This window comes from Streptomyces sp. NPDC015220 (genome assembly GCF_043079345.1).
In the GTDB taxonomy this organism is placed as follows: domain Bacteria; phylum Actinomycetota; class Actinomycetes; order Streptomycetales; family Streptomycetaceae; genus Streptomyces.
Genome location: NZ_JBIBUK010000002.1, coordinates 851150 through 907771 on the forward strand (window position 1 = coordinate 851150; position 56622 = coordinate 907771).

Annotated in this window: 51 protein-coding genes (2 of these 51 only partly in view); 17 read left to right on the forward strand and 34 right to left on the reverse strand. The window is 72.7% G+C overall.

Annotation, left to right across the window (positions count from 1 at the left end):
* On the reverse strand, positions 1-233 hold the 5' portion of the coding sequence (locus ACF061_RS08700) for an NADH-quinone oxidoreductase subunit A (RefSeq protein ID WP_392266063.1). 127 nt of this gene lie to the left of the window's left edge; 233 of the gene's 360 nt are visible here — the first part of the coding sequence; its start codon is at positions 231-233; the stop codon falls past the left edge of the window.
* 1079 nt (positions 234-1312) lie between these two features.
* On the opposite strand from ACF061_RS08700, the gene ACF061_RS08705 reads away from it, so the two are divergent.
* The gene (locus ACF061_RS08705) at positions 1313-2176 is read left to right on the forward strand and encodes a C40 family peptidase (protein ID WP_392266064.1); all 864 of its coding nucleotides are present in this window, start codon (positions 1313-1315) and stop codon (positions 2174-2176) included.
* 262 nt (positions 2177-2438) lie between these two features.
* On the opposite strand, the gene ACF061_RS08710 is transcribed toward ACF061_RS08705, so the two are convergent.
* Positions 2439-3743: a geranylgeranyl reductase family protein gene (locus tag ACF061_RS08710; RefSeq protein WP_392266065.1), complete on the reverse strand. Its 1305-nt coding sequence runs from the start codon at positions 3741-3743 to the stop codon at positions 2439-2441.
* Positions 3744-4047: 304 nt separating this feature from the next.
* On the opposite strand from ACF061_RS08710, the gene ACF061_RS08715 reads away from it, so the two are divergent.
* Positions 4048-4356 (forward strand): PASTA domain-containing protein, encoded by a 309-nt coding sequence (locus ACF061_RS08715; protein WP_392266066.1) that lies wholly within the window; start codon positions 4048-4050, stop codon positions 4354-4356.
* On the opposite strand, the gene ACF061_RS08720 is transcribed toward ACF061_RS08715, so the two are convergent.
* From ACF061_RS08720 to ACF061_RS08735, 4 genes are read right to left on the reverse strand one after another with little or no spacing between them, the layout of a single operon-like run.
* Complete coding sequence (locus ACF061_RS08720; protein WP_392266067.1) at positions 4343-5038, reverse strand: demethylmenaquinone methyltransferase; 696 nt, start codon at positions 5036-5038, stop codon at positions 4343-4345. The two genes, ACF061_RS08715 and ACF061_RS08720, sit on opposite strands and share 14 nt — an antisense overlap.
* Positions 5039-5068: 30 nt before the next feature.
* A complete protein-coding gene (locus ACF061_RS08725; RefSeq protein WP_392266068.1) occupies positions 5069-6208 on the reverse strand; it encodes an acyltransferase in 1140 nt (379 codons plus the stop codon).
* Positions 6208-8457, reverse strand: coding sequence for a bifunctional polysaccharide deacetylase/glycosyltransferase family 2 protein (locus ACF061_RS08730; protein WP_392266069.1), 2250 nt, complete (start codon positions 8455-8457; stop codon positions 6208-6210). The genes ACF061_RS08725 and ACF061_RS08730 overlap by 1 nt, the downstream gene beginning before the upstream one ends.
* Before the next feature lie 18 nt (positions 8458-8475).
* Positions 8476-8913, reverse strand: coding sequence for a hypothetical protein (locus ACF061_RS08735; protein WP_392266070.1), 438 nt, complete (start codon positions 8911-8913; stop codon positions 8476-8478).
* A 307-nt stretch (positions 8914-9220) separates the two neighbouring features.
* Between ACF061_RS08735 and ACF061_RS08740 the strand changes: the two genes are divergently transcribed.
* On the forward strand, positions 9221-10258 hold the full coding sequence (locus ACF061_RS08740) for a chitinase (protein WP_392266071.1): 1038 nt from the start codon (positions 9221-9223) through the stop codon (positions 10256-10258).
* A gap of 12 nt (positions 10259-10270) precedes the next feature.
* On the opposite strand, the gene ACF061_RS08745 is transcribed toward ACF061_RS08740, so the two are convergent.
* From ACF061_RS08745 to ACF061_RS08755, 3 genes are all read right to left on the reverse strand, one after another.
* Complete coding sequence (locus ACF061_RS08745; protein ID WP_392266072.1) at positions 10271-10876, reverse strand: hypothetical protein; 606 nt, start codon at positions 10874-10876, stop codon at positions 10271-10273.
* A gap of 7 nt (positions 10877-10883) precedes the next feature.
* A complete protein-coding gene (gene mqnC, locus ACF061_RS08750) occupies positions 10884-12098 on the reverse strand; it encodes a cyclic dehypoxanthinyl futalosine synthase (RefSeq protein WP_392266073.1) in 1215 nt (404 codons plus the stop codon).
* A 253-nt stretch (positions 12099-12351) separates the two neighbouring features.
* Positions 12352-13200, reverse strand: coding sequence for a menaquinone biosynthetic enzyme MqnA/MqnD family protein (locus ACF061_RS08755; RefSeq protein ID WP_392266074.1), 849 nt, complete (start codon positions 13198-13200; stop codon positions 12352-12354).
* Positions 13201-13573: 373 nt separating this feature from the next.
* Here ACF061_RS08755 and ACF061_RS08760 point away from each other — a divergent pair, with 373 nt between their 5' ends.
* On the forward strand, positions 13574-13777 hold the full coding sequence (locus ACF061_RS08760; protein WP_004984723.1) for a cold-shock protein: 204 nt from the start codon (positions 13574-13576) through the stop codon (positions 13775-13777).
* 443 nt (positions 13778-14220) lie between these two features.
* On the opposite strand, the gene ACF061_RS08765 is transcribed toward ACF061_RS08760, so the two are convergent.
* Both ACF061_RS08765 and ACF061_RS08770 read right to left on the reverse strand, forming a co-directional pair.
* Positions 14221-16155 carry an AMP-dependent synthetase/ligase gene (locus ACF061_RS08765; protein ID WP_392266190.1) on the reverse strand — a complete coding sequence of 645 codons (1935 nt, stop codon included), beginning with the start codon at positions 16153-16155 and terminating at the stop codon, positions 14221-14223.
* A gap of 479 nt (positions 16156-16634) precedes the next feature.
* Positions 16635-17921, reverse strand: a complete 1287-nt coding sequence (locus ACF061_RS08770; RefSeq protein WP_392266075.1) for an acetyl-CoA C-acetyltransferase — start codon at positions 17919-17921, stop codon at positions 16635-16637.
* Positions 17922-18009: 88 nt separating this feature from the next.
* On the opposite strand from ACF061_RS08770, the gene ACF061_RS08775 reads away from it, so the two are divergent.
* Entirely contained in the window at positions 18010-19344 is a 1335-nt protein-coding gene (locus tag ACF061_RS08775) for a 3-oxoacyl-ACP reductase (RefSeq protein ID WP_392266076.1), read from the forward strand.
* A 3-nt stretch (positions 19345-19347) separates the two neighbouring features.
* Positions 19348-20235: a MaoC family dehydratase gene (locus ACF061_RS08780; protein ID WP_392266077.1), complete on the forward strand. Its 888-nt coding sequence runs from the start codon at positions 19348-19350 to the stop codon at positions 20233-20235.
* A gap of 221 nt (positions 20236-20456) precedes the next feature.
* Here the strand turns inward: ACF061_RS08780 and ACF061_RS08785 are convergent, their stop codons facing one another.
* The 9 genes from ACF061_RS08785 to ACF061_RS08825 form a co-directional block, all read right to left on the reverse strand.
* Positions 20457-21104: a TetR/AcrR family transcriptional regulator gene (locus ACF061_RS08785; RefSeq protein ID WP_392266078.1), complete on the reverse strand. Its 648-nt coding sequence runs from the start codon at positions 21102-21104 to the stop codon at positions 20457-20459.
* Positions 21105-21193: 89 nt separating this feature from the next.
* Positions 21194-21493, reverse strand: a complete 300-nt coding sequence (locus tag ACF061_RS08790) for a DUF4229 domain-containing protein (protein WP_392266079.1) — start codon at positions 21491-21493, stop codon at positions 21194-21196.
* 102 nt (positions 21494-21595) lie between these two features.
* Positions 21596-22120, reverse strand: coding sequence for a GNAT family N-acetyltransferase (locus ACF061_RS08795; protein ID WP_392266080.1), 525 nt, complete (start codon positions 22118-22120; stop codon positions 21596-21598).
* 52 nt (positions 22121-22172) lie between these two features.
* Positions 22173-22838: a UdgX family uracil-DNA binding protein gene (locus tag ACF061_RS08800; protein WP_392266081.1), complete on the reverse strand. Its 666-nt coding sequence runs from the start codon at positions 22836-22838 to the stop codon at positions 22173-22175.
* 41 nt (positions 22839-22879) lie between these two features.
* A complete protein-coding gene (gene mqnE / locus ACF061_RS08805) occupies positions 22880-24043 on the reverse strand; it encodes an aminofutalosine synthase MqnE (protein WP_392266191.1) in 1164 nt (387 codons plus the stop codon).
* Positions 24044-24091: 48 nt separating this feature from the next.
* Positions 24092-24547, reverse strand: a complete 456-nt coding sequence (locus ACF061_RS08810; RefSeq protein WP_392266082.1) for an Lrp/AsnC family transcriptional regulator — start codon at positions 24545-24547, stop codon at positions 24092-24094.
* 105 nt (positions 24548-24652) lie between these two features.
* Entirely contained in the window at positions 24653-25336 is a 684-nt protein-coding gene (locus tag ACF061_RS08815; RefSeq protein WP_392266083.1) for a UbiX family flavin prenyltransferase, read from the reverse strand.
* A gap of 68 nt (positions 25337-25404) precedes the next feature.
* Positions 25405-26307 (reverse strand): menaquinone biosynthesis prenyltransferase MqnP, encoded by a 903-nt coding sequence (gene mqnP / locus ACF061_RS08820; protein WP_392266084.1) that lies wholly within the window; start codon positions 26305-26307, stop codon positions 25405-25407.
* Positions 26304-27755 carry a menaquinone biosynthesis decarboxylase gene (locus tag ACF061_RS08825; protein WP_392266085.1) on the reverse strand — a complete coding sequence of 484 codons (1452 nt, stop codon included), beginning with the start codon at positions 27753-27755 and terminating at the stop codon, positions 26304-26306. Before ACF061_RS08825 ends, mqnP begins: the two co-directional genes overlap by 4 nt.
* 424 nt (positions 27756-28179) lie before the next feature.
* Here ACF061_RS08825 and ACF061_RS08830 point away from each other — a divergent pair, with 424 nt between their 5' ends.
* The 3 genes from ACF061_RS08830 to ACF061_RS08840 all read left to right on the forward strand — a co-directional run bounded on the left by ACF061_RS08830 (position 28180) and on the right by ACF061_RS08840 (position 29705).
* Positions 28180-28779 carry a DUF6232 family protein gene (locus tag ACF061_RS08830; protein WP_392266086.1) on the forward strand — a complete coding sequence of 200 codons (600 nt, stop codon included), beginning with the start codon at positions 28180-28182 and terminating at the stop codon, positions 28777-28779.
* The gene (locus ACF061_RS08835) at positions 28776-29129 is read left to right on the forward strand and encodes a hypothetical protein (protein WP_392266087.1); all 354 of its coding nucleotides are present in this window, start codon (positions 28776-28778) and stop codon (positions 29127-29129) included. The genes ACF061_RS08830 and ACF061_RS08835 overlap by 4 nt, the downstream gene beginning before the upstream one ends.
* A gap of 126 nt (positions 29130-29255) precedes the next feature.
* Entirely contained in the window at positions 29256-29705 is a 450-nt protein-coding gene (locus tag ACF061_RS08840) for a nucleoside deaminase (protein WP_392266088.1), read from the forward strand.
* Between the two features lie 187 nt (positions 29706-29892).
* On the opposite strand, the gene ACF061_RS08845 is transcribed toward ACF061_RS08840, so the two are convergent.
* From ACF061_RS08845 to hemL, 8 genes are all read right to left on the reverse strand, one after another.
* Positions 29893-30321 (reverse strand): SRPBCC domain-containing protein, encoded by a 429-nt coding sequence (locus tag ACF061_RS08845; RefSeq protein ID WP_392266089.1) that lies wholly within the window; start codon positions 30319-30321, stop codon positions 29893-29895.
* Positions 30322-30452: 131 nt separating this feature from the next.
* Positions 30453-31556: a c-type cytochrome biogenesis protein CcsB gene (gene ccsB / locus ACF061_RS08850; protein WP_392266090.1), complete on the reverse strand. Its 1104-nt coding sequence runs from the start codon at positions 31554-31556 to the stop codon at positions 30453-30455.
* Positions 31553-33346 carry a cytochrome c biogenesis protein ResB gene (locus tag ACF061_RS08855; protein ID WP_392266091.1) on the reverse strand — a complete coding sequence of 598 codons (1794 nt, stop codon included), beginning with the start codon at positions 33344-33346 and terminating at the stop codon, positions 31553-31555. The genes ccsB and ACF061_RS08855 overlap by 4 nt, the downstream gene beginning before the upstream one ends.
* Positions 33347-33349: 3 nt before the next feature.
* Positions 33350-34111 carry a cytochrome c biogenesis CcdA family protein gene (locus ACF061_RS08860; RefSeq protein ID WP_392266092.1) on the reverse strand — a complete coding sequence of 254 codons (762 nt, stop codon included), beginning with the start codon at positions 34109-34111 and terminating at the stop codon, positions 33350-33352.
* A gap of 6 nt (positions 34112-34117) precedes the next feature.
* On the reverse strand, positions 34118-34783 hold the full coding sequence (locus ACF061_RS08865) for a TlpA family protein disulfide reductase (protein ID WP_392266093.1): 666 nt from the start codon (positions 34781-34783) through the stop codon (positions 34118-34120).
* Between the two features lie 66 nt (positions 34784-34849).
* Positions 34850-36148, reverse strand: coding sequence for a hypothetical protein (locus tag ACF061_RS08870; protein ID WP_392266094.1), 1299 nt, complete (start codon positions 36146-36148; stop codon positions 34850-34852).
* 233 nt (positions 36149-36381) lie between these two features.
* Complete coding sequence (locus ACF061_RS08875) at positions 36382-37074, reverse strand: histidine phosphatase family protein (RefSeq protein WP_392266095.1); 693 nt, start codon at positions 37072-37074, stop codon at positions 36382-36384.
* The gene (gene hemL, locus ACF061_RS08880; RefSeq protein ID WP_392266096.1) at positions 37071-38387 is read right to left on the reverse strand and encodes a glutamate-1-semialdehyde 2,1-aminomutase; all 1317 of its coding nucleotides are present in this window, start codon (positions 38385-38387) and stop codon (positions 37071-37073) included. Before hemL ends, ACF061_RS08875 begins: the two co-directional genes overlap by 4 nt.
* Before the next feature lie 613 nt (positions 38388-39000).
* Between hemL and ACF061_RS08885 the strand changes: the two genes are divergently transcribed.
* Positions 39001-39438, forward strand: coding sequence for a hypothetical protein (locus tag ACF061_RS08885; RefSeq protein WP_010353923.1), 438 nt, complete (start codon positions 39001-39003; stop codon positions 39436-39438).
* Between the two features lie 660 nt (positions 39439-40098).
* Here the strand turns inward: ACF061_RS08885 and ACF061_RS08890 are convergent.
* Positions 40099-40581, reverse strand: coding sequence for a molybdopterin-dependent oxidoreductase (locus ACF061_RS08890; protein ID WP_392266097.1), 483 nt, complete (start codon positions 40579-40581; stop codon positions 40099-40101).
* Between the two features lie 494 nt (positions 40582-41075).
* On the opposite strand from ACF061_RS08890, the gene modA reads away from it, so the two are divergent.
* From modA to ACF061_RS08905, 3 genes are read left to right on the forward strand one after another with little or no spacing between them, the layout of a single operon-like run.
* Positions 41076-41909 (forward strand): molybdate ABC transporter substrate-binding protein, encoded by an 834-nt coding sequence (modA, locus tag ACF061_RS08895; RefSeq protein WP_392266098.1) that lies wholly within the window; start codon positions 41076-41078, stop codon positions 41907-41909.
* Positions 41906-42754, forward strand: a complete 849-nt coding sequence (modB, locus tag ACF061_RS08900; protein ID WP_392266099.1) for a molybdate ABC transporter permease subunit — start codon at positions 41906-41908, stop codon at positions 42752-42754. The genes modA and modB overlap by 4 nt, the downstream gene beginning before the upstream one ends.
* The gene (locus ACF061_RS08905) at positions 42751-43854 is read left to right on the forward strand and encodes an ABC transporter ATP-binding protein (RefSeq protein ID WP_392266100.1); all 1104 of its coding nucleotides are present in this window, start codon (positions 42751-42753) and stop codon (positions 43852-43854) included. The genes modB and ACF061_RS08905 overlap by 4 nt, the downstream gene beginning before the upstream one ends.
* A 49-nt stretch (positions 43855-43903) precedes the next feature.
* Here the strand turns inward: ACF061_RS08905 and ACF061_RS08910 are convergent, their stop codons facing one another.
* Complete coding sequence (locus ACF061_RS08910; protein WP_392266101.1) at positions 43904-48178, reverse strand: molybdopterin-dependent oxidoreductase; 4275 nt, start codon at positions 48176-48178, stop codon at positions 43904-43906.
* Between the two features lie 335 nt (positions 48179-48513).
* Between ACF061_RS08910 and ACF061_RS08915 the strand changes: the two genes are divergently transcribed.
* Entirely contained in the window at positions 48514-48669 is a 156-nt protein-coding gene (locus ACF061_RS08915) for a hypothetical protein (RefSeq protein ID WP_392266102.1), read from the forward strand.
* A 299-nt stretch (positions 48670-48968) separates the two neighbouring features.
* Here ACF061_RS08915 and ACF061_RS08920 read toward each other — a convergent pair whose 3' ends face one another.
* Together ACF061_RS08920 and ACF061_RS08925 are read right to left on the reverse strand one after the other, a co-directional pair.
* A complete protein-coding gene (locus ACF061_RS08920) occupies positions 48969-50321 on the reverse strand; it encodes a hypothetical protein (RefSeq protein ID WP_392266103.1) in 1353 nt (450 codons plus the stop codon).
* 296 nt (positions 50322-50617) lie between these two features.
* On the reverse strand, positions 50618-52063 hold the full coding sequence (locus ACF061_RS08925; RefSeq protein ID WP_392266104.1) for an MFS transporter: 1446 nt from the start codon (positions 52061-52063) through the stop codon (positions 50618-50620).
* A gap of 299 nt (positions 52064-52362) precedes the next feature.
* Between ACF061_RS08925 and ACF061_RS08930 the strand changes: the two genes are divergently transcribed.
* Positions 52363-53052: a TetR/AcrR family transcriptional regulator gene (locus ACF061_RS08930; protein ID WP_392266105.1), complete on the forward strand. Its 690-nt coding sequence runs from the start codon at positions 52363-52365 to the stop codon at positions 53050-53052.
* 156 nt (positions 53053-53208) lie between these two features.
* Here ACF061_RS08930 and ACF061_RS08935 read toward each other — a convergent pair whose 3' ends face one another.
* On the reverse strand, positions 53209-54048 hold the full coding sequence (locus tag ACF061_RS08935; RefSeq protein ID WP_392266106.1) for an ABC transporter permease: 840 nt from the start codon (positions 54046-54048) through the stop codon (positions 53209-53211).
* A complete protein-coding gene (locus tag ACF061_RS08940; RefSeq protein WP_392266107.1) occupies positions 54045-55133 on the reverse strand; it encodes an ATP-binding cassette domain-containing protein in 1089 nt (362 codons plus the stop codon). The genes ACF061_RS08935 and ACF061_RS08940 overlap by 4 nt, the downstream gene beginning before the upstream one ends.
* Before the next feature lie 382 nt (positions 55134-55515).
* Here ACF061_RS08940 and ACF061_RS08945 point away from each other — a divergent pair, with 382 nt between their 5' ends.
* Both ACF061_RS08945 and ACF061_RS08950 read left to right on the forward strand, forming a co-directional pair.
* Positions 55516-56061 carry a hypothetical protein gene (locus tag ACF061_RS08945; protein ID WP_392266108.1) on the forward strand — a complete coding sequence of 182 codons (546 nt, stop codon included), beginning with the start codon at positions 55516-55518 and terminating at the stop codon, positions 56059-56061.
* A 309-nt stretch (positions 56062-56370) separates the two neighbouring features.
* Positions 56371-56622, forward strand: partial view of a phosphatidylglycerol lysyltransferase domain-containing protein gene (locus ACF061_RS08950; protein WP_392266109.1) — the start only. Its footprint extends 1560 nt past the window's final position; the window shows 252 of its 1812 coding nt (coding positions 1-252); it begins with the start codon at positions 56371-56373; its stop codon lies off the right edge, out of view.

A 56622-nucleotide genomic window follows, 5' to 3' on the forward strand; every position in this document is an offset into this window, starting at 1 on the left:
AGGAAGACGATCTCGATGTCGAAGACGATGAAGAGCATCGCCGTCAGGTAGTACTTGATGGGGAAGCGGCCGCCGCCGGCCGGCGTGGGGGTCGGCTCGACACCGCACTCGTACGCCTCGAGCCTGGCGCGGTTGTACCGCTTCGGTCCGATCAGCGTGGCCATGACCACGGAGAAGATCGCAAAGCCTGCCCCGAGGGCTCCCAGTACGAGGATGGGCGCATAAGCGTTCACCGCTCCTCGCTCCTCTCAGTCGGCACTGACTGCTGGCGGTTGCGGGCTCACAGCAGCCTCATCCGTCCCGTCGTCCCCGCCCGTCCCGGCGAAGATCGCGAACATGTGAAGCAGGTCACAAGCCCAACTGCCACGCATCTTATGCCCGACGCTCTGTGATCTGCGACACGGGGTATTCCACAAGCTTTGTGATCTCCACCACCTGACGAAGGATCATGAAGTCGGATGAGCTGCGATCTTCGCACGGGAAGCGCACGAGCGATCACGAACGGTGACATTTGACCTCGTCTTTGCAGGTCGGAGCAGGTGCGCAATATCAGATGACCGGCGTCCGGCGCAAAGTGGCGGGTGACGTCAAGCCCTTGATATAGGGCTGCTTTTCACACATCGGAGGGACGCTGGAACGGGAAGTGGACACGTTCACCCCTTCACAAGCTCCTCCCCCGCCCGCGAGCCCTCCCGCGATCCCTCCCCGATCCACCTCCGAGGCGTCCTCGGAGCCGGGCCCGGGCCATCCCGCGACGTCCCGCCCCCCGCCCCCGCGCGGACCCCACCACCCGGGCCGCCGAGCCCTGCGCCCTCAAGCTCGCCGAGCCGGCCGCCGGGTCGGCCGCCGAGTCGCGGCTTCCGGGCACTCCGCACCGTCCGGGCCGCGCGGACCCGCCCCCGGAGGGCGCTTCCGCAGGTCCGCGAGGCCGCTTCAGGAGCTGTTAACGGTGGGACTGGTGGGGCAAACGTGCTTTCGGCTTATGAAACGGACAAGGCGGTCCATCCGGCGGCGGGCGGGCGCGTCGCGCGGACGCATGGCGGCACGGTGACCGTTCCGTGACCTCCGCCACATCCATGAGAGGACCCTGAGAACCGGGCTTGGCCAACGGTCTCAACCAATGGTAGGCGTGGGGCAATTCGGACTAAACAACGAAAGACCATGATCACAGGCATGATCATCAGTGCCCCGAATGTCCGTTACGGCGTCAATAAAGAGCGACACGCCCGGGGTTCGGACACCCCGTCGGGCAAATGTGGCGCAGGACACGTTTCTTGAAGATATGAAGGAGCCCCTGGTACCCGTTGTTCTCATGTCCCACACCGCTCACATACGCAGCCACCGGAAGCCCCGCCGTAGCGCGTCCAAAATCGCGATGCGGGCCGGAGTTGCCGGTGGCGTCCTCGGCACCCTGGCAGTGGCCGGCGCCTCGGCCTCGTCGGCGAACGCCGCCGAGCCGGTGACCCAGACGCTCGAACTGCCCACGCTCACCGCAGACCTGGCCGCCCAGGTCGCCCAGTCCGCGGACGCCACGCAGCAGGCCGCCGCGAACTACCAGCTCCAGGCCGAGCGTGACGCGGCCTCCGTGAAGGCCGCGAAGCAGGCCAAGTCCGACCTGGCCGAGGCGAAGAAGAAGGCCGAGGCCGAGAAGAAGGCCGCCGAGGCCGCCGCTCGCAAGGCCGCCGCGGAGCGGGCCTCGCGCACCACCCAGCGCACCACGCTCGCCGTCTCCACGAGCGGCACCGGCACCGGCACCAGCACCAGCACCTCGACCGGCTCCAGCTCCAGTGACACCACCGTCACCAGCGGCTCCACGGCGACCGGTTCGGCCGCCGCGGTCATCTCCTTCGTCAAGTCGCAGGTCGGCAAGGCTTACGTTCCCGGCGCCACGGGCCCGTCCTCGTACGACTGCTCCGGCCTGGTGCAGACCGCCTTCAAGCAGGTGGGCGTCTCCCTGCCGCGCGTCTCCCAGGACCAGTCGACGGCCGGCACCCAGGTGTCGCTGTCCAACCTCCAGCCGGGTGACATCCTCTACTGGGGCGGCGCGGGCAGCGCGTACCACGTGGCGGTGTACGTCGGTGACGGCATGTTCGTCGGCGCGCAGAACCCCTCGTCCGGCGTCGTGGAGAGGCCGCTGTCGTACGACCCGCCGACCGGCGCGGTGCGGGTGCTCTGAGGCGCCGCACAGAGCCGTACGGGGTGAAGGGCCGCAGCCTCTCGGGGCAGCGGCCCTTCCGGCGTTCCCGGTCGGCCCGTCCCACCCGGCCCGCCCGGACGGCGCCACCGGTCAGGCCCGGAACCGAACGGGGTCCGTCCGCAGGGGGCGAGACCCGCTCAGGGCCGGGGCCGGCCCGCGCCGGCGCGGACACCGGGCCCCGGGTACGACCGCGGGGCCGGCTCGTTCCCGAACCGGCCCCGCAGTCGTGCCCCGGCGGCGCTCACGCCTTGGGCGCCACCTTGCTCAGGCCGTTGATGATGCGGTCCATCGCGTCGCCGCCCGTCGGGTCGGTGAGGTTGGCGAGCAGCTTGAGGGTGAATTTCATCAGCACCGGGTGGGTCAGCCCGCGCTGGGCGGCGATCTGCATGACCTTCGGGTTGCCGATGAGCTTCACGAAGGCGCGGCCCAGCGTGTAGTAGCCGCCGTAGGTGTCCTTCAGGACGCGCGGGTAGCGCTGGAGGGCGAGTTCGCGCTGGGCGGGCGTGGCGCGCCGGTGGGCCTGGACGATGATGTCGGCGGCGAGCTGGCCGGACTCCATGGCGTAGGCGATGCCCTCGCCGTTGAAGGGGTTCACCAGGCCGCCGGCGTCGCCGACGAGCAGCAGCCCGCGCGTGTAGTGGGGCTGGCGGTTGAAGGCCATGGGCAGGGCGGCGCCGCGGATCGGGCCGGTCATGTTGTCCGGGGTGTAGCCCCAGTCCTCCGGCATCGACGCGCACCATGCCTTGAGGATCTCGCGCCAGTCCAGCTCCTTGAAGGAGGCCGAGGTGTTGAGCACGCCGAGGCCCACGTTGGAGGTGCCGTCGCCCATGCCGAAGATCCAGCCGTAGCCGGGGAGGAGGCGGTCCTGGGCGCCGCGCCGGTCCCACAGCTCCAGCCAGGACTCCAGGTAGTCGTCGTCGTGCCGCGGCGAGTTGAAGTACGTGCGCACCGCGACGCCCATCGGGCGGTCCTCGCGGCGGTGCAGGCCCATCGCCAGGGACAGCCGGGTGGAGTTGCCGTCGGCGGCGACGACGAGCGGCGCGTGGAAGGTGACCTCGCGCTTCTCCTCGCCCAGCTTCGCCTTGACCCCGGTGATGCGGCCGGTGCGGTCGTCGACGAGGGGTGCGCTCACGTTGCAGCGCTCGTACAACCGCGCGCCCGCCTTCTGCGCCTGCCGGGCGAGCTGCTCGTCGAAGTCGTCGCGCTTGCGGACGAGTCCGTAGTCGGGGAAGGAGGCGAGTTCGGGCCAGTCGAGCTGGAGCCGGACGCCGCCGCCGATGATGCGGAGCCCCTTGTTGCGCAGCCAGCCCGCCTCTTCCGAGATGTCGATGCCCATCGCGACGAGCTGCTTGACGGCACGCGGGGTGAGGCCGTCGCCGCAGACCTTCTCGCGGGGGAACTCGGTCTTCTCCAGCAGGAGTACGTCGAGACCGGCCCGGGCGAGGTGGTACGCGGTGGTGGAACCGGCCGGCCCCGCGCCCACGACGATCACATCGGCGGTGTTCCCGGTAAAGGACTCGGAGAGGGGCTCAGTCACGACGGTCACGGCGGGATCTCCCCAAGGTTCAAAAGTGCGTGCCGACCGGCACTGGACACGGTCAGTCTATTCAGCGGGCCTGATCACCCGGCCGAAGGGCCGGACCGCGCACCTTGAGTCCCGGCGCGGCCGAGGCGGGATCGCTGCGGGACCGCGGCGGCGGACCCGGTCCGCGAGGGCCCGGAGCGACCACTTTGGGTAGCCGGATGTCACGGAAAGACATCTGACGCTTCCGGAAGGGCCCTCCGGCCGGTTACCCTTCCCGGTACCGCTGGGGGTGACGTCCGTGTACCCGACACCCAGAAGACCTCGAGTGCGCGTGCCGCGGCTGGTCGGACTGATGGCCGTGGACGCGCGGGAGACCGCCCGGGCGCGGGGCCTGCTCCTCAGCGCCCCGGACCGCCCGGACCTCCACTCCGCCGCCGTCGACCACGTGGTGCGGCAGTACCCGCGGCCCGGAGCCGAGGTGCCGCGGGAGTCGATGGTGTACGTGTGGTTCGGCTTCGGGCCGGGCGAGGGCGGCGGAGGCGTCCGTGAGCCGCGGGTGCCGGGGCCGCCCGCCGGCGGCGCGCGGCGCGAACTCGACGAACCGGGCGACCCGTACGCGGTCAGCCCTGCTTGAAGCCGCGGTGCAGGGCCACGATCCCGCCGCTGAGGTTGCGCCAGGCCACCTTCGACCAGCCCGCCCCGCGCAGCCGTTCGGCCAGGGCCGCCTGGTCGGGCCAGGCGCGGATGGACTCGGCGAGGTACACGTACGCGTCGGGGTTGGAGGACACCGCCCGGGCCACGGACGGCAGGGCGCGCATCAGGTACTCGGTGTAGACGGTGCGCAACGGCGCCCACGTCGGGTGCGAGAACTCGCAGATCACCACCCGTCCGCCGGGCCGGGTCACCCGGTGCATCTCGCGCAGGGCCGCGTCGAAGTCCCGTACGTTGCGCAGCCCGAAGGAGATGGTGACCGCGTCGAAGGAGTCGTCCCGGAACGGCAGCCGGGTCGCGTCGCCGGCCGTGAAGGGCAGCCAGGCGTGCTGCCGCTTGCCGACCCGGAGCATCCCGAGGGAGAAGTCGCAGGGGACGACGTAGGCTCCGGCGCGGGTGAAGGGCAGGGACGAGGTGGCCGTGCCCGCGGCCAGGTCGAGGACCTTCTGCGCCGGCCGGGCGTCGACCGCTCTGGCGACCTCCTTGCGCCACCGCCGGTCCTGTCCCAGGGACAGGATGTCGTTGGTCAGGTCGTACCGTTCCGCCACGCCGTCGAACATCGAGGCGACTTCGTGCGGCTGCTTCTCCAGGGATGCGCGGGTCACCGGGCCATTGTGGCAGGCGGGGGTGCGGCGTCACGGAAGCAGCCTCGGCTTCTTCCGCGCCGCCACGTCCTCCACCCACCCGCACAGCAGCACGAACACCAGGATCAGGACCCAGCCGACGCCGAACAGGAACCACTGGCTGTCCAGCGGCAGGTACTTCTCGAAGGCGGGCACGTCCCAGAGCCGGTCGATCAGCGGGACGGCCAGGACCAGCGCGATCTCGTGCCAGAGGTAGACGGTCACGGCGCGCGCGTTGAAGACGGTGACGACCCGGTCCAGCCGCCGGAACCGGGCGAGCCGGGCGAAGTCGATCCGGAAGCGTGCCTTGGCCCACATCAGCAGCGTGACGAAGCCCGCCGACCAGAACGCCTGCGCGAGCGGGATCTCGTCCAGGTCGTAGGTGCCCGCCCCGGCCCGGTGCGCGAACGCGTACCAGCCGCCGTAGCCCAGCGCGGCGAGCGACGCGGCGACCACCACGGCCGGCCGCGTCCGCCGCAGCACTCCGTCGCGGTGCGCGAAGCCGAGGATCCAGCAGAAGAGGTACGTCGACAGGTCCCACAGGGCGCTGCCGAAGCGGTTGTCCGGACCGGCCCAGAGGAAGTTCAGCACCAGGACCGGCGCGAGGGACAGCAGCAGCACCGGCACCGGGGCGAGCCGGAAGAGGCGCAGCAGCGGCGGGGAGAGCAGGACGAACCACAGGTAGGTCCGCAGGTACCAGAGGATCTCCCAGGCCTGCTCGCCCCACGCGTCGCCGGGCGGGTCGCCGAGCGGCACCACCCAGTAGACGATCCGCCGGCCCGGCACCCAGCCGTGGACCAGCATCGCCGCCACCACGAAGACTCCCCAGAACCAGAACGGCGGCAGCAGCCGGCGCAGCCGGCCGCGCACCACCTGCGGCGCGGGCCGCTCCAGGGACTTGGCCATCAGCGTGCCGGCCAGGGCGAACATGACGCCCATGGAGGGGAAGACCAGCCCGGCCCAGGCCCAGCCGAAGGTGTGGTAGGCGACGACACGGACCAGGGCGGCCGCGCGGAGGGCGTCGAAGTAGCGGTCCCGCCCGGCGGGACGCGGCCCCGGCGCCCCGGGCCGGTCCGGGTCCGGGAGGGCGTCCCCGCTCGTGGGCCCGGCCGGGCCGGCGGGCCGGACGGCCCCTGCGCGGTGCGCGCCCATCAGCTCGCCCCCGCCGGGGTCGCGACCTCGCCCGTGCGCTTCAGCTTCTGCCAGCGCAGCCGGCCGCCGGTGAGGGCGGTGACACAGGAGTGGATGAGGACGAGGTACATCATCTGGCGGTACGCGAGCTGCTGGAGCGGCATCATCAGCAGGTACCGGTACTTCTCGCGGTCCAGCCGGAAGGCGTACGCCGCACAGGTGAGCTGCACACCCAGCACCGCGAGCCAGGCCAGCAGCGCCGCCCGGAAGTCGACGAAGACCATCGAGTAGGCGGTGAAGACGTCGATGAGCGGGGCGAAGAGCGGGGCGACGACCTGGAAGAGCACCACCAGCGGCATGCCGACCCGCCCGAAGCGGCCCGAGGGCCCCCGGTCGGTGAGGGACTTCCGGTGCTTCCACAGCGCCTGCATGGTGCCGTAGGACCAGCGGTAGCGCTGGGACCAGAGCTGCCCCAGCGAGCCGGGCGCCTCCGTCCACGCGCGCGCGTGCTCCTGGTACACGACCCGCCAGCCCGCCCGGTGCATGGCGATGGTGATGTCGGTGTCCTCCGCGAGGGTGTCCTCGCTCATGCCGCCCGCCTGGAGCACCGCCTCCCGCCGGAACGCGCCGATCGCGCCGGGGATCGTCGGCATGCAGCGCAGCAGGTCGTACATGCGGCGGTCGAGGTTGAAGCCCATCACGTACTCGATGTGCTGCCAGGCGCCGATGACCGTGCCGCGGTTGCCGACCTTGGCGTTTCCGGCGACCGCGCCGACCTCCGGGTCGGCGAAGGGCTGGACGAGCTGCCGCACGGTGTCCGGCTCGAAGACGGTGTCGCCGTCCATCATCACGACGATGTCGTGACGGGCGTGTCGCACGCCGTTGTTGAGCGCGGCCGGCTTGCCCGCGTTCTCCTGCCGGACGACGCGCAGGTTCGGCAGGCCCAGGGACTCGGCGATCTCGGCGGTGCCGTCGGTCGAGCCGTCGTCGACGACGACGATCTCGATCGGATGGGTGCTCCGCGCCAGCGAGCCGAGGGTGTTGGCGATGCACTCCTTCTCGTTGTACGCCGGGACGATCACGCTCACCGGACGGGTGACCGGCGGCCCCCAGCCGAAGCGGCGTTCGTTGCGCCGCCGGTGGTGGCGTCTGGCCAGGAGCAGCATCATGCCGAAGCGGCCCAGGACCGCGACGCCCACGACGGCCAGCCCCACCGAGAGGGCGGGCACCGTCCACTCGGCCACGGCGACGGCGAGGACGAGCGCCTTGCCCTCGTACAGGGTGGTGCCGGTGGCCTTGTGATGGGCGGCCTGGAGGCGCGAGGCGGCGGTGGTGCCGGTGACGGCGGCGGGGGCACTCCGGACTCCGGACGCCGTGCCGGCCCGCTTGTCCTGCTTCTCCATGACCCCGCTGATGGTGGTGAAGGTGTAGCCCTTCGCCCGCATCTTCTCGATGTACCGCGGCAGCGCCTGGATCGTCTGCGACCGCTCGCCGCCGGCGTCGTGGAAGAGCACCGAGGCGCCCTCGGTCCCCTTCGGCGTCGCCCACCGGACGATCTTCGACACGCCCGGCCGCTTCCAGTCGTCGCTGTCGGTGTCGACGAAGACGCTGGTGTAACCGTCCTCGCCCAGCTTCTGGTAGACGGGCCAGCTGTAGTCGTCGATGGCGTCCGTCTCCGAGGAGTACGGCGCCCGGAACAGCGTGGTGGTGATGCCCGCCGCACCGGCGAGCGCGAGCTGGGTCTGCTCGATCTCGCGTCTGATCCGGGAATCGCTCTGGTACGACAGGTCGACGTGCGTGAAGGTGTGGACGCCGACCTCGTTTCCCTGCTCGACCATCGTCCGCACGAGGTCCGGATAGCGCGAGACCATCGAGCCGACCAGGAAGAACGTGCCGGGCACGTCGTACTTGCGGAGGATCCGCAGGACCTGGGGCGTCCAGGTGGGGTTCGGGCCGTCGTCGAAGGTGAGCGCGATCGTCCGGTCCGGCACGGAGACCGTGGTGGCCCGCCCGCCCTGGAAGGTGAGGATCGGACCGCCGTCGAGGACGCGCTCCGGCACCTGGCTGGAGGAGGCTTCGGTGCGGACCCGTTCGTCACCGCCGACCTCGGCGCGCAGATAGCCGTCGAGCAGCATCACGCAGGTCAGTGCCAGCAGCAGGAGCAGGGCGAGGACGACTCGCGGTTTCTGCAGGGCCGCGGCCCTGCCCGCCGCCCGTTCGATGCGGGTGGGAGCGCGCCGGCGGCCGCGGGAGGGCGTCGTCGTGGTCATGAGCAGGCTGGGTTCCGGTCAGTCGGCGACCGCGACGGCGGACGCGGAGGCGGGAGTGGACGAGGGGGAGGCGGCGGCGCCCGCGGGCGGCGCCGGCGCGGACCCGGTGGCCGCGGCCGACGGCGTGGCGCCGGACGGCGCCGCGGGCCGGACGGCACCGTCGCGCGGCCGGAAGCCGCCGGGGTCGCCCGCGCCGTTCCGGTCGCCGCCGAAGGGCAGCAGCGAGGACGGGTTCAGCGAGGTCCCCCATCCCATGAAGGCCGCGCCGAGCACGGCCGTGTACGCCAGGCAGACGAAGCCGACGAGGAGACCGACCCGGCGCAGCACCTTCGACCGGCGTCCGGAGACGTCGACGAAGACGGGCCCCTCGGCGGGTCGGCCGCCGCGTTCGCGACGGTGCCCGCGCCGGGCGGCGGCACGGCTCTCCAGGACGGGATGGGCAGGCTCGGAATGCATTCCCCGGATGTTAGGGAGGCTTTTTGTGCCTCCGGCTCCGGGTTTCTTGTGAGCCGACCATGAAAACCGGGGAAACCTGTCCCTTTGCCAAGAGAATCAGCGAATCAGGACGTCGACCGGGCGACGGAGAAAACCCTTAACCGCCCTTTCCGGTCGACTTGTTGGCCCTACTGGAGCGACTTCGTCCAAGTATGGTCCGTGCCGTTCATCACTCTCCGGATCCCGGCCGAATGTGAGACGTTTCCAGTCCGAAAGCCTGTCACGTCCCGATTCCGGGGCGGAAATCACGAGAGCTGGTGCATGCGCGATGAGGAGTCTCCGGAAGCCGGCGGCCGGGCTCGTCTGCCTGTCCGCCCTGGCCCTCACGGGCTGCTCCTCGGCTTCCGGCGACGCCTCGGCCGCGGCGCCCACCGCTCCCCGGACGTCCGCCGCGGCCGGCGCCCCGCCCTCCGCGGCGGCGGGCACGACCACCTCGTACGCCCCCTACGTCAGCGCCACGACGGCGTCCGGCACCGACTCCGCGGGCTCCCCGACGACGTACAACCTCGCCTTCGTCATCTCCGACGGCAGCGGCTGCGTGCCGAAGTGGAACGGCGACCACGCCATCGGCGACACCGCGGTGAAGTCCCGGATCGCGGCGCTGAAGAAGTCCGGCGCCACGGTGCGCGTCTCCTTCGGCGGGGCCTCCGGCAAGGAGCTGGCGGCGGTCTGCGGCAGCGTGTCCGCGCTCGCGCAGGCGTACGAACGGGCCCTGGACGCGGCCGGCTCCGCCCAGGCGGACTTCGACATCGAGGGCGGCCGACTGGGCGACTCCGCCTCCGTGGCGCTGCGGTCCCGGGCGATCGCGCGGTTGCAGCGGGAACGGCCGGACCTGGAGGTCTCCTTCACGGTGCCCGTGATGCCCGCCGGACTGGACTCCGACGGCCTGGCGCTGCTGGCGTCGGCGAACGAGTACGACGTCCAGGTCTCCACCGTGAACCTCATGACCATGAACTACGGCGAGTCGTACACCGGCGACATGGGCGACTACGCCGTCACCGCCGCGACGGCCGCGCACGCCCAGCTGAAGAAGGTCTTCGGGCTCTCGGACGCGGCGGCCTGGCGGGGCATGGCGCTCACCTCGATGATCGGCGTCAACGACGTCTCCGGTGAGACGTTCACGCTCCTCAACGCGGCGCGGGTAAGGGCGTTCGCGCGGGAGAAGGAGATCGCCTGGGTGTCGATGTGGTCCGCCTTCCGCGACCGGCGGTGCGCGCGGGGCGGGTCGTCCGGGAGCGACGCGGCGACCGACTGCAGCGGGGTGGAGCAGAGCCCGGGGGCGTTCGGGCGGGCGTTCTCGGGGTGAACCGGCGCGGGTTCAGCGGCGTCTGAACACCAGGCGGCCCGCCACCACCGTCGCCACGCACGTCCCCGCTCCCCGCTCGGCCAGTTCCGCCTCGTCGCGGACGTCGAACACCGCGAACCGGGCGGCGGAGCCACGGCCGGGCGCGGGCGCGGTCCGGGGCGGCAGGCCGGAAGCGAGCGGGTCGAGTGAGGGGACGCCTCCGGGGCGCCCCGGCCGGTCCACGACCAGCAGGCCGGTACGCCGTACCGCGTCCCGCACCGCACGGTTGCGCAGCGGTTCGCAGGCCGCCGCGACCGTGCCGTGCGCCAGCATCCGCTGCGCACCGCGGCGTGCGCTCGCGCCCCAGCGGACGTCGTCGGGCGCGAGCGCGGCGAGCGCGGCGCCGGTCAGCGGTTCGGTGCCGAGGTCGTCGGCCTCCCGGGGGTCCGGGTGGTACGCCTCCTCCAGCAGCTCCGTGCCGTGGAGGTTGACGAAGCCGGGGCCGAGGATGCCCGGCCAGGTGCGCACGCGCGCCCGCGGATGCGCCGCGGTCAGCTCCGCCACGGGCCCCGCGGCCGCGATCAGCTCCCCCTCGACGGCGAGGGCGTGCCCCCTGGAGTCGGCGTGGATCGTCAGCAAGGCGCGCTCAGTTGGACGCCAGCAGTTTCAGCTCGGGGTGGGCCGTGCCGCCCGCGATGGCCGTCGACGAGATGTGGGACATCACGCGGTCGTCGACCGGGTCGTTCGCCGGGTCGTCGTGGACGACGAGGTGTTCGTACGTCGTCGAGCGCTGGGCCGGTACGCGGCCCGCCCTCCGGATGAGCTCGATGATCTCCATCCGGTTGGAGCGGTGCTTGGCCCCGGCGGAGGAGACGACGTTCTCCTCCAGCATGATCGAGCCCAGGTCGTCGGCGCCGTAGTGCAGGGTCAGCTGGCCGACGTCCTTGCCGGTGGTCAGCCAGGAGCCCTGGATGTGCCGCACGTTGTCGAGGAACAGGCGGGCGATGGCGATCATCCGCAGGTACTCGAACAGGGTGGCCTGGGTCCGGCCCTTCAGGTGGTTGTTCTCCGGCTGGTAGGTGTACGGGATGAAGGCGCGGAAGCCGCCGGTGCGGTCCTGGACGTCCCGGATCATCCGCAGGTGCTCGATGCGCTCGGCGTTGGTCTCGCCGGTGCCCATCAGCATGGTGGAGGTGGACTCCACGCCCAGCCGGTGCGCGGTCTCCATGATCTCCAGCCAGCGCTCGCCGGACTCCTTCAGCGGGGCGATGGCCTTGCGCGGGCGCTCGGGCAGGAGTTCGGCGCCGGCGCCGGCGAAGGAGTCGAGACCGGCCTCGTGGATGCGGGTGATGGCCTCCTCGACCGTGACACCGCTGATCCGGGCCATGTGCTCGACCTCGCTCGCCCCCAGGCTGTGGATGACGAGCTGCGGGAACTCCTTCTTGATGGCCGCGAAGTGCTTCTCGTAGTACTCCACGCCGTAGTCCGGATGGTGCCCGCCCTGGAACATGATCTGCGTGCCGCCGAGCTCGACGGTCTCGGCGCAGCGGCGCAGGATGTCGTCCAGGTCGCGCGTCCACCCCTTGTCGGTGTCCTTGGGGGCGGCGTAGAAGGCGCAGAACCGGCAGGCCGTGACGCAGACGTTGGTGTAGTTGATGTTGCGCTCGATGATGTACGTCGCGATGTGCTCGGTGCCCGCGTACAGCCGGCGGCGCACGGCGTCCGCGGCGGCGCCCAGCGCGTGCAGCGGCGCGTGGCGGTAGAGGTCGAGCGCCTCCTCGGGGGTGATCCGCCCGCCCGCGGCGGCACGGTCGAGGACGGCTGTGACATCAACAGACGTGAGGTCGGCCTTCTCGGTCACCGGCGTCCCCTTCGCAAGGTTCGTAAAGGTCGTGGACGGACCGAACCAGCCTACGCCAGCGCCTTCGCCGGGCCGACGCCAGGCCGCGCCCCGGCCGGTCCGGGGCCCGGCCCGTGCCGCGGGGCCCCGGACCGGCCGCACGGCGGTGGGCTCGTCACGCGTGAACGGCCGCGTGCCGTCCCTCCCTTGCCCCCGCGCCGTCCTCGGGCCTCCCCGGCAGGGCGGCGCCGGAGGGCGGCCGTCGCGCGCGGCGTCAGGGCTGGAGCAGTTCGACCCGCACGTCCGCCGGGAAGCCGGTCGTCGGGCCGACCCGCCGGGCGAACTCCGCGACCGCCGCGAGCTGCGGGGCGCCGAAGCTGAAGTCGAGGGTGGTGAAGTACTTCTCCAGGACCCGCTCGTCGAACGCCTCCCAGCGGGCCGCCTGCTCGGCGACCTTGCCGACCTCCTCCAGGGACAGGTCGCGGGAGGCCAGGAACGCCTCGTGCACCCTGCCGGTGATGAGCGGTTCCCGCTCCGCGTAGTCGCGGCGGGCCGCCCAGACCGCGAAGACGAACGGCAGGCCCGTCCACTCCTTCCACAGGGCGCCCAGGTCGTGGACGTCGAGGCCGTAGCGCGGGCCGTCGTGCAGGTTGGCGCGCAGGGCCGCGTCCCCGATGAGGACCGCGGCGTCCGCCTCCTGCATCATCAGGCTCAGGTCCGGTGGGCAGGTGTAGTAGTCCGGGTTCACCCCGTACCGCTCGGCGAGCAGCAGCTGGGCGAGGCGGACGGAGGTGCGGGAGGTCGACCCGAGGGCCACCCGGGCCCCGTCGAGCCGGTCCAGCGGGACCTGCGAGACGATCACGCACGACATGACCGGGCCGTCGCAGCCCACGGCGATGTCGGGGAAGGCGACCAGATCGTCCGCGTTCTTGAGGAACTCGACGAGGGTGATCGGCCCGATGTCGAGGTCACCCCGCACGAGCTGTTCGCTGAGCTTTTCCGGGGTGTCCTTGGTGAGCTCGAGGTTGAGGAGCGTGCCGGTTCTCGCGAGCCCCCAGTACAGGGGCAGGCAGTTGAGGAACTGGATGTGGCCGACGCGCGGCCGGGTGCGAGAATTGTCCACATCGCGAGACTAGACCCCGGCCGGAGGACTCCCCCCGCCACCCCCGCGGCCGCCCCCCTCCTCACCCCTGTCGCTCTCGTCCCTCACCCGCTCGGCCGCCCCGCCGGTCGACTTCTGACGAACGCTCTACGTCAAGCTCTCACCAGAGCCTTCAAACATCCGGGTGAAGTGATCTTGACCTCTATTGCTTTCCGGTGCCCGCATGCTAGGCTCACGAGCAAGTTGCAGTTTTGGTTTCCCTTGCAGTACAGAGCCTGCGGAGCATGTAACCGCGGGCTCTGGTCGTTTTCAGACGTATGCAGTTGTGCGGCGATCTCGTTATCACACTTGCAGGTTCTGGAGCAGGGCGACCCTTTGAGCCCAAGGAGGGCTTATGGCTACCGGAACCGTGAAGTGGTTCAACGCCGAAAAGGGCTTTGGCTTCATTGCCCAGGAAGGCGGAGGCCCCGACGTCTTCGTCCACTACTCCGCGATCAACGCGACCGGTTTCCGCTCCCTCGAAGAGAACCAGCAGGTGTCCTTCGACGTCACCCAGGGCCCGAAGGGCCCGCAGGCGGAGAACGTCACCCCGGTCTGAGCGTCCCGCGCGCAGTAACCGATCTGATTGCAGTACCCAAGGAGCCCCGCGCCGTCCGGCGACGGGGCTCCTGCCTTTTCCGGCCGGCCGGTTTCCGGTCCCGGCCGTCGGATGAATGGGTGAATTCTCGACGAACTCTTTCACCGGGGTGCCCGGCCATCCGCGCATGAGGGCAGCGGCGCGTCCGCACGGCCGTGCGTCCGGGTATCCCCGCCCCAGGTGTCCGGCTGTCCGCGAAAGGACGGCCCGGCCGTCGGCGGTTTCGCCGGAACCCACCCCATGACGGACATGGACACCGATTTCCCGGCGACCGCCCGCGCCTTCCGCAAGGCCGTCGCCGGGCGACCGCGCGGAGCGCTTCCCCGGAAAACCCGCGGCGGGGCCGGCCGCGCGATGCTCACCGCCGCCGGCCCCGCGATGCCCGCCGCCGCCGCCGCCCGCGCTCACCGCGCGTACAGCGCCTCCACCTCCCGCGCGAAGTCCCGCAGCACCGCCGCCCGGCGCAGCTTCATCGACGGGGTCAGATGCCCCGCCCGCTCGGTGAAGTCCACCGGGAGGACGGCGAAACGGCGGATCGACTCGGGGCGCGAGACCAGCTTGTTCGCCTCGTCCACCGCCCGTTGCAGGACGGCCGCCAGCTCGGGGTCGTCGGTCAGCAGTTCCAGGGGCACCGGATGTCTGCCGTTCATCCGGCGCCAGTGGGTGATGCCGTCCGCGTCCAGGGTGATCAGGGCGGTGACGTAGGGGCGGCCGTCGCCCAGCACCATGCACTGGGAGATCAGGGGGTGCGAGCGGAGCCAGTCCTCCAGGGGGGCGGGGGCTACTTTCTTGCCGCCCGCGGTGATCAGGATCTCCTTCTTCCGGCCGGTGATCGTCAGGTAGCCCTCGTCGTCGAGGCGCCCGATGTCCCCGGTCGGGAACCAGCCCTCGTGGGTCGCCGGGACCACTCCGCCGGCATGCGGGTCCCAGTACCCGCGGAACACCTGACCACCGCTCAGCAGCACCTCGCCGTCGGCGGCGATCCGCACCCGGGTGCCCGGCAGCGGTCGGCCCACCGTCCCCAGCCGGGGCCGGTGCGGGGGCGTCACCGTCGCCGCGCCGGTGGACTCGGTCAGCCCGTAGCCCTCGTAGATCTCGATGCCGGCACCGGCGTAGAAGGCGGCCAGGCGGCGGCCCAGCGGGGAGCCGCCGGAGATGACGTGGCACAGCCGGCCGCCGAGGGCGTTGCGGATGCGGCGGTAGACGAGGGGGTCGTAGAAGGCGCGCGCCGTCCTCAGCGAACGGCCGGGGCCGGGCCCGGAGCCGCGCTGTCCGGCCTCCACCGCCTCGCCGTAGCGGCGGGCCACCGAGGCCGCGCGGTCGAAGACGGCGGCCCGGCCGCCGCGCTCGGCCGTCGCCCGCGCGTTGTTGTAGATCTTCTCCAGCATGTACGGGATGGCCAGCAGGAACGTCGGCCGGAAGCTCGCCAGGTCGGCCAGCAGGTCCTGCGCGTTCAGGCTGGGCGCGTGGCCCAGCCGTACCCCGGCGCGGACACAGGCGATCGCCACCATGCGGCCGAAGACGTGCGACAGGGGCAGGAAGAGGAGCGTGGCGGACTCATCGCTCCCCTTGCCCTTGAAGACCGGGGCGAGGAGTTCGATCGCGTTGTCGACCTCGGCCAGGAAGTTGCCGTGGGTCAGCGCGCAGCCCTTCGGACGGCCGGTGGTGCCCGACGTGTAGACCAGGGTGGCCAGGGTGTCGGGGCCCAGGACGCCCCGGCGCACGTCGACCTCCTGGTCCGGGACCGTCGCGCCCCGCTCCGCCAGGCGGTCCAGGTGTCCGCTGTCCAGCACCCACATGTGGCGCAGGCCCAGCAGGCGGTCGCGCTCCGGACCGAGGGCCGCCGCCTGCCCGGCCGTCTCGGTCACCAGGGCGACCGCGCCGGAGTCCTGGAGGATCCAGCGGGTCTGGAAGAGGGAGGACGTGGGGTAGACGGGGACCGTGACCAGGCCCGCCGCCCAGGCGGCGAAGTCGAGCAGCGTCCACTCGTACCGTGTGCGCGCCATGACCGCGATCCGGTCGCCCGGGACCAGTCCCTCCGCGATCAGGCCCTTCGCCAGGGCCAGCACCTGCCGGGCGAAGAGCTCGGCCGTGACGTCCGTCCACCGGCCGTCCGCGCCCCGGCGGCTCAGCACGCGGAGTCCGGGGTCGGCCTGCGCGTTCTCGAACGGCAGGTCGGCCAGCGAGCCGTGGGTCACCCGGGCCACCAGCGGGGGCGTGTACGCCTCCCGCACCTCACCGTCCAGCCGCCGGATCTCCGGTTCGGCGAGCACCGGGCCGGCGTCGGGGTCGAGGAGCCCCTCCTCGGTGAACGGCGGCACGGCGGAGGAGGGCGGCATCGGCGAGGACGAGTAAGAGATGGGCATGGCAGCTCCTGAGGCCTGCGGCAGGCCAGTCGCGCACTGCGCACTGCTCCGCCGCATGGGGTACGCGCGGTGCGTACCGGGTCGTTCACCGGAGGTGCGCGGCTGTGCGGGCCCGCGGGGTTACCGCCGGTTGCAACCGGGATCGTACGGCGCGCTCATGGGGGGTGCGTGCGGGTTCGGGGCGGATCGGGAGGTGGTCCGGGGCCGGGGATGTGCAGTTGTCCCCGAGGGGCCCAGCGCGCCGGACCGTGCCCGGGCGAGCCCTGCGCGGGCGGTCCGGCGTCCGGCCGGCCGGCCTTCCGCGGCCGCTCGGCCGCCGGAGCGGGTGGCCCCGGAGCCGGTCGGCGCGCTCCTTCGAGGAGGGCCCCGGACGGCGGCCACGTGCCCCTCCGGCGACCGTCCCGGTGCTCGCCGGGCGCGTCGTCCCGGCCACCGGCCGGGCCGGACGCGCGTCAGGGGCGTTCGAGGACCGCCGTCACGCCCTGGCCGCCCGCGGCGCAGACGGAGATCAGTCCGCGTCCGGGGCCGTCGCGCTCGGCGAGCAGTTTGGCCAGGGTCGCCACGATCCGGGCGCCCGTCGCCGCGAAGGGGTGGCCGGTGGCGAGGGAGGAGCCGGCGACGTTGAGGCGGTCGCGGTCGACCGGGGCCAGGCCCCGCTTCTCCCAGGCGGCCAGGGTGGCCAGCACCTGGGAGGCGAACGCCTCGTGGATCTCGATCAGGTCGAAGTCCTCGATGCCCAGCCCGGCGCGCTCCAGCATCCGGGGGACCGCGTACGCCGGCGCCATCAGCAGCCCGTCCTCGCCGTCCGCCACGTCCCCGTGCACGAAGTCCACGGCCGCCGTCTCGTAGGCCGTCAGATAGGCGAGGGGTTCCAGGCCGCGGGCCCGGGCCCACTCCTCGGAGGCCAGCAGCACGGTCGCCGCGCCGTCGGTCAGCGGGGTCGAGTTGCCCGCGGTCATGGTGGGGTTCGGCTGGTCCAGGCCGAACACCGGTCCGAGCGCGGCGAGTTTCGCGGCCGTCGAGCCGGGGCGGAGGTTCTGGTCGCGGGCCAGACCGCGGAACGGAACGACCAGGTCCTGGAAGAAGCCCCGCTCGTAGGCGGCCGCCAGCCGCTGGTGGCTGGCGGCCGCGAGTTCGTCCTGCGCCTCGCGGCCGATGCCCCAGGCGCGGGCGGTGACGGCGGCGTGCTCGCCCATCGACAGGCCGGTGCGCGGCTCGGCGTTGCGCGGGATGTCGGGGACGAGGTGGCCCGGCCGCACCTTCGCGAGCGCCTTGAGCCGGCCGCCGGGCGACTTCGCCCGGCGGGCCTCCAGCAGGATCCGGCGCAGCCGGTCGTTGACGCCCAGCGGTGCGTCGCTCGCCGTGTCCGCGCCGCCCGCGACGGCCGACTCGCCCTGCCCCAGCGCGATCTTGTTGGCGGCGGCGATCACCGCCTGAAGGCCGGTGCCGCAGGCCTGCTGGACGTCGTACGCGGGGGTTCGCGGGTCCAGTCCGGAGCCGAGCACGGTCTCGCGGGCGAGGTTGAAGTCGCGGCTGTGCTTGAGGACGGCGCCGGCCACGAACTCGCCCACAGCGCCCGGCCCGGTCAACTCGTACCGCGCGACGAGGCCGTCGAGCGCCGCGGTGAGCATCTGCCGGTTGGACGCGGTGGCGTAGGGGCCGTCGGAGCGGGCGAACGGGACGCGTGTCCCGCCGACGACCGCCACCCGGCGGGCCCGAGGCGGCTCAAGGGGACTCATCTCGACCTGCTCCTCAACCGTGACGTAGTCTTACCGACGGTAACCTTACTTGAGAGTCAGCAAATGTGAACCTGTGGGGAGATGGCACATGGCCGACCGCTATCTGAGCTTCACCGGCACCACGCCCGGCCGCTTCCTGACCCGCCGGCTCGGCCTGCCGCAGCCCGCGGCCCTGCGCCGCTGGTCGCCCCGGCATCCGCGGCTCGACGGCCCGTTGCTGCACCTCACGGCGGGCAAGTCGGACCTGGACCTGGCGCCCGTCCTGGCCCGCACCGGGCTCCCCGCGGCCAGGACGGCCGACGGCTCCCCGGGCCCGGCGGCCGGAGTCTCCCCGGCCGCCGTGGTCCTCGACGCCACCGGGGTCCGGGACGTCGGCGCGCTCGGCGAGGTGCACGCCGCCCTGCACCCCGTCGTGCGGTCGGTGGCCGCGAGCGGCCGCGTGCTCGTGCTGGGCGCCCCGCTCGACCCCGCCGACCACCACCAGGCCGCCGCCCAGCAGGCCCTGGAGGGCTTCTCGCGCTCGCTCGGCAAGGAGATCGGCGGGGGCAGGACCGTGAACCTGCTGCGGCTCACCGACGCGCGGGCCGCCGAGTCCACCCTGCGGTTCCTGCTCTCGCCCAAGTCGGCCTACGTCAGCGGCCAGGTCGTCCACACCGACGCCCGCGAACCCACCGCCCCCGACGACTGGGACCGCCCCCTGGCGGGACGCACCGCCCTGGTCACCGGCGCCGCGCGCGGCATCGGCGAGGCGGTCGCCGAGACCCTGGCCAGGGACGGAGCCCGGGTCGTCGTGCTGGACGTCCCGGCGGCCGAGGAGGACGCCCGCCGGGTCGCCGAACGCCTCGGCGGCACCGCCCTCGCCCTCGACATCACGGCCGCCGACGCGGGCGAGCGGATCGCGGCCGCGCTGCCCGACGGGCTGGACGTGCTCGTCCACAACGCGGGCGTCACCCGCGACCGACGGCTGGTCAACATGCCCGCCGAGCGCTGGAGTTCGGTGCTGGAGGTCAATCTGGCGAGCGTGCTGCGCAGCACCGACGCGCTGCTCGCGGCCGGCACGCTGCGGCCCGGCGGCCGGATCGTGGCCACCGCCTCCATCGCGGGTCTGGCCGGCAACGCCGGCCAGACCAACTACGGCGCGAGCAAGGCCGGGATCGCCGGTCTGGTCCGCTGCCTGGCGCCCCGCGCGCTGGCGGAGCACGGGGTGACGGTCAACGCGGTCGCCCCCGGATTCATCGAGACGAGGATGACGGCCGCGATCCCCCTGTTCATCCGCGAGGCGGGCCGTCGCATGAACTCCCTCGCACAGGGCGGTCTGCCCGCCGACGTCGCCGAGACCACCGCCTGGCTCGCCCATCCCGCCTCCGGCGCGGTCAACGGCCAGGTCGTCCGCGTCTGCGGCCAGAGCCTGCTGGGGGCGTAGAGCGTGACCGGCCCCGACTCCGCTCCCCCGGCCGCCGGGCCCTCGTCCGTCGTCCTGACCCGCGCTCCCGCCCTGGCCCCGTCGCTCGCCCGCGGCGCCCTGCGCTCGCCGTTCAAGCGGCCCCGCCCGGACGCCCCCTTCCCGCGCACCCGGCTCGTGCTGCCGTCCGTGCGGGCCGACCTCGCCCGGCTGGCGGCCTACGAGCGCGTGTGCGGATTCCCGGCCGGCGCCGGGACGCTGCCGATCACCTATCCCCACGTGCTCGGCTTCCCGTCGGCCATGCGGCTGATGAGCGCCGGTGAGTTCCCGCTGCCGTTGCTCGGCCTGGTCCACACCTCGATCGACATCACCCGGCACGGCGCGCTGCCCGTGCCGGACGCGTACGAACTGGCCGTGCGCGTCGCCGGGCTGTCGCCGCACCGGCGGGGCACGGAGGCCACCGTCGTCACCGAGCTGCGCGCGGACGGGAGCGTGGTCTGGGAGTCGACCAGCACCTACCTGGCCCGCCACCGCACCGAGGGCCGTACGGCCGAACCTCCCGGTCAACGGCGCGAGCCGCTCGCCGAGGCCGGCCGGTGGCGGATCGCCGCCGACCTGGGCCGCCGCTACGGCGCCGCGTCCGGGGACCGCAACCCGATCCACCTGCACCCGCTCACCGCCCGCCTGTTCGGTTTCCCCCGGCCGATCGCGCACGGGATGTGGACGGTGGCCCGCTGTCTCGCGGTGCGCGGCGCCCCGGAGGCCGCCCTGGTCCGGGCCCGGTTCCGGGCCCCGGTGCCGCTGCCGTGCGAGGTCGTCCTCGCCGCCGACGACACCGGCCGCTTCGAGCTGCGCACGCCCGACGGACTCCGCACCCACCTGACGGGCGAGGTGCTGCCGCTCACCGCCTGAGGTCCCGCGCCTTCGCGGGCGACGTCCGCCCGTCGAGGAGCGGCGCCCGGTGCGTGCTCTCCGGGGCGCCCCCTGCTCGAAGAGCCCGGGGGCACGCGGGCCGGAAGTCCTCGTACCGGGCGTACTCGGGCCCATGCCCGGTGCGGCGAGCGGGCCCCCGCTCGAAGAGCCCGGGGAAGGCGTGCCGGGCGTCGCGACGGGCGGACGAGCCTGCCGCGGCCCTAGTTCTCGGCCGGAGGCGTCCACGGCCGGCCCGCCATGAGCTCGCCCAGGCCGGCCCAGGCGAAGTTCATCAAGGTGGCCGCCGCCTGGTGGGCCGTGACGCCCGGGGTGGTGTTGGCCCAGTCGGCCAGCGACTCCGCGGCGCCGACCAGGGCCTCGGCGAGTCCGGCGACCTCGTGCTCGGGCAGGTCGGGGTCCTGGTGCGCCTCCCGGGCGGCCACGGCGATCAGCCGCGTCACGAACACGACGAGTCCCTCGCGCATCGCGGCGACCTCGGCCGCGAACGGCTCACCGTGGGTGCGGGCCTGGAAGTGCAGCACCGCCCAGGCGTCCGGGTGCCGCGCGGTGTGCGTGAAGAAGGCCCGCAGCCCCTCCCAGAGCCGCCGGTCGGCGGGCAGGCCGGGGCGCACCCCGGCGCGGACGGCCTCGGTCAGCGCGCCCGCCTCCCGCCGGATGCACGCGCTGAAGAGGTCTTCCTTGGAGTTCAGATACAGATAGACCAGGGGCTTGGAGACACCCGCCAGTTCGGCGATCTCGTCCATCGAGGCGGCCGTGTAGCCGCGCCTGCCGAAGATCCGCACGGCGGCGTCGAGCATCTGCTGCTCGCGAACCGCCCTCGGCATCCGCCTGGTCTTCACGGCACCCATGCGGGCAAGCCTACGGTTCGCGGCGCCGGCCGCGACCGCGCCGACCGGCGCATTACGGCCGGACGGCCCGGAACGGCCGGATCACGTCGTCAGGACGCCTGGCTCTGCGCCCGGGCCCGGTCGTCTGCGAGGTCCTCGGCGCCGGCGTTGGCCTCGATGTTCGCCTTCATCCTGTCCACCCGCGCGGCGACCTGCACCGACGCCCGGTCCCGCTCCTTGCGCAGGGCGACGAAGCTGATCGGGGCCGAGATCACCAGCGCGAGCAGGGCGATCCACAGACCGTTGGAGTTCCCGAGGCCACGGGGGGCGATGCCGGAGTAGACGAGGCCCCAGACGACCAAGAAGCAGCCCACGAAGATCCCGAGGCGCATCAGCGTGTAGCGGAGCATCTCAATCCACTCTTCCGTTCCGAAGGAGGCCAAAGGGGCACCGTCCAGTGAAGCACGCCCGGCGGCCGATCATGCAGGCGGGTGCCGGGGCCCGCCGAAGCCTCAGGTCAGCGGCAGGAGCATGAACACGTCGTCACGGTCGTCGCCCGGCGCCACCCGGATCGCGCCGGGCACCCGGCCGACCTCCTTGTAGCCGCAGGAGGCGTAGAACCGTTCCAGGCCGAGGCCGCCGCGGCAGGTGAGCCGGATCGCCTCGATGCCGTCGATGCCGCGGGCCGCGTCGGCCGCCGCCGTGAGCAGGTCCCGCCCGTACCCCCTGCCCTGGTGGCGCGGGTGCACCATCACCGTGTAGAGCCACAGCCAGTGGGTCATCAGCCGGTGGGTGTTGGACGTCAGGAAGGCCGCCGCGGCGACCCGCCCCTCCTCGTCGTGGCCGACCAGCAGCCGGGCGCGGCCTTCGGCCATCGCCACGAAGTGCTTCACCAGCTCCGCGCGTATCGCCTCCCGCGGCGCGGGCGGCACGAAGCCGACCGCGCCGCCGGCGTCCGTCACATCGGTCCACAGGTCGAGGATGCCGTCGCGCAGGACACGGTCGACGGAGGGGTCCAGCGTGAAAGTAAGGGGCATGTGGCCATCGTATCCATTACGCGGGGGCGTCCTGCCGGGGAGATCCACCCGGTCAGCGGGTCAGCGCCCGCGCCGCCACCTCCAGGTCCGCCACCAGCCCCCGGTAGGCGCCCTCACGGTCCTCGGCGCGCAGCACGGACGAGGGGTGCACGGTCGGGACCAGGAGCTCCGGCCGTCCGTGGACCTCCCGCTCCAGCACCGTTCCGCGCACCTCGCCCACCCGGAACGACGAGCCCAGCAGGGCCCTGCCGGCCGTCGCGCCCAGCACCACGATCAGCTCGGGCTCGACCAGGGCCAGTTCGGCCGCCAGCCACGGCCCGCACGCGGCCGTCTCGCGCAGGCTGGGCGCCTTGTGGATCCGGCGCTTGCGCGGCTCGGCCCGGGTGAACTTGAAGTGCTTGACCGCGTTGGTGACGTACGCCTCGCCCGGATCGATGCCCGCCTCGGCCAGGGCCCGGTCGAGGAGCTTCCCGGCCGGCCCGACGAACGGCCTGCCCTGCCGGTCCTCCTGGTCGCCGGGCTGCTCGCCGACGAGCATCACCCGGGCGCCGGTGTCGCCCGCGCCGAACACGGTCTGGGTGGCGTCCCGGTGCAGCGGGCAGCCCCGGCAGCCCGCGGCCGCCTCACGCAGCTCCGCGAGACCCGCCCCCTCGGGCACGAAGGGCCCGGCGGTGTAGGCGTCCTCGGGCGCCCCGGAGGACGCCTTGGTGGTGGCCATGCCGGACGGGTACCCGCCCGGCACGGCGGCTCACCGTCGCCTCAGACCCGCATGGGCTGCGGCGACTCGCGGCGCCCGGCTTCCGGGCCGTCGTACTCGCGGATGATCTCGTAGCGCGTGTTGCGCTCCACCGGGCGGAAGCCCGCGTCGCGGATCAGCTCCAGCAGGTCGTCGCGGGTCAGCTTGTTCGGCGTGCCGAAGTTGTCCGCGTCGTGCGTGATCTTGTACTCGACCACCGACCCGTCCATGTCGTCGGCGCCGTGCTGGAGCGCGAGCTGCGCGGTCTGCACCCCGTGCATCACCCAGAACACCTTGACGTGCGGCACGTTGTCGAAGAGCAGCCGCGAGACCGCGAAGGTCTTCAGCGCCTCGGCGCCCGTCGCCATGGTCGTACGGGCCTGGAGGCGGTTGCGGACCTTGCCGTCCTTCAGGTCGACGAAGTCGTGCTGGTAGCGCAGCGGGATGAAGACCTGGAAGCCGCCGGTCTCGTCCTGCAGCTCGCGCAGCCTGAGCACGTGGTCCACGCGGTGGCGGGGCTCCTCGATGTGGCCGTAGAGCATGGTGCACGGGGTCTTCAGGCCCTTCTCGTGCGCCAGCCGGTGGATCCGGGACCAGTCCTCCCAGTGGGTGCGGTGGTCCACGATGTGCTGCCGGACCTCCCAGTCGAAGATCTCGGCGCCGCCGCCGGTCAGCGACTCCAGGCCGGCGTCGATCAGCTCGTCGAGGATCTCCGAGGCGGACAGGCCGCTGATCGTCTCGAAGTGGTGGATCTCCGTCGCCGTGAACGCCTTCAGCGACACCTCGGGCAGCGCGGCCTTCAGCTCGCGCAGCGAACGCGGGTAGTAGCGCCAGGGCAGGTTCGGGTGCAGCCCGTTGACGATGTGCAGCTCGGTGAGGTTCTCCGACTCCATCGCCTTGGCGAGCTTGACGGCCTCCTCGATGCGCATCGTGTACGCGTCCTTCTCCCCCGGCTTGCGCTGGAAGGAGCAGTAGGCGCAGGACGCGGTGCACACGTTCGTCATGTTGAGGTGACGGTTGACGTTGAAGTGCACCACGTCGCCGTTCTTGCGGGTGCGCACCTCGTGCGCGAGGCCGCCCAGCCACGCCAGGTCGTCCGACTCGTACAGCGCGATGCCGTCCTCGCGGGTCAGCCGCTCGCCGGAGCGGACCTTCTCCTCCAGCTCGCGCTTGAGCCCGACGTCCATACCCATACCTCTTTCTCGGGAGACTGCGTAAACCGTACGCCTGGACCGTCAGACCTCTTCGGGCAGCTCACCCACCCGGTTCTCCCACTTCGTGGACAGCACGATGGTGGTACGGGTGCGGGAGACGCCCTTGGTGCCGGACAGCCGCCGGATGATCCGCTCCAGGCCGTCGACGTCCGCGGCTCGGACCTTGAGCATGAAGGAGTCGTCGCCCGCGATGAACCAGCAGTCCTCGATCTCGGGCAGGTCCTTCAGCCGCTGCGCCACGTCCTCGTGGTCGGCGGCGTCGGAGAGCGAGATGCCGATCAGGGCGGTGACGCCGAGACCGAGCGAGGCGGCGTCCACCGTGGCGCGGTAACCGGTGATGACACCGGCCGCCTCCAGCCGGTTGATGCGGTCGGTGACGCTCGGCCCCGACAGGCCGACGAGGCGCCCCAGCTCCGCGTAGGAGGCCCGGCCGTTCTCCCTCAGGGCCTGGATGAGCTGCCTGTCCACCGCGTCCATGCGTTCGAAGCCTTCCGCTGGAGGGATCCGGCGAGGGACCCCAGAAGTTCTTGAAGTGTCAAAGGTGGTGCTGGTACTGCTCACTGCTCGGGCCGACGGTTTCGATCACTCGTTCGCTTGAGGAGCGGAGCCGCCGCCCAGTTCGCCCTCCCAGCGGCGGTACAGACGGTGGGGTACGCCCACCGTGTCGAGGGCGCGGCCGGCGACGAAGTCCACCAGGTGCTGGATGTGCGTCGCGCCGGCGTAGAAGGCGGGCGAGGCGGGCAGGACGGTGGCGCCCGCTTCGTCCAGTGCGACCAGGTGCCGCAGCGTCGGACCGTTCAGCGGGGTCTCCCGAACGGTCACGACCAGCGGCCTGCGCTCCTTGAGGGTGACGCTCGCCGCCCGCTGGAGCAGGTCCTTCGACAGCCCGAGCGCGACCCCCGCCACGCACGCCGTCGAGGCGGGCACGATCAGCATGCCCTTAGCCGGGTACGACCCCGAGGACGGCCCGGCCGCCAGGTCGCCGGCGCTCCAGTGCCGCACCCCCGTGATGTCGACGTCGAAGGTGCCGGGCTTGCCGTCGGCGCCGAGGGACAGCCATTCGCGCAGGTCGTCCCGCCAGTGGGCGTCCCGGAAGGAGATGCCGGTCTCGTCGAGCAGGGTGAGCCGCGAGGCCCGGCTGACCACCAGGTCGACGCTTTCCCCGGCGTCGAGCAACGCGCGCAGCACCGCGGCCGCGTAGGGCGTGCCGGACGCTCCGGATACCCCCACGATCCAAGGCGTGCGCTGCGTTTCTCCTGGCTTCATGATGTCGAGCCTATCCGGCGGCGCTCATGATCCGAACCGGGAGGGAACACGGCGCGAACCGCGGGGACTCAGACCGTCAGCCCCCGCACCAGCAGGTCCAGCAGCGCGCACACGAACAGGGCGATGCCGATGAAACCGTTGACGCTGAAGAAGGCGCGGTTGAGGCGGGACAGGTCGTGCGGGCGGACGATCGTGTGCTCGTAGACGAAGGCGCCCGCGACGACGACCAGACCCAGCCAGAAGAAGACGCCGGCGCCGGTGGCCAGGGCGTACCAGACGAACAGCGCGGTGGTGACGGTGTGACAGCCGCGCGCGCCCCAGATCGCGGCCGGGATGCCGAAGCGGGCCGGGACGGACCTGACGCCGATCCTCCGGTCGGTCTCCACGTCCTGGCAGGCGTAGATCAGGTCGAAGCCGCCGATCCAGACGCCGACGGCCAGGCCCAGGATGACCGCCTTCCAGGACCACTCGCCGCTGATCGCGAGCCAGCCGCCGATCGGTCCCATCGCCTGGGCCAGACCCAGGATGGCCTGCGGGAAGTTCGTGAACCGCTTGCCGTAGGGATAGACCACCATCGGGATCACCGCGACGGGGGCGAGGGCCAGGCAGAGCGGGTTGAGCGCGGCGGCGGCGGCCAGGAAGACGACCAGGGCGATCAGCGCGCCGGTCCAGGCGTGCCGCACCGACATCGCGCCGGTCACCAGCTCGCGGCGGGCGGTGCGCGGATTGCGGGCGTCGATCTCCCGGTCGATGATCCGGTTGACGGCCATGGCGAAGGTGCGCAGCCCCACCATGCACACGGTGACCAGGAGCAGCCTGGCCCAGTGGATGCTCCTGTCCCACTCGTACATCGCGGTGAGCGAGGCGATGTACGCGAAGGGCAGCGCGAACACGGAGTGCTCGATCATCACCAGGCGCAGGAACGCCTTGGTACGTCCCGGCTGCGGGATCGCGGCGGACGCGGAACTCACAGGCCGTACTCCTTCCACCGGCGGTCGACCTTCGCCGCCGTATCCGGGTCGGAGACCACCATCTCCGGCCAGCCGCCGTCACGGGTGTAACCCTCCTCGGGCAGCTTCCTGGTCGCGTCGATACCCGCCTTGCCGCCCCAGAACTGCTGGTAGGAGGCGTGGTCGAGGTGGTCGACGGGGCCTTCGACGACCGTGAGGTCACGGGCGTAGTCGGTGTTGCCGAGGGCGCGCCAGGCCACCTCGTGCAGATCGTGCACGTCGCAGTCGGCGTCGACGACCACGATCAGCTTGGTCAGCGACATCATGTGGGCGCCCCAGACGGCGTGCATCACCTTCTGGGCGTGCTTGGGGTACTTCTTGTCGATGGAGACGATCGCGCAGTTGTGGAAACCGCCGGCCTCGGGCAGGTGGTAGTCCACGATGTCCGGCACGATGATCTTCAGCAGGGGGAGGAAGAAGCGCTCGGTCGCCCGGCCCAGCGGGCCGTCCTCCGTCGGGGGCCGGCCCACGACGATCGACTGGAGCAGCGGCCGCTTGCGCATCGTCACGCAGTCGATGGTCAGCGCCGGGAAGGGCTCCTGCGGGGTGTAGAAGCCGGTGTGGTCGCCGAACGGGCCCTCCGGCAGCGTCTTCCCGGGCTCCAGCCAGCCCTCCAGGACCACTTCGGCGTTGGCCGGTACCTGGAGCGGCACCGTCTTGCAGTCCACCATCTCGATCCGCCTGCCCGCGATGAACCCGGCGAACAGGTACTCGTCGATGTCGCCGGGCAGCGGGGCGGTGGAGGCGTACGTCACGGCGGGCGGGCAGCCGAAGGCGATGGCGACCGGCAGCCGTTCGCCCCGGCGCGCGGCCACCTGGTAGTGGTTGCGGCTGTCCTTGTGGATCTGCCAGTGCATGCCGATGGTGCGCCGGTCGTGCCGCTGGAGGCGGTACAGCCCGAGGTTGCGGACGCCCGTCTCGGGGTCCTTGGTGTGGGTGAGCCCCAGGTTGAAGAAGGACCCGCCGTCCTGCGGCCAGGTGAACAGCGCGGGCAGGGCGTCCAGGTCGACGTCCTCGCCGCGCAGGACGACTTCCTGTACGGGAGCCTCCTTGACCCTGCGCGGCGGCACGTGCGTCATCGCGCCGAGCTTGCCGAACGCCTCGCGCACGCCGACGAAGCCGTGCGGCAGTTCGGGCCGCAGCAACCCGCCGATCTTCTCGCTGATCTCCCCGTACGACTTCAGGCCCAGCGCCTTGAGCAGCCGCCGGTCGGTGCCGAAGACGTTCATCGCCAGCGGCATCGCCGAGCCCTTCACGTTCTCGAAGAGCAGCGCGGGGCCGCCGGACTTCTGCACCCGGTCGACGATCTCCCCGACCTCCAGGTACGGGTCCACCTCGGCCTTGATGCGCTTCAGGTCGCCCTCGCGCTCCAGCGCCCTCAGCAGGGAGCGAAGATCGTCATAAGCCATGTGTCCCAGTATCTTCCACCGCCCACCCCCGACCTGTCACCGGGGCCGCCCCCAGGGAGCGGGGCGCCGTGGCCGTCCGCGCGCAGGCACGGCGCGAGCGGACCCGGCCGCCCTCCGTTCCCCGACCGGGCGGGCCTTCGCCAGGGCCCTCGACGGCCCGGCGACCCTGCCGGCGACCGCCGGGTCCGGCCTCACCGGGGCGGCCGGGGCCACCGTCGGACGGGTGCCCGCACCGGCGCGGTCGAGTTCCCGACGCCGGTGACGGACCGGTCGCCCGGCCACCTGACGCCATGACAGCATTTGTCCCCAACCCTCCTGTCCCGCAACGCACTTCGCGACGGCATTCGAGTTGCACGGTGACCGGTTGGCCGTAGTTAATGGGTTCCACTCAGTGATGAGCACCGCTCATGTACCAGGGGGACGCATGGACAGACCCGAGCCGCCGAGCCACTACGACATACCGCCACCGCCCGTCCACCCGCCGTCGAACATGGTGGACCTGCGGGTCAGCAAGAGGCTGCTGTGGGTGGGCGGGGCGGCCTATCCGCTGCAGAACATCACCCGGGTCCACACCTTCGTCCTCACGCCCAGGCGGTGGGAGGCCACCATGCGCTTCCTCAAGCGCCTCGCGATCATCCTGTCGGTGGCGTTCGCCCTCACCATCCTGGGCGGCATAACGAGCATCGCGAGCCAGGACGCGGCCGGCACGATCGTCACGCTCGTCTGGCTGGGCTCCGTGGCGGCGATCGTGCTGAGCCTGGTGGAGCTGGTGGGCGTGCTGAGCGCGGCCTCGCAGTACGTGCTGGCCGTCGAGACGTCGGGCCCGTCCATGGCGCTGGTGACCAGCCCCGCCCCCCAGTACCTGGACCAGCTCGTGGGCAGCGTCGTCCAGGCGATCGAGAACCCCGAGGCGGAGTTCCACGTCCGGGTGGAACGCCTCCTGGTCAACCCGAAGAACTACTACTTCGGCGACAGCGTGAACATGTTCGGCGGCACCGGCAACGTGGGGATGACGAAGGCATGAGCGGCGACAACTACTACTTCGGCGACAGCGTCACCATGAACGGCGGACGCGGCAACACCGGCATGGTCAAGAACCAGGCGCCCCCCGCCGCCGAGTCCGCCTCCCCAGAGCTGGAGGCCGCGGTCCGCGAGCTCGTCGAGCTCGTGCGGGAGCTGCGGGCCGGCGTCCCGTCGGCCAGCGCGCGGGCCATCGACGACTCCCTGCCGGACATCACCGCCGACCCGGCCGTGCCGCCGCAGGAACGGCACCGGGCGCTGATGGCCGTCGCGGGCATCGCCGCGACCGTCGGAGCGGTGGGCCAGCCCGTCGTCGAGGCGGTCAACCGGGTTCTGGCGCTGCTGGGTTCCTGACCGACCCGGCGCGGAACACCGTCGGCCGACGTCCACGCCGGCGCGGCCGGCGTTCGGACCCGGCCGGCGCCTCCGCCCGTACGGGGCACACTTGCCGGGCGGCGGGCGCGCCCGCACAGTGAGGGCATGGACCAGGAACGGGCACGCGCATGGCTCGCCACCGCCGTGGCCGAGGCCCGCGCCGGGCTGGCGGAGGGCGGCATCCCCATCGGGGCCGCCCTGTACGGAGCCGACGGGACCCTCCTCGGCCGGGGCCGCAACCGCCGGGTGCAGGACGGCGACCCGGCCACGCACGCGGAGACGGCGGCCTTCCGCGCCGCGGGACGGCAGCGGTCGTACCGCGGCACGACCATGGTGACCACGCTCTCGCCCTGCTGGTACTGCAGCGGACTGGTGCGCCAGTTCGGCATCACCCGGGTGGTGGTCGGCGAGGCGGCGACCTTCCACGGCGGCCACGACTGGCTGGCCCGGCACGGCGTGGAGATCGTGCTGCTGGACGACCAGGAGTGCGCGGCGCTGATGCGGGAGTTCGTCAGGGCCCACCCGGATCTGTGGAACGAGGACATCGGCGAGTAGTTCCCGCGGCGCACCCGGGCTCCCGCGCACCCGGGCTGCCGTGCCCCCGAGCTCCCGAGCTCCCGTGCCCCCGGGCCCCCGGGCGCCGCGTGGTCCGGGCGTCCCGGGCCCGTCCACGGCCCGGTGCCGACGGCGGTGGCGGCCGGCCGCCACCGAGCACCCGCCCCGGCCATGTCCGAGCCCCCGGCTACGGCTGCCCCCGCACCTGATCGATCAGACGTGTGAAGCGTTCCCGCCAGCCCGCCTCCGACTCGCCCTCGCCCTCGCCCTCGCCCTCGCCCTCGCCCTCGAACTCACGGGTGAAGCGGAGCACGGAGCCGTCCTCGCCGTCCCGTTCGAGGTGGAAACGGAGCCGGTCGCCGTCCCCCACCGTGTACTCGGCCACCCGGTCGACGTCCCACGCGGTGATCCGCCCGTCGCCCAGGTCGCGCAGGCTGACCGCGCCGCCCAGCCGGGGCTGGAGCTCGTCGGCGGCGGTGCACCAGCCCGCCAGCCCCTCCGGTGTGGTCAGCACCGGCCAGACCTTCTCCATGGGCCGGGGAAGCCGTACCCGGAAGTGGAGCAGGTGCGTGTTCCCGTGGGTCTGGCTGGTGCCCTGTTCGATGGATCCGGTCATGACACCAGCCTGACTCCATACGGGTGCGGACGCACGTGCCGCGGCCCGGTCCGGGAAGGCGGCCGTGGCACGGCGGAGGCCGGTTCCCCTGACCCGGGGGTCACGGGAACCGGCCTCGGCCGCCGGGGGCGCTACACGCCCGCGTAGGAGTGCTTACCGCCCACGAAGATGTTCACGCCGTAGTAGTTGAACAGGTAGCAGGCGAAGGCGATGAGCGCGATGTACGCCGCCTTGCGGCCCTTCCAGCCGGCGGTGGAGCGGGCGTGCAGGTAGCAGGCGTAGGCGACCCAGGTGATGAAGGCCCAGGTCTCCTTCGGGTCCCAGCCCCAGTACCGGCCCCAGGCCGACTCGGCCCAGATGGAGCCCGCGATGATCGTGAACGTCCACAGCGGGAAGACGGCCGCGTTGATGCGGTAGGCGAACTTGTCCAGGGTCGCCGAGGCGGGCAGCCGCTCCAGGACGGAGGTCGCGAACGAGCCGGGCTTGCCGCCGCCGGCCAGCTTGTTCTCGTAGGAGTCCTTGAACAGGTAGGCCAGGGTGCCGACCGCGCCGACGTAGAGCGCGGCGCCGCAGAAGATCGCGGTGGAGACGTGGATGTACAGCCAGTACGAGTGCAGGGCCGGGACCAGCTGGTCGCTCGCCGTGTAGAGGACGGTGACCGCGAGGCCCAGGTCGAGCAGGACCGTGGTGGTGAGGAACAGGCCGATCCAGCGCACGTTCTTCTTCAGGGCGAGCAGCGCGAGGTACACGCCGACCGCGACCGTGGAGAAGGTGATGTTGAACTCGTACATGTTGCCCCACGGCGCCCGCTCCACGGAGGCCGCGCGGGTGACGACGCCGCTCAGCTCCACCAGGAAGGCGAGCACGGTGAGGGAGACCGCGATCCGCCCGTACAGGTCGCCCTGGACGTCGCCGCCGTGAGCGCCGGGCCCGTCGGGCACGTCGCGGGAACCGGCGGCGGACCGCACGACGACCTTGGGCCGCTCCAGCACGGCGGTGCCCCCGGCGGACTTCACGGCCACCGCCACAGACGCCTTGGCCGGCGCGTCCTCCTTGGCGGTCAGCGCGGCGGCGGTACGGGCCACCTTGCTGCGGCTGCCGAACAGCCATTCGGCGATGTACGCGAAGAAGGCCAGGGTGTAGACGGCCATCGCGGAGTAGATCAGCGTGTTGCTGATGTGCGCGAGATGTTCGTTGGTCGCCGTGGCGAGCTCGGTTGCGGCGGCGAGAGTCACTTCTTCTCAGCCCCTTCGACGGGTACGGGGGTATCGGCGTCCGGCTCCCGGTCGGGGGCGGCGTCGGTCTGTGTGGGTGCCTTGTCGTGGACGAGGGCGGCCAGGGCGCCGATCTCCTCGGGGAGTTTCGCGGACTCGCTGCGGCCCAGGCCGGCCACCTCGACGACCGTCGCGCCGTCCGCGCCGCACACCGCCCGCACCCAGACCCGGCGGCGCTGGATGAACAGGGAGCCGGCCAGGCCGGCGATCGCGGCGATGGCCCCGGTCAGCGCCCAGCCGGTGCCGGGCTGCTGGACGACCTGGAAGCCGGCCCACTCCTTGATGTCCTTGTCGAAGGTGATGGAGCCCGCCCCGCCGGGCAGCTCCATGGTCTCGCCGGGCAGCAGCCGGGCCTTGGAGATGTTGCCCTTGGCGTCCTTGAACGGCTTCAGGTTCGGGTTCTTGGTGTCCAGCTGGTAGACGTTCTGCGGGACGCCCGCGTCGACGCCCAGGTCGCCGTGGTAGCCGCCCAGCGCCAGGACGGGGAAGTCCAGCGCGGGGAACTGGGAGAACATCGTGCCCTTGCCGGCGCCCGCGAAGGTCGGCACGAAGAAGGCCGAGAAGCCGAGCTGCTCCACCTTGCCCTGCGCGTTCCGGTACCCGTCGAAGACCTTGATGGCGCCCTGCGAGGTCTCGTTGGAGTCCAGCGGCAGCATCGGCACGGCCTGGCGCATGACCACGTCGCCCTTGCCGTCGCGGACGGTGACGGTGGGCGCGTAGCCGTGGCTGACGAGGTAGACCTTGGCGTCGCCGATCTCCAGCGGCTGGTTGACCTTGACGATCTTGTGCTGGTCCTTGCCGTCGGCGCCCACGCTGTAGTCGATGGCCGCCTCGAAGGTGCGCGGGGTGCCCTTGTTGGGACCGGTGCGCTCGTAGGTGGCGGTGAACTTCTTCAGGTTGAAGCTGAACGGCACGAGGTCGTCGTCGTTGAAGAGGTTGCCCGACTTGAAGTCGTCGTACTGGGTGAGGGTGTTGGCGAAGCCGTCGCCCTCGATGATCAGCTTGTTGCCCTCGGTCTTGAACAGCTGGCCCCAGGCGAAGGCGGTCAGCATGACGATCAGCGCGATGTGGAAGACCAGGTTGCCGGCCTCGCGCAGATAGCCCTTCTCGGCGGCGACGGCGTCACCCGCGGTGTGCGCGCGGAAGCGGCGCTGCTTGAGGACCTTCAGCGCGGCCTCGCGGACCTCCTCGGGCTCGGCGGCGGTGCGCCAGGTGGCGTACGCCGGCAGCCGGCTCAGCCGCTTGGGCGCGCCCGGCGGGCGGCTGCGCAGCTGGCCCACGAACTGCCAGGTGCGCGGCACGATGCAGCCGATGAGGGAGACGAACAGCAGGATGTAGATCGCGGAGAACCACACCGAGCTGTAGACGTGGAACAGGCCGAGCCTGTCGTAGACCGGCGCGAGCGTCCGGTGGGCCTGCCTGAAGGCCTCGACCTTCATCGCGTCGCTGCCGGTCTGCGGGATCAGCGAGCCGGGGATGGCGCCGAGGGAGAGCAGGAACAGAAGCAGCAGCGCGACCCGCATGGAGGTCAGCTGCCGCCAGAACCAGCGGACCCAGCCGAGGATCTCCCGGCCGGTCCAGGCCAGCCGGCCGGCCAGGCCCGGGGCCCGGTTGCCGCCGAAGGAGCCGGGGACGGACGTCTCCGCGGGGGCGGTGGACAGCTGCGAACCGGCGGCGCCCAGGTCGTCCTCGCCGGGCGGCGGGGCGGCCGGGGTCTCGTCGGCGCTCGCACCCGTTGTCGTCTTGCTCATGGATCAGATCCCCACAGTGAAGCCGTCGGACCAGGTCTGCATCTCCTGCACCAGCCGGTCCCAGGCGCCGGTGAGCAGGAGCACACCGGTCGCGATCATCATCGTGCCGCCGATGCGCATCACCCAGACATAGTGGCGCTTGACCCAGCCGAAGGCGCCGAGCGCCTTGCGGAAGGCGACCGCGGTGAGCACGAACGGGATGCCGAGCCCGGCGCAGTAGGCGACGGTCAGCAGGGCGCCGCGCCCGGCACTGGCCTGCTGGAAGGAGAGCGTCTGGACGGCGGAGAGCGTCGGGCCGATGCACGGGGTCCAGCCGATGCCGAACAGCGCGCCGAGCAGCGGCGCGCCGATCAGGCCGGTGCTCGGCCGCCTGTGGAAGCGGAACTCACGCTGGGTCAGCCAGGGCATCAGGCCCATGAAGAACACACCCATGAGGATCATGAGCACGCCCAGCACCTTGGTGAGGGGGCCCTTCTGGTCCTGGAGGTTCTGGCCGAAGTATCCGAACAGGGCGCCGCCGGAGACGAACACGGCGGAGAAGCCGAGGACGAAGAGGGAGGCGCCGGCGGTCATCCGGCCGCGCCGCGCCTCACCCAGGTCGGTGCCGGTGACACCCGTCACGTAGGACAGGTAGCCGGGCACGAGCGGCAGGACGCACGGCGAGAAGAAGGAGACGAGTCCGCCGAGCATGGCGACGGGCAGCGCGAGCAGCAGGGCTCCGCTGAAGACCGTGTGGTTGGTGTCAGTGGCTGCGGCCAGTAGCACGACGGCTCACTTCTCCGCGACGACCGGGTCGAGCATCTTGCGCAGCTTCTCCTCGCTGAGCCCCTGAAGGGCGCGCGCCGCGATGTTCCCGTCCCGGTCGACGATGATCGTGGTCGGGATGAGCTGCGGGTTGAGGGTGCCCTTCTTGAAGCGGAGCATCAGCTTGCCGGTGGGGTCGTACAGGCTCGGGTACGGCACACCGTAGTGCTTCTCGAACTGGATGGCCGGCTGGGTGCTGGTGTCGCGGGTGTTGATGCCGACGAACTGCACGCCCTTGCCGGCGTTGTCCTCGGCGACCTTGACCAGGTTGGGCGCCTCGGCCCGGCAGGGCGAGCACCAGGAGCCCCAGACGTTCAGGACGACGACCTTGCCCTTGTAGGAGGCGATGTCGAGCCGCTTGCCGTCGATGGTCTTGCCGGAGAGGTCGGGGGCGGGCTTGCGTTCGCCCTTCTTCACGGTCGCGATGCCGTCGGAGCCGGTGATGAAGTTGGTGTTGCCCGAGCCGCCGGTGGTGCCTCCGGAGCCGCACGCGGACAGGGCGAGTGCCAGGGCGGCGGTCCCGGCGGCGAGCAGGGCGGCGCGGCCACGGACACGGCTCCTGCGCGTGCGGTGCGGACTGGACGTGCGGTTCGCCCGGTTCGAGCACTGGGGGGCGCGGCTGACGGCACTCATGTGAAAAGTTTCGCATGCCTGTTCCGGGGATCTTGCCCGCCCCCCTCGCGGGCGGAAAACCGCATTTCAGGCGGTGCCCGAGGTGCCCTTGCCGGTCCCGGCGCCGGCGGCGGTGTCCTGCGTGAACGCCTTCCAGCCGCCGGCGGGCTGCTGCCCGACCCCGAGGGTGCGCAGCTTGGCGAGCATCTCCGGCTTCTGCACGTCCAGCCATTCGACGAACTGCTTGAAGGAGACCAGGCGCACGTCCGCGCCCTTGTCCCGCTCCGCCACGATGTGCTTGAAGGCCTCTTCGACGGAGTCCATGTAGATCCCGCCGTTCCACTGCTCGAAGTGGTTGCCGATGAAGAATGGCGCCCTGTTTGTCTGATATGCCCGTTCGAAGCCCTGGATGTAGGCCTGCGCGGACTGCTGTCGCCAGCCGGGGTAGTTGGCGGGCGGCGCCTTGGTGGAGTTCACCGACTGGTTGGCGAGCATGTTGTAGTCCATCGAGAGGACCTGGAACGAGTGGCCGGGGAAAGGTATCTGCTGCAACGGCAGGTCCCATATGCCCAGCTTCTTCACCGGCCACACCTGGAGGCCGCCGGGCGAGGAGGCGTCGTAGCGCCAGCCCAGCTCGCGGGCGGTGGGCAGGAGGTGGTCCTGGCCGAGCAGACAGGGGGTACGGCCGCCGGCCAGTTCCTTGTCGTAGTCGAAGGGCAGGGCGGGCAGGTCGTGCCAGCCGGTGTTGGTCTTCCACTGCTTGACGAAGGACTTGGCCTGGTCGATCTCGCTGCGCCACTGCTGCGGCGTCCACCACTTGACCGAGCCGTGGGTCTCGCCGCAGAAGTGGCCGTTGAAGTGGGTGCCGATCTCGTGGCCCTCGAGCCAGGCCCGGCGCACGTTGGTGAGCGTGGCCTTGACGTGCTCGTCGGTGAGGTAGCCGATGTCGGAGGCGCCGCGCGGGTTGTTCGGCGGGTCGTAGAGCCGCTTCTTGCCCTCGGGCAGCAGATAGAGCCCGGAGAGGAAGAAGGTCATGTGCGCGTCGTGCTGCTTGGCCAGGTCCAGGAAGCGCGGGAAGAGGCCGTTGCCGACCTCGCCGGCCCCGTCCCAGGAGAAGACGACGAACTGCGGCGGGGTCTGACCGGGCTCCAGCGGCGTCGGCTTGGCGGGCTGGCGCGGCTGCTTGCCGGTGAACGAGGTCGAGCCGTCGCCGATGAGGCGCGCGGGGGCCTGCGTGCCCTTGCCGTGCGAACCCTTGCCCGAACCGGAACCGCCGGCGTGACCCGAGCCGTCCGAAGACTTGAGAGCGCCGCAGCCCGCGAGCCCGACGGCTGCCGCGGTGCCCGCGCCCAGGCCGAGCATTCCCCTCCGGGAGAAGGTGCGCATGAGTTCCCCGATCCGTCACGTCCTGTGATGTGGTCACCCACTCAGAGGCCGCGACGGACACGAAGGTTGCGCGAATGGATATGAATTTCACAACAAACACATGGAAACTGTTCGTTTGTGACCGTGGGCTTACGGCGTCCTTACGCTCCGTGGGGTAGGTCCTGCCGTCGGGCGCCCGACGTCCACCCGGTGGGCGGGCCGGGCGGGGGTCCGGCGGCAGGTCCCCGGGCGCGCTACGCCCCGAACGCCTTGCCCTGCCCCTTCACCGGCTTGGCGCCCGCGAGGAGATGAGCCGGCACCAGATCCCGGGCCGGTTCGCTGTAGCCGACGGAGACGATCCGGTCGCCCTGGTACGTGAACGTCGTCAGCGAGGCGAGTGTGCACTGCCGCTTGCGCGGATCATGCCACAGCCGCCGGCGCTCGACGTAGGAGCGCACGATCCAGATCGGCAACTGGTGGCTCACCAGCACCGCTTCGTGCCCGCGCGCCTTGTCCTTCGCCGCGTTCAGCGCGCCCATCATGCGCACCACCTGATCGATGTACGGCTCGCCCCAGGACGGCTTGAACGGGTTGACCACGTGCTTCCAGTTCCCGGGCCGGCGCAGCGCGCCGTCACCGACGCCGAAGGTCTTGCCCTGGAAGACGTTCTCCGCCTCGATCAGCCGCTCGTCGGTGTCCAGGTCGAGCCCGTGCGCCTTGGCGATCGGCGTCGCCGTCTCCTGCGCCCGCTCCAGCGGGGAGGCGACCGCGTAGGTGATGTCCCGCGGGGCGAGGTGCTCGGCGACCCGCTCGGCCATCCGCCGGCCGAGGTCCGAGAGGTGGTAGCCGGGCAGCCGCCCGTACAGCACCCCGGTCGGGTTCTCCACCTCGCCGTGCCGCATCAGGTGGACGACGGTGATGTCCTTGCTGTCCCGGTTCCCGCTCATGCCGTGGCCTCCGCAGCCGCCCGGGCCGCCGCCGGAAGGGCGTCGGCGATCCGCTGGAGGGCCTGCTCGTCGTGGGCGGTGGAGACGAACCAGGACTCGAAGGACGACGGCGGCAGGTAGACGCCGTTCGCCAGCATCGCGTGGAAGAACGCGGTGAAGCGGTACGACTCCTGCGCCTTGGCGTCGTCGTAGTCGCGCACCGGCCGGTCGGTGAAGAACACCGAGAACATGTTGGAGGCGTTCTGCAGGGTGTGCGCCACGCCTTCCTTGGTCAGGGCCTCGGAGACCATGGCCTGGATCCGCTGCGAGACGGCGTTCACCTTGACGTAGGCGGCGTCGTCGAGCAGCCGGAGCTGGGCGAGCCCGGCGGCGGTGGCGACCGGGTTCCCGGACAGGGTGCCGGCCTGGTAGACCGGCCCGGCCGGGGCCAGGTGCGCCATGACGTCGGCGCGCCCGCCGAACGCGGCGGCCGGGAACCCGCCGCCCATCACCTTCCCGAAGGTCATCAGGTCGGGCTCGACCCCGTCGACGCCGAACCAGCCGGCGCGGCTGGTGCGGAACCCGGTCATGACCTCGTCGGAGATGTACAGCGCGCCGTTGCCGCGGCAGATGTCCTTCAGCCCCTGGTTGAACCCGGGCAGCGGCGGGACGACGCCCATGTTGCCGGGCGAGGCCTCGGTGATCACACAGGCGATCTCGTCCGGGTGGGCGGCGAAGGCGGCCCGCACGGCGTCGAGGTCGTTGTACGGCAGCACGATCGTGTCGCCGGCCTGGGCGCCCGTGACGCCCGGCGTGTCGGGCAGCGCGAAGGTGGCGACGCCCGACCCGGCCGAGGCGAGCAACGAGTCGACGTGCCCGTGGTAGCACCCGGCGAACTTGATCACCTTGGTCCGCCGGGTGAACCCGCGGGCGAGCCGGATGGCGGACATGGTGGCCTCGGTGCCACTGGAGACGAGCCGCACCTGCTCCAGCGGCCCGACCCGGTTCACCATCTCCTCGGCGAGCGCGACCTCGCCCTCACCGGGCGTTCCGAAGGAGGTGCCGCGCGAGACGGCCTCCCGCACGGCGGCGATCACCTCGGGCCGGCCGTGCCCGAGGATCATCGGCCCCCAGGAACACACGAGGTCGACGTACTCCCGCCCGTCGGCGTCCGTCAGGTACGGGCCGCTGCCGGACACCATGAACCGGGGCGTTCCGCCCACGGCGCGGAAGGCACGCACCGGCGAGTTCACGCCGCCGGGCGTGACGGCCGCCGCACGGTCGAACAGCGCCTGCGAGACGGGGGCTTCGTATGGATATGGCAGTTCGCTCATGACCTGCGACTTCTCCGATTTCTCGGCGGTTTCTCATAAATCCGGTGGGCACTGACCTGTTCAGGGTAGGCCAGTGGGCTCCGCGGCCCGGGAGGGGAGCGGGGCGGACGCGGCCCGCCCGGGGCGCCTCCTCGGGGGCGGTACGGGTGACCCCGGTCCGTCGGCAGGCGGAAGAAGCGGATTCCACGCCGCCCATCTGAGAAACTGGCCTTCTCGTACGTACGGACAGGGCGAAGGGTCGTGTCAGAGTCGTGTCAGCGTCGTCTCGAGGGCCGCGAAGATCCCGCGGGCAGATGTTTCGGCGTACGTTTCGGCGTGCGGCCGTGGGGGAGGTCACTGACACGATGATCGGGTTGCGCGGCGGGGGCCACGCGTCCTAGAAAAGCAGTCGGGTGGAGATATGCATCGCGGTGGCGGACTGGGCGAGGGGACTGACGACCTGGGTCCTCGACGTGCCCGGCGGGGAAGGCACCGGCGCGAGGCGGAGGAAGCGGCCGAAACACGTCAGGAACAGGGCGTACCGGGTGAGCCCGAGCGGCTCGACCGGCGCGTCGATCGCCGGATCGACCGCCGGGCCGACCGCCTTCGGGCCGGGAGCGGGAATGGTGGTCGGGTGGGGGTGACGTACAAGTACTTCGGCGCGCCCGACGGCGCGACCGCGGCCCGCGTCCCGATCTCGATGCGCCCCGAGGAACTCGGCGGCGACGAGCTCGGCATGAACGGCATGTTCACCAAGATCAAGCCGGAGACGATGGCCGCCATGGTGCTGACCGGCATCGAGGGTGTCCCCCTGCACAAGGTCCCGCCCCTGGAACTGGTCGTCCTGCACCCCGACTACGCGGTCGTGAAACTCCCGATGACCGTCGTCGACCCCCTCCGCGACATCGGCGAGGAAGCGGTCGGCGCGGCCGCCTTCATCTGGTCCACCGTCCCGGACCGCGGCGGCCCCAGGGACGCCTTCAACGTCTACCAACTGCTGCACGAGTGGCAGGACTTCAGCCACCGGCTGCACGAGGCGGGGCATCAGCCGTACTGCCTGGTGTGGCCCTGAGCCGGGGTTTCCCGTGGATCGGGCGGGGTCTTCGGGCCCCGCCCTTTTGCGTGCCGGAGGGGGACGAGAGGCGGCCGGGGCGCATCGATGGCGCCTTCCGACACGACAGAGCCCTCGCGACCGCCCAGCCCGCCCTCCGCCCAGCTCCACCAGGGGGAGGCCGAACAGGCCACGGCCTCAGCCACAGCAACCCTTCGCCGACTCACCGAGGTACGCGGTCGTGGTCAAGGCCCTTCGGGACCGAGTAGCCGTCAGCCGGACACGGGACGGCTGTCGAACCCGGCCCGCACGACTCGCTCGTGAGCGTCATGCACATCCGCCGGCACTTCCTGCCCGGCGGCGAAGCCCGGTCTCGACGGCACACTGCGCTCAGCGGGACCGTCACGGCGCTCGCGGTGGACGAGGTCATGGCACGGGTGGGGATCCGGGCCGGTCCTGCCAGAGCCCGTTCAACCCGGTCGCCCCCGCCTTCGCCAACGCCCTGCGGGACGCGACCGGTGTGCGCTTCACCGAGCCGCCGCTGACCCGCGAACGGGTGTGGCCGGCCCCGCGCGACGCGGCCGTGACCGGCCGGAGAGGGCACGGCCGCGTGTAGCGGGCACGGCCGCGCGCGGCAGGCGCCGGACTCCCGCCCGGCGCGCCGCTCCGCGCGTCCCGCCGTCAGGTCCAGGCCGCGTACCCCCCGTCCACCCGGATGGCCTGGATGCCGCTGATGTACCGGGCCCCGCAGCGGTCCTGGGGCAGGACCAACTGGGAGCCGGCGCGGTCGAGCGGGGTGTCGTCGAAGGTGACCGCGAGCAGGACCGGGGCCCGGCCGAAGTCGGGGTCGATCTCCGCCCAGGACAGCACCGCGTGGTGGCCGTCCGCGCCTCGTACGGCGATCACGAAGCGCAGGCGGTCCTTGCGGCGGGCCGGGTCGAAGACGGGCCCCGCGTCGTTGAGGACGTCGTGCAGGAGCGGTCCGGTGAAGCGGTGGTGCTGTACGCCGCTGGTGGCGCACTCGAACGCGACCTGCGCCCGGTGCTGGGGCCAGACGAGAAGGTCGGACACGGTCAGACGGGCCGGACGGCCCAGGTCGCCGTCGAGGACGAGTTCCGCCACCGGGCCGACGGCCGTACCGGCGTCTGCGAGGGACTGGCTCACGGGCTATCACCTCCGCGGGAACCGTACCCGGACACCGGCCCCGTACAAACGCACATACCAGCCTGCCGCTTCGAAGATCGGGCTGATGCGATAAGACGAGAGACTTTTCCCTCGCATCTGCGGCACTATCATCGGCGTGTGCACACCTACCGGATCCAGGGACGCGGCCGCCTTGACCGGCGGCGGCGCCGACACGGTGAGGCGTCCGGTCGACGGCGGGGAACCACTGCCGGTCACGACGGGACGGGGCCGCCGGACCACCCCCCGGCCGGCCCTCGCGGCCCGCGCCCGGCGACTGGACCGGGCCGAGCGGGGAGCCCACCGGCTTCCCGGACCGCGACCGGTTTCCCGGAGCCCGCTGCTCCGGCGGTTGCCGCGTTCAAGTCGACCGACGTGGTCGTCGCAAAGACCGTAAGCCGAGTCCGTCAGGACCGCAGATGAGTCCGTAAGGACCAGAGATGGGTCCGTCAGGACCTTGAGGGAGTGGACCCGTGATGACCCGTTCCGCGCGCCGGACCAGCCGGATGCTTCAGGTGGCCGGCGCAGGCGCCGCCGCGCTGCTGGCCCTGAGCGCCTGCTCGTCCTCCGACTCGGACTCCGCCGCGAAGTCCGGCTCCCCCGCGAAGTCGGACTCCGCCTCGCCGGACAAGGTGTCCGGCACCGTGACCGTCTTCGCCGCCGCATCGCTGAAGGAGAGCTTCACGGCGCTGGGCAAGGAGTTCGAGAAGCAGCACCCGGGGACCAAGGTCACCTTCAGCTTCGGCGGCAGCGACAGCCTCGCGGCCGGCATCACCGGTGGCGCCCCGGCGGACGTGTTCGCCGCCGCCAGCCCGAAGACGATGAAGATCGTCACGGACAAGGGCGCCGCGGCCGGCACGCCCGCCACCTTCGTGCGCAACCAGTTGGAGATCGCCACCCTGCCGGGCAACCCGGACAGGATCGCCTCCCTGAAGGACCTCGCCAAGTCGGACCTGAAGGTCGTGCTGTGCGACAGGACGGTGCCGTGCGGTGCCGCCGCCCAGAAGGCGCTGGACGGCAGCGGCATCGAGCTCACCCCCGCCTCCTACGAGGAGGACGTCAAGTCCGCCCTGAACAAGGTGGTGCTGAAGGAGGCCGACGCCGCGGTGGTCTACAGGACCGATGTGAAGGCCGCGGGTGGCAAGGTGGAGGGCGTGGAGTTCCCCGAGTCGGCCAAGGCCGTCAACGACTACCCGATCGCCCTGCTCAAGGACGCCGAGAACACCGCGGCCGCCAAGGCGTTCATCGCCCTGGTGCGGTCCCCCGAGGGCCAGCGGGTGCTGAGCGGGGCCGGGTTCCTCAAGCCGTGACCCCGTTCGAGAAGACCGGCGCCGCGGCCGACCCCCGCACGGGTGGGCCGCGGCGCCGCCGTGTCCGCGGCGGCGCCCCGCTGCCGCTCCTCCTGCCCGCGCTGATCGGCCTGGCGTTCCTGGTCCTCCCGCTCGTCGCCCTGCTCGTCCGGGCGCCCTGGCGGAGCATGCCCGCCCTGCTGACCAGCACCGAGGTCTGGCAGGCGCTCCGGCTGTCCCTGGTCTGCGCGACCGCGGCCACCGCGGTGAGCCTGGTGATCGGGGTCCCGCTCGCCTGGCTGCTGGCCCGGGTTGAGTTTCCCGGGCGCGGGCTCGTACGCGCCCTGGTGACCCTGCCGCTCGTGCTGCCGCCCGTGGTGGGCGGTGTGGCCCTGCTCATGGCGCTCGGACGCAACGGAGTCGTCGGACGGTCGCTGGACTCCTGGTTCGGGATCACGCTGCCGTTCACCACCACCGGTGTCATCGTGGCCGAGGCGTTCGTGGCGATGCCGTTCCTCGTCATCAGCGTCGAGGGCACGCTGCGCGCCGCCGACCCCCGCTACGAGGAGGCCGCCACGACGCTGGGCGCCTCCCGCTTCACCGCCTTCCGCCGGGTCACCCTGCCGCTCATCGCCCCCGGCGTCGCGGCCGGCGCCGTACTGGCCTGGGCCAGGGCACTGGGCGAGTTCGGCGCGACGATCACCTTCGCCGGCAACTTCCCCGGCCGTACCCAGACCATGCCCCTGGCCGTCTACCTCGCCCTCCAGAACGACCCGGAGGCGGCCATCGCCCTCAGCCTGGTGCTGCTGGCCGTCTCGATCGCGGTGCTCGCGGGGCTGCGGGACCGCTGGACGGCCGCCTCATGACCGGCACCGAGAAGGACACCGTGGACCGGCGGGCGACGGCCGGCACTCCCGGCGGGCCCGGTGCCGGGCTCGACGCCCACCTGGTGGTCGAACGCGGTTCCTTCCGCCTCGACGTCACGCTGAGCGCGACGCCCGGCGAGGTGGTCGCCCTGCTCGGCCCCAACGGCGCCGGCAAGACGACCGCCCTGCGGGCCCTGGCCGGACTCGTCCCGCTCACCGCCGGCCGGCTCCTGCTCGACGGCGTGGAGCTGGACCGCACGCCCCCGGAGTCCCGCCCGGTCGGGGTCGTCTTCCAGGACTACCTGCTCTTCCCCCACCTGTCCGCGCTGGACAACGTGGCCTTCGGGCCGCGCTGCCACGGCGTGGGCAAGGCGGAGGCCCGGGCCCAGGCCGCCGCGTGGCTGGAGCGGATGGGTCTGGCCGAACACGCGTCCGCCAAGCCCCGCCGGCTCTCCGGCGGGCAGGCCCAGCGCGTCGCCCTCGCCCGCGCCCTGGCCACCCGTCCCCGGCTGCTGCTCCTCGACGAGCCGCTCGCCGCCCTCGACGCCCGGACCCGCCTAGACGTCCGCGCCCAGCTCCGCCGCCATCTGGCCGACTTCGAGGCGGTCGCCGTGCTCGTCACGCACGACCCGCTGGACGCCATGGTCCTGGCCGACCGCCTCGTCGTCGTGGAGGACGGCCGTGTCGTCCAGGAGGGCGCCCCCTCGGACATCGCCCGCCACCCGCGCACCGACTACATCGCCCGGCTGGTCGGGCTCAACCTCTACCGGGGGCAGGCCCGGGGACACACGGTGCGGGTGGACGGCGGCCCCCAGATCACGACCACCGAGGACCTCACCGGCCCGGTGTTCGTCGCCTTCCCGCCCGGCGCGGTGACCCTGCACCGGGACCGTCCCACCGGCTCCAGCGCCCGCAACCTCTGGCGCTGCGAGGTGGCCGGCCTGGAGACCCACGGCGACCGGGTACGCGCCGACCTCACCGGCGAGCTGCCCCTGGCCGCCGACCTGACCACGGTCGCCGCGGCCGAACTCGACCTGCGGCCCGGGGCCACCGTGTGGGCGGCGGTCAAGGCGGCCCAGACCCACGCCTACCTCGCCTGAGCACGGCCGGCCCACCCGGCCGCCCGGCCGGCCGGCCGGCCGGCCGTGCTCAGTACACGTCGCGCGCATAGCGTTTGTCGGCGGCGAGCTGTTTGACGTAGGCCGCCGCCTCGGCCTCGTCCAGCCCGCCGTGGAGGGCGGCGATCTCCCGCAGGGCCCGGTCGACGTCCCTGGCCATGCGGGAGGCGTCGCCGCAGACGTAGAAGTGGGCGCCGTCCTGGAGCCAGGACCACAGCAGCGAACCGTGTTCGCGCATCCGGTCCTGGACGTAGACCTTGGCGCGCCGGTCGCGGGAGAAGGCGGTGTCCAGCCGGGTGAGCGTGCCCCCGGACCGGAACGCGGCCAGCTCCTGCTCGTAGTAGAAGTCGGTCGCCCGGTGCTGTTCGCCGAAGAACAGCCAGTTGCGGGCGCGGTGGCCGCGGGCCCGGCGTTCCTCCAGGAACCCGACGAAGGGGGCGATGCCGGTGCCCGGGCCGACCATCACCGCGGGGGTGGCGGGGTCGGCGGGCGGGCGGAAGTGCGGCGCCCGCTGGACGCGGACCGGCACCGGGGTGCCGGGATCGGCGTCGGCGAGGAAGGGGGAGCACACCCCCTGACGCGGGCGGCCGTCCCGGTTCTCGTAGCGGACGACGGAGACCGTCAGCGACACCAGGTGGGGGTCGGTCAGCGGGCTGGAGGATATGGAGTACCGGCGGGGTTGCAGGCGTCCCAGGACGTCGGCCCACTCCTGCGCCGCGGCCCGGACGCCGAACTCGGCCACCACGTCGACCGCTTGACGTCCCCAGGACCACCGTGCCAGCTCGCCCTTGTTGTCCGTGCGCAGCAACTTCCGCGGCTCGCGCGGGTCGTGCGCGCGGTCGGCGACGAAGCGCAGCAGGTCGGGAGTGATACGGGTGATGTCCAGATGGCGCAGCAGGGCCTCGGCGAGGGGCAGCTCCCCGGCGTTCCCGAGCTGGACGGGCGCGTCCGCCGCCAGGCCGGTGACGGCCAGCCACTCCGCCACGAGTTCCGGCCGGTTGACCGGCTGCACCGCCAGGGCGTCCCCGGTCTCGTAGCCGAGCGGAGTGCCGCTGTCCCGGGTGTCGAAGGTGAAGCGCCGGACCTCCTTGCCCGCTCCGGGCAGGCTCAGCAGGCGGTTGCCGGTGAGACGGGCGGTCACGAGGGCGGGGCGGCCCGGCCGGGCCGTCGCCGGGGCGGCGGGGGCCGGGGTCGCGGCCGGGCCGGTGGCCGGGTCCGCGGCCGCGCCGGGGGCCGGACGGGCGACCGGGGTGAGGGGCGGGACGGAGGACGGGTCCGCGGCCGCGCCGGGGGGCGGGTGCCCCGGGTTCCGCAAGGCGGCGAGCACCCGGTCGAGCCAGGCTCCGGCCTCGGTCTCGTAGTCCGGCTCGCAGTCGGTGCGCGGGGCCAGCGGTACGGCCTCCAGCTCCGCCATGCGCCGGTCGAGGCGGCGGCCGTGGCCGCAGAAGTCGTCGTAGGAGGAATCGCCGAAGGCCAGGACGGCGTAGCGCCTGCCGGTCAGGGGCGGGGCGCCGGCCGAGGCGAGGGCGTCCCAGAACCCGGCGCCGTTGTCCGGGGCGTCACCGTCCCCGAAGGTGCTGGTGATCAGCAGCAGATCGGCGTCGGACGGCAGCGCGGCGGGGTCCGCCTCCGCCATCGGCATGAGGGAGGCGGGGTGGCCGGCCGCGGTGAGCCGGTCCGCCGCGCCGGCCGCGAACTCCTCGGCGTTGCCGGTCTGCGACGCCCAGAGGACCACGACCGGGCGGGGCGCGACGTCCGCGGCCGGGCCGGCCGGCCGCGGGAAGCCGGCGGGGAGGTGCGCGGTGGCGGGCGTCGCCCCGGTCCTGGAGTACATGCCGGCCAGCACGCCGTTCACCCACAGGGCGTGCTGCGGGCTGAACGGGGCGTCCGGCGGAAGCACCGGGACGCCCCGGCCGCCGAACGGGATGCCGGCGAGGAAGCCGGTCAGGTAGTGGCGCTCGGGTTCGGCCAGGGCCGGCGGCGGCGCGGCTTCCAGCCCGAACGGGCCGGGAGCGGGAGCGGTGGCGAGGACGGCCGGCCACGCGGCGCCCGCGGGACCCGGGACGGGCGCCGGTGCGGGCCCCGTAGCGGCGGGCGGGTCCGTCGCCGGTGCGGCCACCAGGGCCGGCGGTCGTACCGTCACCGGGGTGGCCACCCTGGTCAGCGAGACCGCGCAGACCTTGAACTCGGGCTGGAAGGAGAGCGGGTCGACGGCGTCGCTGGTCACCGCGTTGACGCTCAGGTACTCGCCGAACAGGTCGTTCCAGTGGAACGGCGCGAAGCAGCAGCCCGGTAGCACCCGCTCGGTGACGACCGCGGGCAGCACGGCCCGGCCGCGCCGCGAGGCGACCTCCACCGAGTCCCCCTCGCCGATGCCCAGTTCGGCCGCGTCCCGCGGGTGCAGCTCCACGAAGGGGGTGGGGTCCAGCTTGTTCAGCCGGGCCACCCTGGCCGTCTTCGTCAGGGTGTGCCACTGGTTCTGGAGCCGACCGGTGTTGAGCACGTACGGGTAGTCGTCGTCGGGCATCTCGGCCGCCGGGACGTGCGGCCGGGCGTGGAAGACCGCGCGGCCGCCGGCCGTCGGGAAGATCGGCCGGCCGTCCTCGCCGACGTACCGGACCGGGTTGCGGTCGGCGCCGTCCGCGCTCGCCGCCGGCCACTGCACCGGGGTGGACCGCAGCCTGTCGTAGCTCACCCCGCGCAGGTCCCAGCCGGTCGCGGGGTTCCAGGCGCGCTTGATCTCCTCGAAGACCTCCTCGGCGCTGTCGTACGAGAAACCCTTCTCGTAACCCATGGCGCGGGCCACGGCGGCGATGATCCGCCAGTCCGCCGTCGCCTCGCCGGGCGGGTCGGCGGCCGGCCGGGCGAGGGTGAGGTTGCGCTCGCTGTTGACCAGGACGCCCTCGGTCTCGGTCCACAGCGCGCCGGGCAGTACGACATCGGCGTACGCGTTCGTCTCCGTCTCGGCGAACACGTCCTGCGTGACGACGAACTCGGCGGCCTCCAGGCCCTCGATGACCGTCTTGCGGTTGGCGACGGAGGCGACCGGGTTCGTGCAGATGATCCAGCACGCCTTGATGTCGCCGTCGGCCATCCGCCGGAACATCTCGACGGTGCCCCGGCCGGAGCCGTCGGCGCGCAGGGTGCCCGGCTGGAGCTCCCACAGCTCCTCGACGAACTCCCGGTCGGCGTCGACCAGCACGGACCGCTGTCCGGGCAGCCCCGGCCCCATGTAGCCCATCTCGCGGCCGCCCATGGCGTTGGGCTGGCCGGTGAGGGAGAAGGGACCGCTGCCGGGACGGCATATCTTGCCGGTGGCGAGGTGCAGGTTGACCAGGGCGTTGGTGTTCCAGGTGCCGTGCGTGGACTGGTTGAGGCCCATCGTCCAGCAGCTCGTCCACTCCCCCGCCTCGCCGATCAGCCGGGCGGCCTCGCGGATGTCCTCCTCCGGGAGGCCGGTGATCGCGGCGACGGTCGCGGGCGGGTAGTCGGCGAGGAAGGCGGGCATCGCCTCCCAGCCCTCGGTGTGCGCGGCGATGAAGTCGGGGTCGGTGTGGCCGTCGGCGTGCAGCAGGTGCAGCAGCCCGTTGAGGAGCGCGAGGTCCGTGCCCGGCCTGATCTGGAGGAACAGGTCGGCCTTGGCGGCGGTGGCGGTGCGGCGCGGGTCGACGACGATCAGCTTGGCGCCCGCCGACTTCACCCGGTCCATCATCCGCAGGAAGAGGACGGGGTGGCAGTCGGCCATGTTGGAGCCGATGACGAGGAAGACGTCGGCCCGGTCGAAGTCCTGGTACGAGCCGGGCGGCCCGTCCGCGCCCAGCGACAGCTTGTAACCGGTGCCGGCACTGGCCATGCACAGCCGGGAGTTCGACTCGATCTGGTTGGTCCGCAGGAAGCCCTTGGCCAGCTTGTTCGCCAGGTACTGGGCCTCCAGGCTCATCTGCCCGGAGACGTAGAGGGCGACCGCGTCGGGGCCGTGCTCGTCGACGATCCGGCGCAGGCGGCGGGCGGTCTCGGCGACGGCGGCCGCGAGCGGCGCGGGCCTCGGCTCCTCGCCGCGGTCCGGCCGGACGAGCGCGGTGGTCAGCCGGCCGGGCGCGGCGAGCAGGTCCGCGGTGGTCGCGCCCTTGGCGCACAGTCGGCCGAAGTTCGCCGGGTGCTCCTTGTCACCGGTCGCCCGCAGGACCGTACGCCGTCCGTCCGGGCCTTCGCCGACGTCGAGCACGATCCCGCAGCCCACCCCGCAGTAGGAGCAGACCGTCCGCACCTTCGTCGTGCCCTCGCTCCGCGAGCCCGGCGCGGCCACCGGCGCCTCCCCTGTTCTGCTCGGTCCGATCCCGTCCCTCACGACCGTACGAACCGATCATTACGCCGGTGTCTCCGCGCCCGATCGCCTGCGGTTAACCCCACCGCACAGGGCCGGGCGGGCCGGTGTGAGCGCCGCGCCGGAGCGTTCCCCGGCGAGGGGCGTTCCGGTGACCGGCGACCGAACGGCGACGGCCCGGGCACCGGCCGGTCCCCGGGCGGCTTCGACCGGACCGGAACACGGGGCCCGTCGCCGGCCCTCACTCGTCGGGGGCGCCCGCGCGCGCCCGCGTGCGTGGGCGCCGGACCGCTCCGGCCACGTCCCGCCGGCCCGCCGTGGCGGCGCCCTCGGTGGTCGAGGACATCGAGGACACCGAGGGCGTCGAGGACGAGATGTTCGGCGAACGCCTCACCGATCAGGTCCACCGCCCGGCACAGGTTCGGCGCCGCACCGTGGTTCTGCACCAGCTTCTCCCCCCTGCCCCCAGGTGACGGACGAGACCTTCACCAGGAGGACCGAACCGCGCCCTCCCCGAGGAACGCCGACGGCCGGCACGGGAGTCATGCACGACCGTGCGTAAATATATCGAACCCCCGGCGGCCCCACCCCGCGGGCCTTCGCCGACCGCTCCTCCCCGGCGTCCGGCGAGCGGCACGGCGTGGTCGACCGCGTGGTCGACCGGCCGGCCGCGGTGTCGACGATCCTCCCGCCGCCGTCTTTCCCGACCGGGTACCTCGGCGTGAACTTCGATCGCCCAACGAACGAAATGGCTCTCCCGCGCGCGCCGACCTCAGCCGACCGTGGAGGCCGCCCCCGGCTCGGGGCCGGAGGCCGGCGGCGCCGCCCGCCCGACCGGTCCGGCCGGCTCGCCGAGGAACTCGACCAACGCCATGGCGAACAGCAGCACCAGCGCGATGGCGAGGACCACCCACCCCGAGGGGTAGCTCCACAGGAGGTACGTCACGACGGCCGCGGCGATCAGGATCCAGGTGATCCAGGCCCGGCGGCGATGGACGAAGGGGCCGACCGGACCCGCCCGGAACCCCGCGCGGTCCGCCGCGCCGCGGACCGCGCGGATGCCCGACCGCCAGGCCTCCCGCACGAAGGTCGCCCGGCGCCCCCGGCCGGTCAGCCAGGCGGCCAGCGCGATCACCACGGCGAGCGCCACGACCCGCCGCACGGACGTGCGCAGGAACCGGACCAGGGTGTCGTAGATCGCCCCGGCCGCCGGCTGGGAGACGGTGTCCGGGAGGGCGTTCAGGTAGACCTCGCGGAAGACCGTGAGGCCGAGGCCGAGGAGCAGCATGGTGAACGCGGCGCCGAGCACCGCGGCGACGAGGACGCGCCGGCGGTGCACGGAGAGCAGCACGCCCGCGGCGACGAGCAGCACCGCCAGCACCGGCAGCCAGACCCCGGCGATCCGGAGCACCCGGAGGTAGGTCTTGAGTTTCCCGAGGCTGTCGGAGCGCAGGACGGTGAAGTCGGTGTGGATCGACGGGATCCGCGCCGCGACCGCCATGCCCTCGTCGACGAGGCGCTGCTTGACCCGGTCCACGACCGGGGCCAGGTCGATGGTCACGGACTGGTTGCCGACCCGCACCGCGCCGCCGCCACCGGTCAGCGCCTTGTCGACCGCGGCGTGGATCCGGCGGTTGGCGTCGACCCAGATCCGCTGGAACACGTCGGAGGCGATGACGTCCTGAGCCCTGCTCCGCACGAATCCGCGCACCGCGTTCTCCAGGGGGCCCGCCAGCGTGCCGAGCGCCTTCTCCAGGCGCGGTCTGTCGGCGGGCGCGGCCCCCTCCAGCAGGACCGGCAGGTCGAGGTGCTGCATCACCACGTCGGTGACCCGGTTGGCCGCGGCCGCCTGGACGGCGGGATCGGAGGCGAGCGGGGCCACCGTCGCGACGTACCGGTCGGTGTCGTCCACCTGGGAGGCGGTCCACGCGGCCACCGCCGCGAGCGGGGCGAGGACGCAGGCGACGACGACGAGCAGCGCCGAGAAGAAGGCGCGCCAGCGGTGGTGCGGGGCCCGTGCGGCCCGGCCGGACTCCAACGCGGCGACGCGTGCCCTCAGTTGTTCCAGCTCGGAGCGCTCGCCGCCCGCCGCGTGGTCCGGTGGCGGCTCTGCGTCGGGGGCCATGGCGTACTCCTCCGGCATGTGACGTGAACGTCGTGCGCCCCGGCGCCGCCCGGGCCGGGACCGGGCCGGAGCGGGCCCGGCCCTGCCGTCGCGGTCCGACGCCCACCTGCCCGGGCACCTGTCCCGCACGGGACGGGCGGCCGTGGAGCGGGCGCCGGGCCTCTTGGGCCGCGCCGCGGGTCGCGCCGGGACACCGTCCCGGCAACCACTATCCGCCGCGGTCACCGGGCGTGCCCGATCTGTACGGCCGATCCGGGGACGGGCACGGTCCGCCGGCGGGCGGGCCGGCGGGCGGTTCAGGCGCCGGTCGGTGTGCGGCGGCCGCGGAGGAAGAGGGCGGCGATCAGGACGCCCAGGAGGACCAGGGCCGCGTTGACGGCGATGGCCACGGTGACGCCGTGCAGGACGGCTCCGGCCGTCGCCGTCGCGGCGGTGGCCCCTCCCGCGGTGGCGGTCACGATCGCGGACATGACGGGCGTGCCCATGGTGATGCCGATCTGCTGGGACATGGTGGCCAGGCCGGTCGCCAGGCCCTGTTCCCGGTCGGGCAGCCCGGAGGTGGCGGTGACCATGAAGCCGACGATGACGAGCATGTTGCCGACGCCGCCGAAGAAGGTGGCGGGCAGCAGCAGCCACATCCAGCTCGCGCTGTCGCCGAGGAGCAGCAGGACGGCGGTGAACACGGTCTGGATCAGGCCGCCGGCGACCAGAGCGGTGAGCGTGGAGCCGCGGGCGATCACCCTGGGGGCGAGCATCCCGCCGGCCACGGTGCCCAGGCCCAGCACGCCGAAGGAGACGCCCGCCATCAGCGCGGAGAAGCCGAGTGTCCTCTGGAGGTAGAGGGTGAGCAGGTAGACCAGCGAGGTCTCGGTCACGAACGCCAGCAGACCGAGGACGTTGCCCCAGGCCACGGTCCGCCGTCGCAGCACGTGCAGCGGGACCAGCGGCTGGGGGACCCGGCGCTCCACGAGGCAGAAGACGGCCAGCAGTACGGCGCCGCCGAGCAGGCCGGCCAGTGCGGAGCCGTCCGTCCAGCCGTGCTCGCCCGCCCGGGCGAAGCCGTAGACGATGCCGAGCAGTCCGAGGGTCACGCTCAGGGCGCCGGGCAGGTCGAGCCGGGGACGCTCGACGGGCCGGGACTCCTTGATCACAGCCGGGGCGACGAGCAGCACCGCGAGGGCGACCGGCACGTTGACGAAGAACGACCAGCGCCAGGAGAGCAGATCGGTCAGTACGCCGCCCAGGACCGCGCCGGTGGTGAACCCCGCCGACATCAGGGCCCCGTTGAGGCCGAGCGCCTTCTCGCGCAGCGGTCCCTCCGGGAAGGAGGTGGTGAGCAGTGACAGGCCCGCCGGGGTGACGGCGGCGGTGGCCAGGCCCTGGGCGATCCGGGCGACGATCAGCACGGTGGGTGAGGTGGCGAGCCCGCCGGCGAGGGAGGCCGCCCCCAGGACGGCGAGGCCGGCCAGGAAGATGCGCTTGCGGCCCACCAGGTCGCCGACGCGGCCGAAGAAGAGCGTGAAGCCCGCCGCGCACAGCGCGAAGGACGTGGCGATCCACTGGAGGCCGCCGAGTGAGAAACCGAGCCCGTCACCGATCTCGGGCAGTGCGACGTTCAGGATGGAGAAGTCGACGGCCAGCATGAACTGCGCGACCAGCAGAACGGCGAGGACCACTTTCAGCCGTCCGGTGAGCCGCCGGCCGGGGACGGTTCCGGGCGCGGTGGCCGTGGCGAGGCCCATGGGTGTCGAAGTGTCCGTGACCGCTGGCCTGTCTGTGACCGCTGGCCTGTCTGTGACCGCTGGCGTGTCTGTGGGTGTCGGGCAGCCGCCCGTGGGTGTCGGAGCTGTCGTAGACATGGCGGGAGGGTTCCTTCCGATCACACGGGCGGCCGGGGAGGGCGCGGCCGTGCGGGCGGCGCCACGAAGCGGCGCTCCCGCACATGCCGAGCGACCCGGAACCGTCAAATGGGTCTCCAGTTCCGTTACGATGGTGACAGTAGCACCGTCCGTCGAATTAATGGAACAGGAGTACCGATTAGATGTCCGTCGCACCCGGCGACCCCACTCCGCCGTCCCCAGCCGAGCCCACCGGACCGACCACCGCCGCGAGGAGCGGGACGGCACCTCCAGCACCCTCCGCCGCCCCGGGCACCGTGCGGCCCGGCGGACGGACCGCACGGGTGCGGGAAGCCGTCCTGGAGGCGGCCGGAGACGCCCTCGCCGCGACGGGGTTCGAGGGGCTCGACCTGGCCGAGATCGCCCGCCGGGCGGGGGTGGGCAAGACGACCGTCTACCGCCGTTGGGGCACTCCCGCCGCGCTCGCCGCCGACCTCCTGGAGGACATGGCCGCCCAGTCGCTGCCGCGTTCGCGCACCGGAAGCATCGAAGAGGATCTGCGCGCCAACGCCCGCCTCGTCGTCAGGACCCTGACCGACCCGCGCCAGGGCCGGCTGTTCCGCGCCCTGATCGCGGCCTCGCTGTGCGACCGGCAGACCGCCGAGGCGCTGCACCGCTTCTACGCCGTGCGCGTCGGGGAATGGGCCGGGTGCGTCACCGACGCCGTCGCGCGCGGGGAACTGCCCGAGGGCACCGACTCCAGAGCGGTCGTGAGCGCGGTCTCGGCCCCGCTCTACTACGGCATGCTCAACACGGGCGAACCGCTCGACGAGGCGGCGGCCGACCGCGCGGCCGCCGCCGCCCTCGCCGCCGCCCGGGCGGGCGTGTACTGACCCAGGGGGCACGACCGCGCCGCACCCGTGCTCGCACCCGCACCCGTGCCCGCGGTCGCGGACATCACCCGGGCACGGCGCACGCGGTCACGCGTCGCCGTAGTGCACGGACACGCGTCGCCGTGGTGCACGGACACGCGTCGCCGTGGTGCACGGTCACGCGTCGCCGCGCGCCATGCGGTACGCCGCTCCCGCCAGCGCGAGTGCGGTCCAGCCGAGGAAGACCAGCAGTCCGGCCGTGGGCGACAGGGTGGCGGTGTCGTGGGTGAGGGCGAACATCGACTGGCCCGCGTTGCTCGGCAGGTAGGGGGCGACGCGGTCGTGCCAGGTGCCGGGCAGCAGGGAGACCAGCCCGGGAATCAGCATCAGGGTGGCCACCAGGACCGAGATGCCCCCGGCCACCGACCGCAGCAGGGCGCCCAGGGCGATGCCGATCACCCCGACCAGGCCGAGGTAGAGACCGGCGCCCAGCAGGCTCCGCACGACCCCGGGATGGGTCGGCCCCATCGCGGCGGGTGTGCCGGAGACGACGCGACCGCCGAGGAGAAAGGCGGCGAACGTACCCGCCGTCGCGACCACCAGCACGACCAGCCCGAACACCGCCGCCTTGGACCACAGCACGGGCAGCCGGCGCGGCACGGCCGCCAGCGTCGAGCGGATCGCCCCGGTCGAGTACTCCCCCGCCATGACCAGGACACCGAGGACGCCGAGGGCGAGCTGGGCGAAGTTCGTGCCGAACAGGGACAGGCTCAGGGCCGTCGAGCGGGCGAAGTCCGGTTCCATGCGGCCGGTGCCGAGCCCGGACCGGTAGCGGGCCGAGGCGATCAGTCCGAAGGCGACCAGGAAGAGCGTTCCCAGCCCGAGGGTGATCCACGTCGAGCGCAGCGACCAGAGTTTGACCCACTCGGAGGCCAGCACCCGGCGGCCGGTCACCCGGTGGACGGGACGCGCGGGGGCTGCCGCGGAGGCTTCGGTGGCGGCGGTGAGGGTGCTCATGCCGTCTCCCCGAGGGACTGGGTGTTCGCCGTGCTCCCGGCGCCCGTCCCCCCGCTGCCTCCGCCACCCCCGGCGCCCGTCCCCCCGCTGCCTCCGCCACCCCCGGCGCCCGTCCCCCCGCTGCCTCCGCCACCCCCGGCGCCCGTCCCCCCGGCGCCTCCGGTGTTCCCGGCTCCGGTCCTGGAGCCGTGATACTCCACAGCGTCCCTGGTCAACTCCATGAACGCCTCCTCCAGCGACACCGCCCGTGTGGTCAGCTCGAACAGCGCGATGCCGTGCTCCGCCGCCTTCAGCCCGATCTCGCGCGCGGTCACCCCGGTCACCTGGAGTTCCTCGGAGCCGACCCGCCCGGTGATGTCCACGCCCGGGCCGGCCAGCACGTCCCGCAGCCGGGCCGGGTCCTGCGTGGCGACCGTCACCGTGTCCCCGCCGGCCCGACGCACCAGGTCCCGCACGGTGGTGTCGGCCAGCAGCCGGCCGCGGCCCACGATGATCAGGTGGTCCGCCACCAGCGCCACCTCGCTCATCAGATGGGAGGAGACGAACACCGTCCGGCCCTCGGCGGCGAGCGACGTCAGCAGATCGCGGATCCAGCGGACGCCCTCCGGGTCCAGGCCGTTGACCGGCTCGTCCAGCATCACCGTCTGCGGGTCGCCCAGCAGTGCCGCCGCGATGCCGAGCCGCTGGCCCATGCCCAGGGAGAAGGCGCCGGCCCGCTTCCTCGCCACGCTGCCCAGTCCGGCGAGCTCGATGACCTCCTCCACCCGGCGGCGCGGGATGCCGTGCGTCAGCGCGAGCGCCCTGAGGTGGTTGTAGGCCGAGCGGCCCGGGTGGATCGACTTCGCCTCCAGGAGCGCGCCGACCTCCTGGAGCGGCGCCCGGTGCCGGGCGTAGCGCCGACCGTTGACCTGGACGGAACCGCTCGTCGGGACGTCCAGCCCGACGATCATGCGCATGGTGGTCGACTTGCCCGCGCCGTTGGGCCCGAGGAAGCCGGTCACGGTGCCCGGCCGCACGGCGAAGTCGAGCCGGTCCACGGCCGTCTTCTCCCCGTATCGCTTGGTCAGCCGCTGTGCGTCGATCATGGGCGTCCTCTCTCTGGGACTCCGGCGCCGTCCGTCGCCGCTGACGCCTCACTCGCAACGCTAGGAGCCGGAACGTCCCGCTTCATCGGCTCCGGGACGTAACTGGGCCGGGCGGGTGGTATCGCGGTGTTCCGCGGTCTTCGCCCGGCCGTCCTCCGGTCCGCGGCACCGCTCGGTCACACCCCGCGTGTGCACGGATTCGCCGGATGCGACCGGGGGCGCCGGGGGCCTCTCGGGAACGCCGACGCGACCTCCGTCCCTGCCTCCGGGAGGCGGGTCGGCGACCGGGGGCCCCGGATCGGCGACGCCCGGTTTCGTCCGCGGGTACGGCACTACGTACTGTAGGGTCCGGCTCGCCATTCAACCTGTCGACGGGGGATCCATGCGGGAAGCGCGTTGTCCGGGGCCCGGCGCCCTGCCCGGCGACGAGACCGAGGGCGGGCTCGGGCCGACCGTGGCGGTGCTCGTCGTGAGCCTGGCGATCGCGGCCGTCGGGGTGTACCAGCTGTGCGGTTTCGGGCTGCACATCCTCAACCCCCGGCCGCGTCTGTTCAACAACGGCTTCGCCACTGCCGGGGTGATCGTCGCCACCATGGCGGCCGGCGCGGCGGTCGGGAACCTGGTGTGGCTGCTGACGGCCCCCCGCAGACGCGCGGCGGCCTCCGCCGCCCACGGCCCCCGCCCGGCCGGCACCACCGGGGACCGTGCGAACCCGGCCGGCACCACCGGGGACCACGACGCGAACCCGGGCCCGGCCGGCACCACCCCGAACCACTCGGACAATCCGGACTCGGCCGACAACACCCCGAACCACACCGCCGACCCCGATCCCGCCACCACCCCGGACCACACCGGCTCGGACCACACCGGGTCGGACCACCCCGGCCCGGCCGGCACCGGCCTCGCGAGCGCGGCGCCCGCCGAGTAGGCGCAGAGCCCGCCGAGCAGACGCAGAGCCCGCCGAGCAGGCGCGGCGCCACCCGCCGACGCGAGCGAGTGCCGCCCTCGGCGCGGGCGGGGATCACCCCTCGGCACGGGTAAGCGCCTCCGTCACCGTTCCTTACCTTCTCCCGCGAAAGTGGGGGCGGGCGGCCCGCCCGGCTCCGTTACCCTACGGGCTGTAGGGTCGGCGACAACGGCGTGCGGCGGACCGCGCGTTCGGCTGTCCGCCCCCGCTCGCTCCGTTCCCACCACTTCCGCCGGTTTCACCGGCCCGCTTCGAGGTGACGTGTCACCCATGCCCGCTCAACAGTCGGTCGTCATTCCTCCGCAGCGCGACACCCGCGCCTCCGATCGCCGCTCCCCGGGCCCCCGGCTACGCAAGCGGGCCGCGGCGGCCACCGTCTGGTACCTGCGGCTGCTCGCGGTGCTCAACGTCGTCGCGGTGCTCTCGCTGCCGTTCCGCGAGGAGGTCCACGAGCACAACGGCGGTGAGTTCTTCACCCCGTACCTGGCCACCGCCGGTCTGGTCTCGGCGGCGCTCGCACTG

Bases quoted from the DNA above. Each gene is read 5' to 3' on its own strand.
- ACF061_RS08795 (WP_392266080.1), bottom strand. From the start codon at position 22,120: ATGCCCCTTACTTTCACGCTGGACCCCTCCGTCGACCGTGTCCTGCGC.
- ACF061_RS08830 (WP_392266086.1), top strand. From the start codon at position 28,180: ATGGACAGACCCGAGCCGCCGAGCCACTACGACATACCGCCACCGCCC.
- ACF061_RS08935 (WP_392266106.1), bottom strand. From the start codon at position 54,048: ATGAGCACCCTCACCGCCGCCACCGAAGCCTCCGCGGCAGCCCCCGCG.
- ACF061_RS08920 (WP_392266103.1), bottom strand. From the start codon at position 50,321: ATGGCCCCCGACGCAGAGCCGCCACCGGACCACGCGGCGGGCGGCGAG.
- ACF061_RS08930 (WP_392266105.1), top strand. From the start codon at position 52,363: ATGTCCGTCGCACCCGGCGACCCCACTCCGCCGTCCCCAGCCGAGCCC.
- ACF061_RS08840 (WP_392266088.1), top strand. From the start codon at position 29,256: ATGGACCAGGAACGGGCACGCGCATGGCTCGCCACCGCCGTGGCCGAG.
- ACF061_RS08940 (WP_392266107.1), bottom strand. From the start codon at position 55,133: ATGATCGACGCACAGCGGCTGACCAAGCGATACGGGGAGAAGACGGCC.
- ACF061_RS08790 (WP_392266079.1), bottom strand. From the start codon at position 21,493: ATGCTCCGCTACACGCTGATGCGCCTCGGGATCTTCGTGGGCTGCTTC.
- ACF061_RS08925 (WP_392266104.1), bottom strand. From the start codon at position 52,063: ATGGGCCTCGCCACGGCCACCGCGCCCGGAACCGTCCCCGGCCGGCGG.
- ACF061_RS08815 (WP_392266083.1), bottom strand. From the start codon at position 25,336: ATGAAGCCAGGAGAAACGCAGCGCACGCCTTGGATCGTGGGGGTATCC.
- ACF061_RS08775 (WP_392266076.1), top strand. From the start codon at position 18,010: ATGGCCGACCGCTATCTGAGCTTCACCGGCACCACGCCCGGCCGCTTC.
- ACF061_RS08725 (WP_392266068.1), bottom strand. From the start codon at position 6,208: ATGGGCGCGCACCGCGCAGGGGCCGTCCGGCCCGCCGGCCCGGCCGGG.
- ACF061_RS08875 (WP_392266095.1), bottom strand. From the start codon at position 37,074: ATGAGCGGGAACCGGGACAGCAAGGACATCACCGTCGTCCACCTGATG.
- ACF061_RS08845 (WP_392266089.1), bottom strand. From the start codon at position 30,321: ATGACCGGATCCATCGAACAGGGCACCAGCCAGACCCACGGGAACACG.
- ACF061_RS08855 (WP_392266091.1), bottom strand. From the start codon at position 33,346: ATGAGCAAGACGACAACGGGTGCGAGCGCCGACGAGACCCCGGCCGCC.
- hemL (WP_392266096.1), bottom strand. From the start codon at position 38,387: ATGAGCGAACTGCCATATCCATACGAAGCCCCCGTCTCGCAGGCGCTG.
- ACF061_RS08760 (WP_004984723.1), top strand. From the start codon at position 13,574: ATGGCTACCGGAACCGTGAAGTGGTTCAACGCCGAAAAGGGCTTTGGC.
- ACF061_RS08740 (WP_392266071.1), top strand. From the start codon at position 9,221: ATGAGGAGTCTCCGGAAGCCGGCGGCCGGGCTCGTCTGCCTGTCCGCC.
- ACF061_RS08865 (WP_392266093.1), bottom strand. From the start codon at position 34,783: ATGAGTGCCGTCAGCCGCGCCCCCCAGTGCTCGAACCGGGCGAACCGC.
- ACF061_RS08730 (WP_392266069.1), bottom strand. From the start codon at position 8,457: ATGACCACGACGACGCCCTCCCGCGGCCGCCGGCGCGCTCCCACCCGC.
- mqnE (WP_392266191.1), bottom strand. From the start codon at position 24,043: ATGGACGTCGGGCTCAAGCGCGAGCTGGAGGAGAAGGTCCGCTCCGGC.
- ACF061_RS08765 (WP_392266190.1), bottom strand. From the start codon at position 16,155: ATGCCGCCCTCCTCCGCCGTGCCGCCGTTCACCGAGGAGGGGCTCCTC.
- ACF061_RS08905 (WP_392266100.1), top strand. From the start codon at position 42,751: ATGACCGGCACCGAGAAGGACACCGTGGACCGGCGGGCGACGGCCGGC.
- ACF061_RS08825 (WP_392266085.1), bottom strand. From the start codon at position 27,755: ATGGCTTATGACGATCTTCGCTCCCTGCTGAGGGCGCTGGAGCGCGAG.
- ACF061_RS08835 (WP_392266087.1), top strand. From the start codon at position 28,776: ATGAGCGGCGACAACTACTACTTCGGCGACAGCGTCACCATGAACGGC.
- ACF061_RS08945 (WP_392266108.1), top strand. From the start codon at position 55,516: ATGCGGGAAGCGCGTTGTCCGGGGCCCGGCGCCCTGCCCGGCGACGAG.
- ACF061_RS08705 (WP_392266064.1), top strand. From the start codon at position 1,313: ATGTCCCACACCGCTCACATACGCAGCCACCGGAAGCCCCGCCGTAGC.
- ACF061_RS08735 (WP_392266070.1), bottom strand. From the start codon at position 8,913: ATGCATTCCGAGCCTGCCCATCCCGTCCTGGAGAGCCGTGCCGCCGCC.
- ACF061_RS08870 (WP_392266094.1), bottom strand. From the start codon at position 36,148: ATGCGCACCTTCTCCCGGAGGGGAATGCTCGGCCTGGGCGCGGGCACC.
- ACF061_RS08810 (WP_392266082.1), bottom strand. From the start codon at position 24,547: ATGGACGCGGTGGACAGGCAGCTCATCCAGGCCCTGAGGGAGAACGGC.
- modA (WP_392266098.1), top strand. From the start codon at position 41,076: ATGACCCGTTCCGCGCGCCGGACCAGCCGGATGCTTCAGGTGGCCGGC.
- ACF061_RS08770 (WP_392266075.1), bottom strand. From the start codon at position 17,921: ATGAGTCCCCTTGAGCCGCCTCGGGCCCGCCGGGTGGCGGTCGTCGGC.
- ACF061_RS08785 (WP_392266078.1), bottom strand. From the start codon at position 21,104: ATGGGTGCCGTGAAGACCAGGCGGATGCCGAGGGCGGTTCGCGAGCAG.
- ACF061_RS08800 (WP_392266081.1), bottom strand. From the start codon at position 22,838: ATGGCCACCACCAAGGCGTCCTCCGGGGCGCCCGAGGACGCCTACACC.